The following is a 56,093-nucleotide window of genomic DNA, read 5'->3' as shown; positions in this document are numbered from 1 at the left end:
CGTCTCAGAACAGGTTGACGAGGCATACAACGCTAGTGCTCCAACTGTGGATTACGACACAAGGCAGGCCAGCAAGGAGCAAATCTGTGCGGTCTGTAACGAGCGCGGGAAAATATTAGAGACTCACCATATCTCCTACACTCCGGAAGAGACCATTGACGTCTGCCGTAGCTGCCACAACCGGATTACGAACGGAGACGATTTAGAGCATTTAGAGCCGGACGAGACCCGCGAACAAGCGATGGAACGTGGCTGGAAACCCGACTAAAGTTCAATTAGTTCGAGATAATCTGTCTCCCCGCAGTATGGGCAACGTAGGTGTTCAATACTGAGGTCGTCTGGGATATCATATGTATAGTGATTCTCGAACATATCTAACTCACAGTCGGTGTTGAGGCACTTGATTTCCTCAGTCTTAGGCATACGTGAACATACTGGCGGCCAGCGGATACTCTTTTCGGAGACTGATGAGTAGCGTTTACAATGCCACACCCGGTAGGGGTCACACCATCCTGATTCAGTCCTCAAAAACAGCACCAAGCCACACAGATTTCCCTCACGAAAGGTCGGCTCAATCGGCTATCTGTATATAAAAGACGAGTGAATAAGCCCCGTATTCGGCCTTATATCAGCTCAAAATAGCCGGTCAGAGCGGTGCTGAAGGATTCATCGGGTAATACAAACCGTCGTGGGGGTCTCCTCGCTGTTCGCCTTTATCCATGTCCGTGCTAGTGACTATCCGTTGTATGAAGTTTTGGTACTGAAATTCATTGATGATAGCATAACTGATTGACTCTTGATTGACTCTTGATGGACATAGGTGAGCAAAATGATAGAAAAATGAGGGGGTATGTGATGCCGATTCGTTTGATTAACGAGACAATTGATGTTTGGAGAGCAAGTTAGTCAAGTGCACTATCGTACCAGAACTTCCACTGTCCATCTTCGGTCCGTAATTCTATCTCACGGGTGGCAGTGACCGGTTCCATATCTTCTCCATCTGAAACCGTTGTGACTTCAGCCAGTATTCGGTCAGTTTCTTCCACGATATAGACTACGTTATCAATAGAGACGTTGATGTCGATGAGTTGCTGATCTTCTTCAACTGCGGAAATCGGGCTATCCGAATGGCGTATTTTGTTGAATCCCGTAGGGTCACCTCCAAAGAATGTGTTCAGATATATCTCAATTACAGTCTTGGGCTCGTTCGTCGACTCGCTACCGTTTGTTCCTCCGTCGTCTATTTCTCCATCGCCCGGTCTTCCATCGCCTGAACACCCTGCGATTGCAACAGATATGCCTAAACCAACTATTTTCATTATACTGCGCCGGCTTCGTGTGGTTCTTCTCCGCTGTCGGTCTGCATTCATATCAGAAACAGAGGCGTTCTCGCTAATGTACTTGCTGACTAGAATTTCACATATGATACTTTTCACTTGGTGATGTGAATTCATACTTCTTCAGGGTATATCGTCTACACAGATGGTAGAGAGCCTTTTCCGTCGAGAGAGGATAGACTACTTCATATTCCCTGTATTTAATTACCGAAGAACTGAGAGCAAGGTGTGCATCTGATACACACTTTATTTAACTGTTGTAATGGTTCTCGAACATGTCCAGCTCGCAGTCCGCGTTGCGGCACCTGATCTCCTCTGTCTTCGGCATAGCTCCCGGTTGCGGGGAGAGGCGGATACGCTTTTCGGAGCGGCGGGTCGGCGGAAACCGACGGCGGGACCGGGGACCGCCACCGGGTGTCGCCGTCGCGGTGACGTCGCCGAATCCGCCGTCACGGCCGGACGGCCGAGCCAGTACGGTTAAGACGCCGTGATGTATCAATACGATATAATGTGTGAGAGTTTCACACCACCGTCCGTCGTCTACGGAATCGTCTACGGCGGTGACGAACGCGAGTCGGGGGGACGGACGTGGGTCTCCCGGGGGGTCGTCACCGACGGGACCCTCTCGGTCGACCGGTGTGCCCCGGTCGAGGAGTGGTTCGACACGACGGCGGCGTCGCCCGGAACGCCGACACTCACGACGTTCCTCGCCGACCTGCCGTCGACAGCCGCCGTCGGCCTCGACTTCCCGTTCGGCCTCCCCGCGGGCGTCGTCGCCGAGGAGAGCTGGGCGGCGTTCGTCCGCGACCTCCCTTCGTGGTATGACAGCCCGGACGACCTCCGTCGGCGGTGCGAGCGGCGCGTCCGGCGCACGGACAGCTCGTCGGACGCCCGGTTCCGCGCGACCGACGGCCCGCTGAGCACGATGTCGCCGTTCGCCGATCCCATCGTCGCGTCGACGTTCTACGGCCTCCGGGACGTCCTCAGGCCGCTCGTGCTGAGCGACAGCGTTCGGGTGCCGCCGATGACGGACCCCCGTTCGGACCGACCGTTCGTCGTCGAGGTGTACCCCACGGGGACGCTCGTCGACCTCGACCTGTTCGACACCGGAGACGAGGACGGCGGCGACGAGGGGGAGACGCGTCGCGCGGAGACGCTCGACGGACTGTGCGAGGCGGCCGACGCCGAGGTCGAGGTTGCCGACGACGTCCGCGAGTCGATCGTCGCGGACCCGGACCGGCTAGAGAGCGTCGTGGCGGTGTACGCCGTCTACCGCAACAGCCGGACGGCGTCGGCACTGGCGGTGTCGGACTCCCAGCGGCTGATCGAGGGACAGGTGTTCATCTGAGAACGTCCGGCAGGCGCGGGGAGCCGATACCCCCCTCCACCGTGGGCGACGGCGGTCACGACGACTTGCCGACCCGGCGTGGTCGCCGTGGGCGTGTCGACGAACGCACAGTCTCTTTGTAACCGCCCCCCGAAGCCCGCCGCATGGACGAAGAGCGATCCGTCGTGGTGTGTGGCGCGGGACTGGCTGGGCTGGTCACGGCCCGTCGCCTCGCGGCCGCCGGCGCGGACGTCACCGTGTACGAGGAACGCGAGCACGTCGGCGGCCGGGTCCGGTCGCGGACGCACGACGGCTTCACGCTCGACCGCGGGTTCCAGGTGCTTTTCACCGCCTACCCCGCCGCCCGCCGGGAACTCGACTTCGACGCCCTCGACCTCCGCACGTTCACCCCCGGTGCCGTCATCGCCCGTGCCGGCGAACGGTCCGTTCTCTCGGATCCGTTGCGCGATCCGACGGCCGCCTTCGAGTCGCTGTTCAACCGCGAGGTGACGACGAGCGACAAGCTCCGAACCCTGGCGCTCAGACAGGACCTCGGGACGCGTTCGCTCGACGAACTGTTCACCGGGCCGGACACGACCATCCGCGAGTACCTCTCCGACTGGGGTTTCTCAGCGAAGTTCGCCGAGAACTTCGTCGCCCCGTTCTACGGTGGGATCACGCTCGACCGCTCGCTGTCGACCTCGAAACGCGTCTTCGAGTACACGTTCCGGATGCTCGGCGACGGGTCGACGGCCGTCCCGGCCGACGGGATGGGGGCGATCGCCGACCAACTCGCCGCGAAGGCGCGGGCGGCGGGTGCCGACGTGCGGACCGGAGCGACGGTCGAGGCGGTCGATGGGGACGGCGACGGGGCGACGGTCCACGCCGACGGCGAGACGGTCGACGTCGACGCGGTCGTCGTCGCAACCGACCCTCGGACGGCGGGGGAGCTGACGGCCGTCGCGTCGATCCCGACGGCGGCGCGCCCGTCGACCACCCAGTACTACCGGCTCCCGGGCGGAACCAGCCTCGGAACGAAGAAACGGATCCTGCTCAACGCGGCGTCGGCGAGCCCGAACGCGGTCGTCCCGCTCTCTGAGGTCGCCCCGGAGTACGCCCCCGCCGACGCCGAGTTGCTCAACGCGACGTTCCTCGGCGAGGAGCCGCTCTCGATGGACGACGACGCGCTGGCCGCGGAGACGCAGGCGGCGCTGGAGTCGTGGTACCCCGAGCGGCAGTTCGGCGGGCTCGAACCGCTGGCGACGGACCGGATCGAGTTCGCGCAGTTCGACCAGCCCCCCGGGATCCACGACACCCTCCCGGATGCCCGTGCGCCCGACGGGCGGGTGTACCTCGCCGGCGACTACACCCAGTGGTCGGCGATCCAGGGCGCATTGGAGAGCGGCCGGGTCGCGGCGCAGGCGGTGCAGGCCGACCTCGCGTAGTCGGTCATCTGTTCAGTCGAGTCGACTCCGGATCCCACCCGAACGCACGGCACGGGGACGCCGAGGACTAGTCGCGCAGAAACGAATCGCGGCCGTGTTCGTCCAGGGCTCGCTCGAACGCCTCGCGCTGGGCGTCGATGCCGGGCGTGGCGTCGGCGAACGCGTCGTCGAACATCGCTCGCGGGTCCGGCTCGAACGATTCGGCCTCGTCGATGACCCCCGCGACCGTCTCGCGTGCCTCCGCCTCGATCTCCTCGATGACGGTATCGTCGACGAGGTCGCGGTCGCGGAGGAACGTCTCGTACCTATCCAGGGGATCGCGCTCGCGCCACCGCTCGACCTCCGCCTCGTCCCGGTACGCCGAGGGATCGTCCGCCGTGGTGTGCGCGCCGAAGCGGTACTGGACCGCCTCGACGAGCGTCGGGCCCTCGCCGCGGCGGGCGCGCTCGACGACGTCACGCGTGACCCGGTACGTCGCGAGCGGGTCCATCCCGTCGACTCGAACGCCCTCGATGCCGTACGCGTCGGCCTTCGCCGCGAACGTCTTGGCGGCGGTTTGTCGCTCGGCGGGGTGGGAGATCGCCCAGCCGTTGTTGTTACAGAAGAAGACGCAGGGCGTCTCGAACACACCGGCAAAGTTGGCGGCCTCGTGGAAGTCCCCTTCCGAGGTCGCCCCGTCGCCGAAGTGACAGACGACGACCGTGTCGTCGCCCTTCAGCTTCGCCCCCCACGCCATGCCGACGGCGTGGGGGATCTGGTCCGCGATGGTGATGTTGAGCGGCGCGACGTGCTGGTCGATCAGCGAGGCGTTTCCGGCCTCGTGGCCCATCCAGTAGGTGAGATACGCCGCCGAGAGGCCGCGGACGACGACGGCACCGTGTTCGCGGTACTGGTAGACGATCCAGTCGTCGTCGGCGAGGGCGTGGGTCGACCCCACCTGCGACGCCTCCTGTCCCGCGGCGGGGGCGTACGTGCCGATCCGGCCCTGTCGCTGGAGGCTCACCATCCGCTCGTCGAAATGCCGCGTCAGTTTCATGTCGCGGTAGATGGCGAGGAGGCGCTCGTCGGCGAGGTCGGGAACGTCGCCGACGACGCGTCCGTCGGGGTCCAGCGTGCGAACGAAGTCGGCCTCGGCGTAGTGGTCCGCGCTCACGTGTGGGGGTGTCGTGGGGGGCTATTGAACGTTCGGCTCTCGTCCATCGACTCGTTCGTGGCTCTCGTGCACGTCGATCGGTGTGACTGGACTCGTGCACGTCGATCGGTGTGACTGGACTCGTGCACGTCGATCGGTGTGACTGGACTCGTGCACGTCGATCGGTGTGACTGGACTCGTGCACGTCGATCGGTGTGACTGGACTCGTGCACGTCGATCGGTGTGACTGGACTCGTGCACGTCGATCGGTGTGACTGGACTCGTGCACGTCGATCGGTGTGACTGGACTCGTGCACGTCGATCGCCAGGGCAGTTATGCCACGCCCTCCCCAACCGATTCGCTCCCTCACTCGCTCCGCTTCGTTCGGTCGCTCATCCCTCGCACGACGTCGTCGCGGCACGGAGGCCGCGACGGCCGCGCGCCACCGCAACGGCAGCTGTGGAGGGCCCACGGGAGCGAACGCGCGCTCGTTCGTCGTCCGGGCGCCCCAGACCTACAACAGCCTGCGGAACCGCCCCAGCGGCGGAAAGGTCAGTGCCTCCTCGGCCGACTCGTCCCACACGACCGGCCGAAGCGCGTCCGCGTCCCGGACCAGCGGCGACTGGAAATCCCCCGCCCGCATCCCGTTGACCGACACGCCCGCGGCCACTCGTGAAAACGCCGGGAGCATCAACAGGTCCGCTCCTCGATAGCACTCCTCGCCGTAGAGGAAACACGGGCGTTTCTGCCCCTCGATGGTGATGGCGGGGTGGTCGTGGCCGACGACGTACAGCCCCGGATCCAGGTCTCGCCCCCCGCGCTCCGGCTGCTTGTGGCCGTGACACACCACCACGTCGCCCGTCTCGCCGCCGTCGAGGACGTACGCGTCGTGGACCGCGCCGTCCCACGCGGTCGAGAGCATCGCGTCGTGGTTGCCGACGACGAGCACGGGGCGAGCCCCGGCGTCGCGGCACACCGCGGCAAGGCCGGCGAGCGTCTCGGTCGCCCGGCGGGAGACGTGACCGAACGAGTGGAGCACGTCGCCCGCGACCACGACCGTCTCGGGCACGACGCGGTCGACGAGCGCCCCGAGCCGCTCCGTGAGGTCCGCGCGCTCGCCAAGGGGGACCTGTACCTCGCTGGCCTCGGCCCGGCCGACGTGGAGATCGGCGACGACGAGCGCCGAGGGCCCGGGGAGGTAGACAGCACGGTCGCGGAACGCGGCGTCGAGCACGTCGGAAGCGTAGGCGAGGGCGGACAAAAACCGCGCGGCCCGAGCAACGGCCGACAGTATAGTTTTACCGCCGCCGTCCCTCGCCACGGGTATGAGTAAGGCTCTGGAGGACAAGCGGACCGCGACGCGCCTCCGCGTGCTCGTCGAGATCGCCGACCGCCAGCCGGCGGTGAGCCAGGGCGAGATCGCCGACGCGGTGGGCGTCACCTCCCAGGCCGTGAGCGAGTACATCCGCGATCTCGTCGACGACGGCTTCGTCGAGAAGGAGGGTCGCTCGCGCTACCGCGTCACGAAGGAGGGCGTCGATTGGCTCTTCCGCGAGGTGAAGGCGATCCGCCGGTTCACCGATCACGTCACGGAGGACGTGCTCCAGTCCGTCCAGGAGGACGCCGCCCTCGCGACGGACCGGATCGAGGCGGGCGAGACGGTCACGCTCTCGTTACGCGAGGGGCTCCTCCACGCGACCCCGGGGGACGCGGGACCGGCGACCGGGACCGCGACCACGTCTGCCGAGGCGGGCGCGGACGTCTCGGTCACCGGCTTCGAGGGGGTCATCGAGATGTCACCGGGCTCGGTGGCGATCTACCAGGTGCCGCGGGCGCGCAACGGCGGGAGCCGCGCGGTCGGCACCGACGCGCTTGGCGCGGTGGTCGACACCACCGGGTTGGTCGTCGCCGCGGGCGTCGAGGCGGTCGCGGCGCTCCGACGAATCGACGCGGAACCGGCGGTTCGCGTCGCGGCCGGAGCCGTCGCTGCGGAGGCGGCGACGAAGGGTCAGGACGTCGTGGTGGTCGCGAGCGTCGACGAAGTGGGTCGCGTGACCGACACGCTGCGCGACCGTGACGTGACGTACGAACTGGTCGACACGGCCGGGAGCTGAGGCGAGCGTCGCGGCGGGCGCCGGAGACCGATTACGCCTCGACCGCGGCGCTGTCGGCGTCCGCGTGGTCCCGCGCCGTCGCGTACGCGTCCTGGAGCCGTTTGAACTCCTCCCGGTCGCCCCCGTGGTCGGGGTGGGCCTGCTTGATCTTCGTGCGGTACGCCGACCGAACCTCGTCGGCGGACGCCGCCGGTTCGAGGTCGAGTTCGGCGAACGCGGTGGTGATCGGGTCGGTCATCACGGGGTCGGGTTCGAGTTCGGGCACGTCGAAGGGGAGCCGACGACCCAGCCCACGCCCCGGCATCTCGTGTTCGCAGAGCACCGTGTACGTGCCGGCCTCCTCGATGCGGAAGTACGCCTTCGCGTCGAACGTGATCGCCACGTCGCGCTCGGGGAGGTAGAAGGCGACCGTCTCGCCGTGGACCGCGTGGTCCTCGAAGAAGCGCTCGTCGATGTCGACGAGGTACTGACGGATCTCACCGCGGCGACGAACCGTCCCGTCGATGCGCCGACCCCTCTCGACGGACGACGCCGGGAACAGCCGGTCGCCGACGACGAAGACGACGGCGACGCAGCAGGAGGCCGCAGAGCCGAGCACCACCCCGGCGAGTAGCCACGGCGGGAACAGGGACAACCACTCCGGAAGCACGTCTGTGGCTTGGCGTCCACGGTAAAGAAGCTCTCGGCGTGGGGTCGTCGGGGCGTACGGCTCCGTCGTCCGTCGCTCGTTGATCCCTGTGACCCAGGGGGTCGCCCGGTCGGCTCGCTGCGGGAGGATCATCGTGATCCCCCGAGGGGGCTCACGGTGACGATCGGTGGTCGGTGGTCAGTGGTCGGTAATCGACGGTCGGCGGTCAGTAATCGGTGGTCGATGCGGCTTCGACACAGTCGGACCCGGGCAGTCGGGCAGCGGTCAGTCCGCGCCGTGTCGCGGGACGTGACGACAGTCGGTGCAGCCCCACGAGCCGTCGGTGCACACGAGGAGGCCGCCGCATTCGGGACAACGGTACGTTTCGGTTGCGGTCTGCTGTTGCGTTGCCATTGCCGGAACGCAGTCGGTCGGATAATAAGAAGGTTCGTATAATATTGGCTTCAGAATATTAGGACATACAATATCGTTCGAGCGCGTAATTGAGCAGTGTTTGGGACTCTCCCGTTCACACCGACGCGATCTCACGCCCGACAGTCGAATTCTGTCAGATCTATATTATTGGTACATAATCTCAAAAGTCCTAGTATGATGTTTAGCCAAAGAATAAGTACTCCTCACCGACTCACGTCCGCGTATGGCAACGACCGAAACGTGGGGCGACCCTGACCGCTGTCCGTTCTGTGGCGAGACGCTTACTTCGCCCGGTGCCGGCTTCATCGCACACGTCGCGGAACGACCGGACTGCGAGGAGGCGTTCGGGACCTGGCGGACCCGCGTCAGCGAGGACGTCGCCGGCGGCTGGATCGGGTGAGCGATACCGAAACTGCCGACGCGACCGGTCGGCACGGGCACGGCGAGCGTGCGACCACAACCGGTTTGTGGCCGTGAACCGATCGGTACCGTGTGAAGCCGATCCGGTTCGAGGCGGCCGACACCGACGACTACACGCAGATCGGGGAGGGACTCACACGCATCGCCCGCGCGACGGGGCGGCTCGAAACCGGCCACGACGTCGGCAAGTACGCCCTCCGACACGACGACGGCTGTGCGGTCTGTGGAACCGCCGTCGAGGCGGGCGACGCGTTCTTCCTCGACCCCGAGACGGGGGACCTGCGCTGTGTCGACCACGGCCCGGCACCCCCCGAACAGTAGTACTCGGGGGCGAGTTAACGATATTCGCCGTTTGACAGGTCCGGAACCTTCTTTACCGACTCCCGGGACGCATCAGACACACAATGGCAGTGCTCTGGTTGGACGAGGTGCGGTCCGACGATCTAGCGACAGTGGGGGGGAAAGCGGCTTCTCTGGGCGAACTCACGGCGGCCGGCCTGCCGGTTCCGCCAGGGTTCGTCGTCACCGCCGGAACCTACCGGACGTTCATCGAGGACGCTGGAATCGACGACGAACTGTTCGCGGCGGTCGACGTCGACTCCGAGGACTCGAAGGCGCTCTCGCGGGCACACGAGCGGGCCCACGAACTCATCGTCGAGACGCCGCTCCCCGAGGACGTCAAGACGGAGGTCCTCGACGCCTACCGCTCGATCGACGACGGGGCGGCGTTCGTCGCCGTCCGTTCCTCCGCGACCGCGGAGGACCTCCCGGACGCCTCCTTCGCTGGCCAGCAGGAGACGTTCCTCAACGTTCGGGAGGACGACCTCCTCGACCGCGTCAAGGAGTGCTGGGCCTCGCTGTTCTCCCAGCGGGCGATCTACTACCGCAACCAGAAGGGGTTCGACCACGACACGGTCGACATCGCGGTCGTCGTCCAGCGGATGGTCGACGCCGACAAGTCGGGCGTGATGTTCACCTCTCACCCCTCGACGGGCGAGCCGCGAATCATCATCGAGGCGGCGTGGGGGCTCGGCGAAGCGGTCGTCTCCGGGGCTGTCTCGCCCGACAACTACGTCGTCAACCGCGCGACCCAGCGCACCGAGGACGTGACCGTCGCGGACAAGAAGTTGATGCACGTCAAAGACGCCGAGACGGGCGAGACCGTCGAACGCGAGGTACCCGACGACCGCCGCGAAGAGCGGGTGCTCTCAGACGAGGAGATCGCTCGGCTCGTCGATCTCGGCGAGGAGGTCGAGACCCACTACGGCCAGCCGCAGGACGTCGAGTGGGCCATCGTCGACGGCGAGGTGTTCATGCTCCAGTCACGCCCCATCACGACCATCTCCGACACCGCGGTCTCGAACGTCGAGGACGTCGGCTCGGGGGTCACGGACGGGGAGACGGGCGACGCCACGGCCGGCGACGGCGAGACCGCGGTCGGCGAGGTGCTCCTGCGCGGCCTGGGGGCGAGCCCGGGAATCGCCTCCGGTCCGGCCCGTATCGTCACCAAGCTCGACCACCTCGATCAGGTGGCGGAGGGGGACATCATCCTCGCCGAGATGACGATGCCCGACATGGTGCCGGCGATGAAGCGCGCCGCGGGCATCGTCACCGACGAGGGCGGAATGACTTCCCACGCGGCCATCGTCTCGCGGGAACTCGGCGTGCCGGCGGTCGTCGGGAGCGGCTCGGCCACGCGCCAGCTCGACGACGGCCAGCCGATCACTATCGACGGCGACAAGGGGACGATCCGTGAGGGCGTCGAGTCGAAGGAGAAACAGCGCCAGCCGGTCGAGGACGCTCGGCCGAAAACACCAGTGAAGCCGATGACCGCCACGGAGGTGAAGGTGAACGTCTCGATCCCCGAGGCCGCCGAGCGGGCCGCGGCGACGGGTGCGGACGGCGTCGGCCTCCTTCGGATCGAACACATGGTGCTCTCGCTGGGCAAGACCCCCGAGCGGTTCATCGACGACAACGGCGAACGCGCCTACGTCGACGAGATCATCGAGGGCGTCCGGACCGTCGCCGACGAGTTCTACCCCCGACCTGTCCGCGCCCGGACGCTCGACGCTCCCTCCGACGAGTTCCGCCAGTTACAGGGCGGCGAGGACGTCCCCCGCGAGCACAACCCGATGCTCGGCTACCGCGGCATCCGGCGGTCGCTCGGGAAGCCACGGGTGTTCAAGCTCGAACTGGAGGCGTTCCGGCGGCTGTACGACATGGGCTACGACAACCTCGAAGTGATGTTCCCCCTCGTCAACGACGCCGAGGACGTCATCCGCGCCCGCAAACACATGAAGGAGGCGGGGATCGACCCCGACAAACGCGAGTGGGGCGTGATGATCGAGACGCCCGCCTCGGCGCTCCAGGTCGAGGAGATGGCGCATGCGGGGATCGACTTCGCTTCGTTCGGTACGAACGACCTCACCCAGTACACCTTGGCCGTCGACCGCAACAACGAGAACGTCGCGAGCGTCTACGACGAACTCCACCCGGCCGTGCTGGAACTCATCGGGTCGACGATCGAAACCTGCCGCGAGCACGGCGTCGACACGAGCATCTGCGGGCAGGCCGGCTCGAAGCCCAAGATGGTGCAGTTCCTCGTCGAACACGGGATCTCGTCGATCTCCGCGAACATCGACGCCGTCCGCGACGTCCAACACGAGGTCAAGCGGGTCGAGCAGAAACTCCTCCTCGACTCCGTGCGCTGAAAGAGTCGTCAGTCCTCGACGGTCACGCACGGGAACGTCGTGGTGACGACGCTTCCGCGGGGCGTGCGGGGTTCGACCGTGACGTTCCCGTCGAGCGAGGTGACGAGGCTACTGACGACCCAGACGCCGAGCTGGGAGCCGTGACGGATCGGGTGTTCCTCCAGGCCGCCGGTGAGGAGGCGGCGGTCCTGTTCGGGGATGCCCGGCCCGTCGTCGACGACGCGGACGGAGACCCGTTCGTCACCCCCTTCGTGGACGCGGACGACTTCGACCCGAACCCACGGGTCCTGTGAGTCGTTGTGGACGATCGCGTTCTCGACGAGTTCGTGGACGACCAGCGAGAGCGACTGCGTCCCCTGGACGACCGCCACGGCGGGGAGCGTCGTCTCGATGACCGCACGCGGGTGGCGGTCACTCAGTCGTTCGGTCACTTCCGAGACGACCGACACCACGTCGATGGGCGTCGTCGGGCGGTCGTCCGCGCTGACCTCGCGGTAGCGACGCGCCTGTTCGCTCAACGAGAGCAGTTCGCGCGCGGCCGCCCCGATCGTCGTCGCCGCGGTCGCCGTCTCGTCGTCCCGCGCGCTCGCCAGCGCGGCCGCGTGTCCGAGGATGATGTTCGCCTTGTTCCGCAGGTTGTGCCGGAGGACCCGGTCGAGGACGTTGATCCGCTGTTTGTAGTGTGAGACGTCGTAGTGGACGACCGCCGCCCGGACGGGATCGGCCTCGAGCGGGATGACGCCCATCGAGAACCATCGCTTCTCGTGCTGGCCGTGACAGGGGTACTCGACCCGCTCGCCGGTGCTCTCGCCGTCGATGACGCGGCGGATGGCCTTGGCGGCCGCCGCCGAGAACCTGTCGTCGCCCCGCTCGCAGGCGTCGAAGTAGCTCGTGCCGACGTCGACATCGTCCGAATCGCGCTCGTTCTCCACGCCGAACTCCTCCCACGCGGGGTTGACGAGCCGGACGACGCCGTCGCCGTCGAGGAGGGCGACGGGGAACGGGACCGCCGACAGCGAGTCGATGCGGTCGGCGGTCGAGCTTCCGGCCGCCGAACCGGCGGCGTCGGTGCTCGCGGCGTCGGGGGGGTCGGGAGCGGAGCCGTTACCCGCCGGTCCGGCGGCGGTGGCGTCGGGAGGACCGGCGCTATCGTCGGGCGGGGCGGCGGTGGCGTCGGCGTCACGGCTGGCGTCGGCGTCACGGCTGGCGTCGGCGTCACGAACATCGTCGGTATCGCCGGTTTCGGACGTCGTCGCGCTCGCGACCAGCCGCGCGAGTGTCGGGTCGAGTACCGGGATGCCGGCGTCGTCCACCCAGTCGGGGACGGACAGCTGTGTCGGGGCGAGGACGTACACGTCTCCGGTGAGTGAGTCGAGCCACGGTGGCGGGGTCGCGTCGAGGACCCCGGCGTCGACGACGACCCACTCCGCCGCGGGAACGTCCCCGTCCGCGCCGAGTGTCGCCGCCGATCGTGTCAACACGCTGTCTGTCTGAATGTCGACAAACGTCTCGGTGTGACCGACGCGGTCAGAGATGTACAACAGGGTGCCGCGACGTGTCGACGGGAGCATGGATGTCGGTGCTCACGCTATTTATTTCGCCTGCCAATATAATGATGCCGACAAACAGTCGTTTGGGCGAATTTCTCTCCAGGTAACACTTGTTCGGGCGGTCGGGTCGACCGGTGGGGGCTCTCGCCGTCGGCTCGCACCGCCGCCGGAATCGGCCGTCGCCCCTCGGTCGGTGTCGCCCCCGCACGACAGTCGGTCCACTCGTCGGTCGACGGTGATGGAAAATCTCAAGACTTAGGTCGGCGGTGGCCCCACTCTTGGTCGTGTCCCCCGCGGCCCCGATTCCGATCGCCGCCGACCCACTCCTGCTGGCCGCGTTCACCGACAGCGGGTGGTTCGCCTCGCTCGTGCGGACGGCGACGGGCTGGCCGGGGCTCGGCATCATCTTCGGCTACTCGTTCCTCATCGCCTTCGCTCTCCCCGGCGTGAGCGAGATCGTGTTGCTGGCACCGTTGAACCTCGGGCTGCCGGGATGGGTGAACACGACGCTCATCATCCTCACGTCGGGCGTCGGGAAGGCCGCGGGGAGCGTCTTCGCGTTCCACATCGGCCAGGAGGCCAAGGAGTCCGGGCCGGTCATCCGCGCCCTGCGTCGGTCGCCGATCGACGTCGTCGCGTGGTCCGAGAAGAAGACCGTCCAGCTCGCCCAGCAGTACGGCTACGGCGGGCTCGCTATCGCGCTCTGCGTGCCGGGCTTTCCCGACACCCTGTCGATCTACGCCTTCTCCGTGCTCGAGGAGGACTACGCGAAGTTCGCGCTGGCGACGTTCGTCGGCAGCGTCGGGCGGCTCGTCGTGACCATCGTCGGCGTCGAGGCGTTCTTCTACCTGTTCTGAGTCGGCCGCTCGGTTCGACGCGAGCGCGATGGACGGTCGTGACGCGGCCGTTCGGAAACCAGCGGCCTTTAGACTCTCACCCGTTTCATACCCAACACATGAGCCACGAGGACTTTCCCACGGACAGTCCGGCGGTGGTGACGTGTGGGTTGCCGTACGCCAACGGCGACCTGCACATCGGCCACCTGCGGACGTACGTCGGAGGGGACGTCTACGCACGCGCCCTCCGGAAACTCGGCCAGCAGACCGCCTTCGTCTCGGGGTCCGATATGCACGGTACGCCCGTCGCGGTCAACGCCGAGCAGGCGGGCGTCACGCCCGAGGAGTTCGCCCTCTCGTACCACGAGCGCTACGCGGAGACGTTCCCGAAGTTCAACGTCGAGTTCGACAACTACGGCCACACCCACGACGAGACCAACACGGCGGTGACGACCGACATCGTCAGTCGGCTCGTCGAGGGCGGCCACGTCTACGAGAAGGAGATCAAGGTCGCGTTCGACCCGGTCGAAGAACAGCCCCTTCCGGACAGATACGTCGAGGGCACCTGTCCGTACTGCGGCGAGCACGCCCGCGGCGACGAGTGTGACGAGGGCTGTGGGCGACACCTCGAACCCGGTGAGATCGAAGACCCCACGTCGACGCTGACGGGCAACCCCGCCGAGTACCGCGATAGAGTTCATAAATTCTTCCGCGTCTCCGACTTCCAGGAGTACCTCCAGTCGTTCATCGGTCGGCTGGAGGGGACGTCGAACGCCCGCAACCAGCCCCGGGAGTGGATCGAAGGCGAGCTCAAAGACTGGTGTATCACCCGCGACCTCGACTGGGGGATCGACTACCCAGAAGCGGACACCGACCTCGTGCTGTACGTCTGGGTCGACGCGCCCATCGAGTACATCTCCTCGACCAGGCAGTACACAGAGCGCGTCGGCGCAGACGAGTACGACTGGGAAGACGTGTGGAAGGTCGACGGCGAGATCGTCCACGTCATCGGCCGCGACATCATCCAGCACCACACGGTGTTTTGGCCCGCGATGCTCCACGGAGCCGACTTCAACGAGCCCCGGGCCGTGATGGCCAGCGGCTTCATCACGCTCAACGGCAAGGGCTTTTCGACCTCCCGGGACCGCGCCGTCTGGGCCGACGAGTACCTCGACGAGGGCTTTCATCCCGACCCCCTGCGCTACTACCTCGCGACGAACGGCGGCTTCCAGCAGGACGTCGACTTCTCGTGGGACCGGTTCCGCGAGCGCGTCAACAACGAGCTCGTCGGGACCGTGGGTAACTTCCTCTACCGGTCGCTGCTGTTCGCGTACCGGGAGTTCGGCGGGACGCCCGACGCCGAGCTTTCGGGGGAGGTCCGCGAGCGGATCGACGAGGCGGTCGACGACTTCCGTGCGGGCGTCAACGACTACTCCATCCGGCAGGCGGGGAACGCAGCCGTCCGGCTCGCGGGGTTCGGCAACGAGTACATCCAGCGTCACGAACCGTGGAAGCTGGCCGACGACGACCCCGAGAAGGCGCAGGTGATCCGCGACTGCGTCCAGATCGCGAAGGCCGTCGGCGTCCTCTTCGAGCCGATCGCCCCCGACGCGATGGAGCGGCTCTGGGCGAGCCTCTCGGAGCCGGACTCGGTCCACGACGCCGAACTCGCCGCCGCGCTCGCCCCGCCCGCGGACGAGTTCGGCGAGCCCACCGAACTGTTCGAGAAGATCCCCGATGAGCGGGTCGAGGAGCTGAACGAGAAGCTCCAGGCGCGGGTCGAGGAGGCCGAAGCCGCGGACGCGGACGACGCGACAGAGGCCGGGGATGACGCCGACGCTCCCGTCGCGGACCTCGAACCGCTCGCCGACGAGCGGATCAGCTTCGACGAGTTCCAGGACCTCGACATCCGCGTGGGGCGGGTTCTCGCGGCCGAAGGGATCGAGGGTGCGGACAAACTCGCCCGCCTGGAGGTCGACATCGGCGTCGAACAGCGGCAGGTCGTCGCGGGCATCAAACAGCTCCACGACCTCGACGCGCTCGTCGGCGAGCGCGTGGTGATCCTCGCGAACCTGGAGAAGGCGGAGCTGTTCGGCGTCGAGTCGAACGGGATGCTCTTGGCCGCGGGCGAGGAGGCGGACCTCCTGACGACGCTCGGCGACGCGGTGCCGGGCGAGAAGGTGCGGTAGCGCCACTCTCGCTTCTCGTCGTCGACTCGCGCCACCCCGCCGCGGCGTTACTTCGGCGGACGCAGGCGGTAGTATCGGCGGTTGAGGTCGTACGTGTACCCCTCGCGCATCGTCTTCAGCACCGCGTAGGCGACGATCCCCGCGACGATCGGGAGGAGGAACGTCAGATCGAACAGCAACTTGGCGTCCATGGGCACGAGGTTCTGGACCGACAGCACGGAGATGCTGAACGCGAAGACGACGCCGCCGATGCCGACAGCGGCCCAGAACGGCTGCTCGACGGGTCTGCGCGCGCTCCCTTTGTTGAGGAAGGGAACGATCGCGATGATGCCGACGACGACCAGGTTGGCGACGACGCCGAACGTCCGGTCGGCCATGAGCTTCTGCCCGCCGAGGACGGCGAGTTCGGGGTTGAGCGGGTCGAGTTTGAGCAGGCCGAACGACCAGTACAGATACCAGTCGGGCAGGATCACCGGCGGGGTCGTCGAGGGGTCCGCCGGCGGGCCGATGTGCGGCGGCATCGTCGCCGACAGGAAGAGGATCATCCCCACGAAAAACGACGCGATCGAGGCGTTTCGCACCGTCTCGTGGGGCCACGTCGGGAAGCCGAGCACGTCGCGTTCGACGTACGTCGACGCCTGACGGAGCGTCTGGTCCTCGTACCGCGCCCGCTCGAAGTACTCGTACGTGAGCCGCGCGAGCCCCGTCGTTCGGGCCTTGCGCTCGGCCCACGTCGGCGTCTCGTCGTCCGGCGATACCGGGCGTACCAGCCCCCCACCGTCGGTGGCCGGGGGGGTCTCGGGGGACGGCGAGTCGTCCGGCTCCATACCGATCAGAAGGCGGCCAGCGGAGATAAGCCGCACGTGCGCGGAGGGAGAACGACACGGTTTCCGGAGCGTTCGTGAGAGACTTTTACTCGCTCGGGGGTTCCATCGCCGGTCTTTTTATCTGTTCGAGTGTACCTGCACGCATGAGAAACGCGAAAATCGTCTGTACGCTGGGACCGGCGTCGGACGACGAGGAAACAATCGGAGCGCTCGCGGAGGCCGGAATGTCGGTCGCCCGGCTCAACGCGAGTCACGGAACCGTCGAACACCGATCGGCGGTGATCGACCGGATCCGGGCAGTCGACGCGGAGAGCCAGACCCCGCTGGCGGCGATGATCGACCTCAAGGGGCCAGAGGTACGAACCGCGCCGCTCGAGGAACCGATCCACCTCGAAACCGGGAGCGAGGTCCGCTTCGTCGAAGGCGACGAGGCGACGCCGACGGAGGTCGGCCTCTCGTACTCGATCTCGGCGGCGACGGCGGGCGACGTCATCCTGCTCGACGACGGTCGCATCGACGCGACCGTCGAACGCGTCGAGGGCGACGCGGTCGTCGCCCGTATCAACTCCGGCGGCGACCTCAGCGGACGCAAGGGCGTGAACGTCCCCGGCGTCGACCTCGACATCGACCTGATCACCGAGGGCGACAGCCGGAACCTCGAACTCGCCGCCGAGAAGGAGGTCGACTTCGTCGCCGCCTCGTTCATCCGCTCGGCGGGCGACATCTACGCCATCTCCGACTTCCTCGAAGAGCACGGCGCGGAGATCCCCGTCATCGCGAAGATCGAACGGGCGGGTGCCGTCGAGAACCTCGACGAGATCGTCGAAGCCGCCTACGGCGTGATGGTCGCCCGCGGCGATTTAGGGGTGGAGTGCCCGCTGGAGGACGTGCCGATGATCCAGAAACGCACGATCCGCAAGTGCCAGGCCGCGGGCGTGCCGGTCATCACCGCGACCGAGATGCTCGACTCGATGGTCCACGCGCGCCGGCCGACGCGCGCGGAGGCCTCGGACGTCGCCAACGCGGTGCTCGACGGCACCGACGCGGTCATGCTCTCGGGCGAGACGGCCGTCGGCGACCACCCCGTTCGGGTCGTCGAGACGATGGCCCGGATCGTCCAAGAGATCGAGGCGAGCGAGGAGTACAGCGAGAGCCGCGAACAGCGGGTCCCGACGGCCAGCACCGACTCCCGAACCGAGGCGCTCGCCCGGTCGGCGCGGTACCTCGCGCGCGACGTCGGGGCGTCGGCCGTCGTCGCGGCGTCCGAGTCGGGGTACACGGCCCGGAAGACCGCGAAGTTCCGCCCCGGCGTCCCGGTCATCGCGACGACGCCGAAAGACCGCGTTCGCCGCCAGCTCTCCATCTCCTGGGGGATCGACGCCCGCTTCTCCGAGTACCGCACGAGCGCCGCCGAGGTCATGGACGACGCGGTCACCGCGGCGCTCGACGCCGGGGTCGCAGAGAGCGGCGACACCATCGTCATCCTCTCTGGGATGATGACCGAACTCGAAGAGACGAACACGACGAACATGCTGAAAGTGCACGTTGTCGCCGAATCGGTCGCCAACGGGCGGAAGATCGTCGGCGGGCGGGTCGCCGGCCCGCTCTACCGGACCTCCGACGGCGACCTCACTGCCGTCCCCGAGGGCGCAGTGTTGTACCTCGGAGCGGACTTCGACGGGGAGTTCGACGGCGACGCCCGCAAACTCGCCGCCATCGTCGACGCCAGGCCCGGCCTCACGGGGTATCCAGCGATGGTCGCCCGCGAACTCGACATCCCGATGATCTCGGGCGCGCCCGTCCCCAACGCGATCGAGGACGGGACGGTCGTCACCCTCCACGCCGAACGCGGCATCGTCTACGAAGGCGACATCCTCGCCACCGAGGACCGCGACCGCCAAGCCATCGTGAACGGCCAGGCGTGACGGCCACCCCGCCCGGCGATCCTCGCGTCCGAGTGCGGTAGGCCTTTGCCGTTCCACGACGAACTCGGGGGCAATGGCACAGTCCGGTCCCGACAGCGAGACGGACGACACCTTTCGGTCGCGCGTCGACGACGAGCAGTCCGACACCGACGCGACTGACGCGGCCGATCCGACCGACGGCACGGTGACCGAAGAGAGCGAGTGGCAGTTCGGTCTCGACGAGGTCGGCCCCGACGGGATCGTCGAGTCCGAACCGGAGCCGCTCGAACCCGGCCGTCCCTCCGCCGAGAACGTCTTTTTCATCCTCCTCGGCATCGCCGTGACCGTCTTCCTCCTGTCGACCGTCGTCTGACCGCCGCCGACCGGCAGCGGAGGCATGCCGGTCGTGCGACGAACCTACCGGCGGCGAGAACCCGATGGTTGATGTGTCCGGGTTCTTTGGGCCGAACCATGGTCCTCCGCACCGCCTCCAGACGAGACCTCCTCCGCGCCGCCGCGAGCGTTGCCGTGGTGGGCGTCGCCGGCTGCAACGAGACGATCACCGGCGGCGACTCCGAGACCCCGTCGCCGACGGAGACCGTCCAGCCGACGCTCGACTACGACGCCGTGACCGTGCGGAACCCCGCCGCCGAATCGTTCGTCGGATACGGCTCCGAGGACGAACCGGACGAACTCCTCCGCCAGCCGCTCGCGACGGCCGCCGACGCCGACCGGATCTCTTTTGCCACCGCTGTCGGGGGGATCGACGAGGCGCGGTCGTTCCTGCGCGAGACCGACTTCGAGCGGAGCGTCGTCCACGTCTCCGAACACCGGCTCTCGGGGTGTCGAGCGCTGGAAGTCGACTACGTGACCACCGAGGGAAACTCGTTCGACCTCGACTTCTGCTCGCCGCTCCGCCCCGCCGACGTCGCCTGCGACGTNGACGACCGCGCGGTCGTCGCCGCGTTCGTCCGCTTCCTGATGGCGACCGACGACGTCGGCCCGTACACCGTCGGGAGCGGTGGGAACTGTGAACGGCCCCGCCGACGGGAGGGGGAGTCGTGAGCGACGTCGATCCGACGCGCCGGTCGGTGCTGCTCGCCGCCGGGCTGGGCGTCGGCATCTCCGCCGTGTTCGCCCTCGACGACGGCCGTCCGGCGGAGCCCGACGTGTCGTACGGTGGTGACGCGTTGCGGGGGGTCGTCGACATCGGCACGCCGACGATCCCGCGGACGTTCCCGGTCGAGATCGGCGCGGACCACGTCGCGGCCAACCGCAACCGGGCGCGGTCGTTGCTCGCGTCGGCCCCCGAAACTCCCGATATCCCGAACGAGGCCGCCGCGCGCGAGTACACCGAGCGCTACGAGGAGGCCGTCGAGGCGCTGGAACGGGCCCACGACGCACAGAGCCCGTACGAGCGCCTCGACGACCTCCAGTCGGCCCGGTGGTACGCGGCCGACGTCAGCGCCGTCTACGCCGCGTTCGAGGGCGAGGTGACGCGTGAGGACGTGCTCGCACGGCGGGAGCCGGTCCGCGAGCGCCTGGCAGGGCTCCGCGACCGGTGGCGGTACGTCGGCGACGACCTCGCGGTCGCGCTCTCGGTGCACCGCGAACTCGAATCGCGTGTCGACTACGCCGAGCGGACGCTCGAACGCGTCGAGAGGGATGGCCGGCCCGACGAGAACCACGTCCTCCACGTCGGATCGATCGCCGGCACCGTCGAACTCGCCCGGACGGCCGCGGAGAACGCGACGTACTACTACGACCGATTCGTCGAGGGACTCGCCGCCCCGCGCCCGCTGGGCGGCGTCTTCGATCGGACCGCCCGGGTGCTCGTCGCGGACGCCACCGCGCAGTGTCCGGATCCGCGCTCCGACGGGTGGGAGTCACGGTTCGACCGCGACCTCGCACACACGGTCGCCCGTCCCCTGCTCCGGGGGGCGTTCTCGGAGGTCGAGTGGCGCTGTCGCGACGCCGACGAGGCCCGCGAGCGGCAGGGCGTCGCGACCACCGTCCTCACCGCTGCGACGCTCGACCGCGACCTCCGGGCGCTCGACCGCGTCCGGCGGGCCGTCGACCGCGGCAGGTACGGCGTCCCCCGATCCGTCGACCCGGTCCGCCGCGAGAAACTCGACGCGCTGGCGGCGGTCGAGACGGCCCGCGATGCGGCCCCGGAGTCGGTGGCATCAGGTTGGGCACGCGGGGCCGTCGGAGACGTCCAGTTCGGCGACCGGGAGCTCACGAGCGCGGTCGAACACGACAGGCTCGATGCCGACCAGGTCGCGGAGGCGACCGCCAGCTACGCCTGGGGACGGGCGCGGAGCGAGGTGACCCCCGGTGCGCTCTCGCGGCTGACTGGCGTGCTCGACGCGGCCGCGACGGACGCCGAACGCTGAGCGGGTGGGCGACGGTCGCCGGACGCGGACGCCGGTCGTGAACAACCCTTAATCGGCGTCCGCCCCTACGCCTACTCATGCCGGTACCGCCCCTCCCGATGCAACTCGACCTCCTCGGTCCCGAGACGCTGCCGCTCCTGCTCGTCCTCGCGGGGCTTGGGCTCTCGGTGGCGGAGGCCATCGCCCCCGGTGCGCACTTCGTCGTCCTCGGCGTCGCGCTGTTGCTCGCCGGCGTCGTCGGCCTCCTCATCGGGCCGTTCGCGTCGCCGCTCGTCCTCGGTGTTCTCGTCTTGCTGTTCGGCGCGCTGTCGCTGTACGGCTACCGCGAGTTCGACATCTACGGCGGGAAAGGAACCGCAAAAACGAGCGACTCGGACGCGCTGACGGGCTCGTTCGGCCGCGTCACGGAGCGCGTCACCCCGACGATGGGCGAGATAAAACTCGAGGGCGGCGGCTTCAACCCCTACTACTCGGCGCGGTCGATGGACGACGAGATCGACGTGGGAACCGAGGTGATGGTCGTCGACCCCGGCGGCGGGAACGTCGTCACCGTCACGCCCGTCTCCGAGTACGAAGACGAGATCGACCGGGAACTGGCGCGGGGGCGACAGAACGCGAACGCGACGGTCGACGCTGGAGACGGCGAGGTCGACCGAGAACACGAGACCGAGACCGAACCCGGCTGATCACCCCCTTATGAGTCGGGCGCGTGCTCCTCGTGGATGCGGTCCATCCGCGCGGCCATCACGAAGTCGGTCTTGTGTAGGCCGTCGATCTTGTGGGTCCACATCTCGACGCGCACCTCGCCCCACTGGAGGTGGATGTCGGGGTGGTGCCACTCCTCTTCGGCGAGTTCGCCGATCTCGTAGGTGAACTCCAAGGCGTCGCGGAAGTCGTCGAACGCGTACGTCCCGTCGAGGTGGTGCTCGTCGACGACCTCCCAGACGTCGTCGTCGATCTCGGCGAGATACTCCGCGTACTCCGCGGCGGTGAGCGGTTCGTCCTCCGAGGTGCACGCCTCACACGGCTCGTCAGCGAGTTGGGTCGCCATGCGCCGTGGTACGGGCTCACAGCTTGTATGAGCCCCGGTTGCGGCACGTCTGATCGGCCCCCCGACGGGGACCGTCTCAGTCGGGCGGAGACGCCGTCCGCGGCTCCCGCTCGCGGGGCCGACGTCTCGAACCCTCCTGTCGCCCCCCGTATCGGCCGAACGAAACGTTTTCGGCCCGACCGAACCGACACACGGCGCACGAATGGGTTCACTGTTCGGCGGGTACGTCGACGTCCGGGCGAGCCTCCGGGTGGTCGGCTCCGTTCTCAAGCGCATCGCCCTCGCCCCGCTGTTCCCGGCCCTCGTCGCGATCTACTACGGCGAGAGCCCGCTCCCGTTCCTCGCGATGTTCGCCGTCACTGCGGGGATCGGCGTCGGGCTCGAACGGCTCCACCCGCGCACGGAGATCGACCACCGCGAGACGTTCCTCGTCGTCAGCCTCACGTGGCTCGTCGTCCCGCTGGTCGGCACCATCCCGTATCTGATCGCCGGGCAGGGAACCGTCGCCGACCCCGTCAACGCGCTGTTCGAGTCGATGTCTGGGTTCACGACGACCGGCGCGACCGTGCTGGGCGAGATCTCGTTCGACCGCCACACCCGATCGATTCTGCTGTGGCGACAGTTCACGCAGTGGCTCGGCGGGATGGGACTCCTCGTGCTCATGATCGCTGTCCTCCCGGAGCTCTCCGTCGGGGGCGCACAGCTCATGAACGAGGAGTCCCCCGGACTGTCGATCGAGAAGCTCACGCCACGGATCCGCGAGTCTGCGAAAGTCCTCTGGAAGATCTACCTCGGCTTCACCCTGGCCGCCGCGGCGCTGTACTACGCCCTCCACCTCGCGGGCCTGGCACCGAACATGAACCTCTACAACGCGGTCGCTCACGCGCTGACGACGCTTCCCACCGGCGGGTTCTCGCCGGAGGCCCGGAGCGCCGAGGCGTTCTCGCCGGCCGCACAGTGGGCGATCATCCTGTTCATGATCGTCGCGGGGACGAACTTCGCCCTCTACTGGTACGCGCTTCGGGGGAGCCCCGAGCGGTTCGTCGGCAACAAGGAGTTCCGGAGCTACCTCGGCGCGATGGGCGTCGTCGGCCTCCTCTTGGCGGGGCTGTTGTTCGCGGGGGTCGGGCTCGGGGTGGTCCCGACGAGCGTCGCGACGATCCCCGGCCACACCGAGCGGGCGCTCCGGCACGGGCTCTTCCAGTCGGTCGCCGTCGTCACCACCACCGGCTACGCGAGTATGGATTTCAATACGTGGGACCAGTCGACGCAGGTGATCCTCCTGTTCGCGATGTTCCTCGGCGGCTCGGCCGGCTCCGCGGCGGGGTCGGTGAAGATCGTCCGCTGGTACGTCGTCCAGCAGACGGTCGCCCGGGAACTCTTCACCACGGTGCATCCCGAGGCGGTCCGACCGGTTCGGCTCTCGGACGCGCCGATCGACGAGGACACGATCCGGAGCGTGATCGTGTTCGTCATGACGTTCCTCGCCCTCTTCGTCGCCTCGACCGTGCTGGTCTTCCTCGACGGGCTCCGGACGGGGCTTGACCTCTCGGCGCTCGAAGCCGCCAGCGTCGCGATCGCGACGCTCGGCAACGTCGGGCCGGGGTTCGGGCTCGTGGGCCCGATGAACAGCTTCCTCCCCTTCTCGGACGCCGCGAAGCTGTACATGGTGGTGCTGATGTGGATCGGCCGGCTCGAAGTGCTGTCCGTCCTCGTGATCTTCACGCCGTCGTTCTGGCGGCGGTGAGCGACCAATCAGCGCACGTCGACGATCTCGACCTCGAACACCAGGGTCTTGCCCGCAAGTTCGTGATTGAAGTCGACTTCGACGACCTCGTCGGTGATGGCGGTCACGTCGCCGTGGAGCCCGTTCTCGGCGTGGACGTGGAGCCCGATCTCCGGTTCCTGGCCCACCATCGCCTCGAACGACTCCGCGTCGTACTCCCGTACCCGGTCTGAGTCGAACTCGCCGTACCCCTTCGCGGGCGGCACCTCGATCGTCGTCTCCTCGCCGACGGACAGCCCCACGAGCCCCTCGTCGAGCCCCTCGATGACGCGTTCCTCGCCGACGGTGAACGACAGGGGCTTGTAGTCGCTCTGCTCGCGTCCCTGTGCCTCGACGAGTCCGTGCGCCTCGGCGACCTCGTAGTGTGAGGTGTCGAAGACGCCGCCGCTATCGAAACGGCCGACGTACTCGAGGACGACTGTGTCTCCCGGCTCGACGGTCGCGGTCATTGGCCGTGGTGGGTCGACCAACCGTATAAATGACCGCATCGACCGCCGTCCATCGGTCGTCGATCGTCGCGCGGAGTCGCGCCGTTCGGGGCTCCCGACGGTCGCGAACCCGCCGGTCGCTGTTCTCGGACGGCGTTTTTTCTCCGTCTGCCCCCGAACCGCCGGCCGGAATCGGGAGAACCCTTTTGCCCGGACCGCCCCAAGCCTCAGTATGGCCCTCGAAACACTCGCAGTGGTCCCCCTCCAACTCGGACTGGGAATCGCCACCTTCGCGATCGGCTTCCTCGTCCTCGTGCTCGCCATCGCGACAGTGTGGTCGATGGTCGAGATCGTCGACGCCTACGAGAAGAAGGCGCTCACGGTGTTCGGGGAGTACCGCAAACTCCTGGAACCGGGTATCAACTTCATCCCGCCGTTCGTCTCGCGGACGTACGCGTTCGACATGCGGACGCAGACGCTCGACGTCCCCCGTCAAGAGGCGATCACCCGCGACAACTCGCCCGTCACGGCCGACGCCGTCGTTTACATCAAGGTGATGGACGCGAAGAAGGCCTTTCTGGAAGTGGACGACTACAAGAAGGCCGTCTCGAACCTTGCCCAGACGACCCTCCGGGCCGTGCTCGGCGACATGGAACTGGACGACACACTGAACAAGCGCCAGGAGATCAACGCGAGAATCCGAAAAGAGCTCGACGAACCCACCGACGAGTGGGGCGTCCGGGTCGAGTCCGTGGAAGTTCGGGAAGTGAACCCGAGCCCCGACGTCCAGCAGGCGATGGAGCAGCAGACCTCCGCCGAGCGCCGTCGCCGCGCCATGATCCTCGAAGCGCAGGGTGAACGTCGCTCCGCCGTCGAGACCGCCGAAGGTGAGAAGCAGTCGAACATCATCCGCGCCCAGGGGAAGAAGCAGTCACAGATCCTCGAAGCGCAGGGTGACGCCATCTCGACCGTCCTCCGCGCGAAGTCCGCCGAATCGATGGGCGAGCGCGCCATCATCGACAAGGGGATGGAGACGCTGGAGCGGATCGGCCAGGGCGAGTCGACGACGTTCGTCCTCCCGCAGGAACTCAGCTCGCTCCTGGGTCGGTACGGCAAACAGTTGACCGGCAGCGACGTGCAAGAACAGGCCGGCCTCGACAGCCTGGAGTTCGACGAGGAGACCCGGGGGATGCTCGGGCTCGACGACATCGACGAGATCCTCGGGCAGATCGACGAGGCCGCCGAGATGGACGTCGAACAGATGGAGAAGGAGGCCGAGGCGATCAAGGCCGGCAACGTCGACGCCGATATCAAGAGCGCCGACGAAGTGGTCGCGGAGGCGGACGAGTCGGCGATGGACGCCGAGGAGGCGATCACCGAAGTCGACACCGACGGCGGCGCACCCGACCCCGACCCCGACGACGAGGACGAGGAGATGGAGTTCGACACGAACCTCGAATCCTGACCGTCTCGTCCCGCTCCGTCCGTGGACGCGGACCGACACTAGTCTCAATGTTGAGACTATACCCCGAAGCCTTTTCATCGAGTAATCACCTACCGACAGACGAACCATGGCCGACCACCCGGACGTCGACGAGGAGAAACGGTCGACGCTCCGCCGGTTCGCCGCGCTCGGCGCGGCGACGCCGCTCGTCGGCCTCGGCGGGCGGGACCAGGGTGACGACGCCGGGGCGGATGCGAGCGAGGCGCGGACGGCCATCCGCGGCTACCTGGCGACGACGCCGGGCGCACACTTCTCGAAGGTCCGCGACGACCTCAAACTCGGGACGGGCGAGACCCAACACCACCTCCGGCGACTGCTCGACGCGGGCGCCGTCGAGACGCGAAAGGACGGCGACTACCGCCGTTACTTCGCGGCGGGGCAGTTCTCCGACTTCGAGCAGGTCGCCCTCGGCTACCTCCGGCGGGGGACCGCCCGTGGCCTCCTCATCGCCCTCCTCCGTGATCCGGACGCGACCGGGAGCGAGATCGCCGCGACTCTCGACGTCTCGCGGGCGACCGTCAGCACGACCGCCAAGGAACTCGACGCGGCGGGACTCCTCTCGCGGACCGACGGCTACGCCATCCGCAACCCGGAGACGCTGTTGACGCTGCTCGTCCGCTTCGCCGACTCGTTCGGTCCGGACGCCGTTGCCTTCGCCGCCGAGGCCGCCGACCTCATTCGGTTCGATCCCGGCGCCTGAGGCGTTCGAGGCGTCTGAGCACCCGCCGAGCCCACCGGACATCAAACTCGTTCCCGCCGAGACCGACCGCTCGTCGTCGAAGAGCGAACGGAGTGGCCCGGACGCGAACGGGGCGACCGCCAGCGCGCGCTGACCGAGCGGCGGTCACCGGTCGGCGCGCGCCGAACCGCGGCGTCCTCACTGCGTGACTTTCCAGGTCGTTCCCGAGGAGTAGCCCCACTTCTCGACCGTGATGTCGAACTCGCCGTCGAGAATGGCCCGCATGTTCGCACCGACCTCCTTTGCCGAGAGCCCGAGGTCCTCGGCGATGAGTCGCGACTTGAAGTAGGTCCGCTCCCCCGCTTCGGTGCGGAGGTACTGGAGGATCCGCCGCTGTTTCGCCGAGAGGTCGGTCGTCGTCGCCTGGGTCGTCGTGCTCATACAACAACGAACGGGGGCGTCGGGCATAGTGGGTTTGGTACACGCGCTTAACACGCCGCTGTCCGTCGATTCTCGGGGTTGACGGTCGTCGTAACCGGCCGTCGACGGGACGTGTGGGTACAGTCGCCTAACGCACACGATACCCGAAACGTTCGGGACGGCTGACTGTCGAACGACGGGATCGAACCAGGGTAGGAGGCCCCTAAGTCAGAAAGTTCTTAGCCGCCGCGGAGCCACTCATGACAAATGGAGCGGCAGACGTCGGTGGAGGTGAGCGTCGTCCTCCCGGCGTACAACGAGGCGGACAGCATCGAGCACACCGTCGAGCGGACGCTCGACGCGCTCGGTGCGTTCCTTGACGGCGGCTACGAGGTCGTCGTCGCCGAAGACGGCTGCGACGACGACACGCCCGAGATCGCCGCCCGACTCGCCGACGCCGACGATCGGGTCCGACACGTCCACAGCGACACGCGCCTCGGACGCGGCGGCGCACTCGAACGGGCGTTCCGGGCCGCCGACGGCGACGTCCTCGTCTACTTCGACACCGACCTCGCCACGGACCTGAAACACCTCGAAGAGCTGGTCGAGTGCGTCCGCTCGGGTAAGTACGACGTCGCGACCGGGTCGCGCTGGTTCCCCGGGCAGATCGCCGACCGCCCGGCGAAGCGGGGCATCCCCTCCCGCGGCTACAACGAACTCGTCCGGCTGTTCCTGCGCTCGGAGCTTCGCGACCACCAGTGCGGGTTCAAGTCCTTCAGCCGCGAGGCGTTCGAGCACCTCTCCACCCGAGTGGAGGACACCCACTGGTTCTGGGACACGGAGATGCTCGTCCGCGCCCAGCGCGAGGGCTTTCGCGTCGCGGAGTTCCCCGTCGAGTGGACGGCCAAGGGGGATACGAAAGTCGATCTCGTCCGCGACGTATTCGGGATGGGGTCGCAGATCATCCGGACGTGGTGGCAGCTCACGGTCCGCCCGCGCGTGACCCGGCGCGTGACGCTCACTGCCGGCGCGCTCCTGACGGTGCTCGCGCTCGCGCTGATGACCCAGTACATCGACTTCGGTGCGGTCGTCACCGAGATGCGACAGGCCGAGCCGATGCTCGTGGCGATCGCTGCGGTCGTCTACGTCCTCTCGTGGCCGCTCAGAGGCGCGCGCTACCGCGATATCCTCGCCGAGCAGGGGTACGAGACGAACGTCGGCTTCCTGACGGGGGCGATCTTCATCTCACAGACGGGGAACCTCGTCTTCCCCGCCCGCGCCGGCGACGCCGTCCGGGCGTACGTCGTCAAGCTCCGTCGCGGCATCCCGTACCCCTCGGGCTTCGCATCGCTGGCCGTCGAACGCGTCTTCGACCTCCTGACGATCACCGCGCTCGCGGGATGCGTCCTGCTCGGCTACACCGCGACGGGACAGACCGCCGAGATCGCCCGCACCGTCACGGGTGCGGAGGGTGCCGGGCGCGTGGCCGTCACCGTCGCCTCGGTCGTCGGGCTGGCGGCGCTCGTCGCCGTCGCGGCCATCGTCGTCTCGGCTCGCGCGGAGACGAACGTCGTCCGGCGGGCGATCCATCGCGTCTCGACCGACTCGTACGCCGACTACGTCGCCGACGTCGTCGAGCGGTTCGTCGGTGACGTCCAGCGGGTCGCCGGCACCCGCGCGGGCTTCGGACGCGTCGGCCTCTCCAGCGTGCTCATCTGGACGCTCGACGTCGTGACCGCCGTCCTCGTTCTCCAGGCGTTCGACCCCGGACTGACGCTCGTGACGCTCGTCTCCGTCGGCTTCTTCGCCGTCAGCGTCGGCAATCTCGCCAAGGTCCTGCCGCTCTCGCCGGGCGGGGTCGGCCTGTACGAGGGGGCGTTCACCCTGCTGGTGGTTGGCCTGACGGGCGTCTCCTACCCGCTCGCACTTGGTGCGGCCGTCCTCGATCACGCAGTCAAGAACATCGTGACCGTGATCGGCGGCGTGGCGTCGATGCTCGCGCTGAACGTCTCGTTGACGACCGCGGTCGACCAGAGCGCGGACAGAGGCGAGATCGACGCCGAGGTCGTCCAAGACGACTGAGCCGGACGCGACCTGTTCTCCCCGCCGCGGGATCCACTTAGACGTACCGCTCGCTCAGGAACGGCCCGGCGGCGGCCGCGACCGCTGTTTCGAGGGCGTCGGTGCGCGTCACCCGGCCGGCGGTGAACACCCCGACTGCGCCCTGTTTCCTCGCGACGTCGTCGACGCCGAGGACGTCGTCCATCACGGGCCCGAGTTCCTCGCCGGCGCGGACCCGGGCGGCGATGTGGTCGGGGATCGGGAACGTTGGACCGCCGCCGTACCAGAGCCGGTCGCCGTCCGTGACGGCCGCCCACATGACGAGCGAGAGGCCATCGCCGACGGTCGCGACGGCGTCAGCACCCTCGACGCCGCGGGCCGGGTCCACCCCCTCGACGGTCGCGACGCCGGCTTCGATCCCGACGCCGAGGTCGGGCGCGTCCACCGGAGCGTCACCGGCCTCATCGAGCGCGCGCACCGCTCGCGTGGCCGCACCCCGGCGTGTCTCCACGTGTCCCACGGGCTGTTCGCTCACGCCCGAGGCGACGGCGACCGCCTCGACGGTCGCCCTGTCGAAGACCCGTGCCGTCGCGTCGCGTTTCACCGGGTTGCCGCTGCCGACCACGACTCGCATGATCGGGAGTCGCCCCGCGACGGACAAATGCGTCGCGTTTCGTCGGTGCCCACGCGGAGCGACCGATACACGCGCTGGCCCGATCCGGCCGTCGACCCCTCCGTCGGGGACGAGCGAGGGGAAAACGATCACGTATATAAATGTGTGACAACGTCTACCGTGAACGGCTGATTCGAGCCGATTCGTGTGAGTTTTCGAATCAGAAACAAAATTTTTATATACTGATGCTCCGTGGTCGAATCAACGGAACTGCTCCGGCTTTTCACATCCGCCACAGTTGCCGGGAGCACCTGCCGTCGTATCCATGAGCCAGAACGCAGACAGACGAACACGGACGAGACGCACACGGCGCGAGACACACGACGAACGAACGGACGAGTCCGAGACGAAGGGCGACTCGCTGACCTGCCCCGAGTGCTCGGGCAACGTCGTCACCGACGACGAGCACGGCGAGACGGTCTGTGCGGAGTGCGGGCTGGTCATCACCGCCGACTCCGTCGACCGCGGCCCGGAGTGGCGCGCGTTCGACTCGCGCGAGAAGGACCGCAAATCTCGCGTCGGCGCGCCCACGACGCAGACGATGCACGACAAGGGGCTGTCGACGAACATCGACTGGCGCGACCGGGACGCCTACGGCAACTCGCTGGGGACGCGCCAGCGCCAGAAGATGCAGCGCCTGCGCAAGTGGAACGAGCGCTTCCGCACGCGCGACTCGAAGGAGCGAAACCTCAAGCAGGCACTCGGCGAGATCGACCGCATGGCCTCGGCGCTGGGGCTCCCGGACAACGTCCGCGAGACCGCGTCGGTGATCTACCGCCGGGCGCTCTCCGAAGACCTCCTCCCCGGCCGCTCGATCGAGGGTGTCTCCACCTCGTGTACGTACGCCGCCGCGCGAATGGCCGGCGTTCCCCGCTCGCTGGACGAGATCGCCGAGGTCTCACGCGTCGAAAAGAGCGAGGTCGCCCGGACGTACCGCTACATCTCCCGAGAGCTCTCGCTCGAAGTGAAGCCGGCCGACCCCGAGCAGTACGTTCCCCGCTTCGCGAGCGAGTTGGAGCTCTCCGACGAGTCGAAGATGCGCGCCCGCCAACTCCTCCAGAACGCCAAGGAGCAGGGCGTCCACTCGGGTAAATCCCCCGTGGGGCTCGCCGCAGCCGCGGTGTACGCCGCCTCGCTCCTGACCAACGAGAAGACGACCCAGGCCGCCGTGAGCGACGTCGCCGACATCTCCGAAGTGACGATCCGCAACCGCTACCACGAACTGCTCGAAGCCGAAGAGCAACTCTTGGTCTGAGGCGTTCGCGGCAACGACCCCGTTTTTTGGAGCGTCCGGCGTGAGCGTCGGACCGTCACGGCTCTCCGGAGCCGTGGCCTCGCCGGTCGCCACACCGCAATCGTCCCGTCGTGAGGGTCCCGCTCGCCGGTCGACCCAAACACCTACGGGGCCGGCCTTCGACCGTCAGTCGATGCGGACCGACCACGTCCTCCGGATCGGCGACAGCGCGACGGGGATGACAGAAGAGACCGTCGACCTCGTCGTCACCTCCCCGCCGTATCCGATGATCGAGATGTGGGACGAGCAGTTCGCCGCGCAGTCGCCCGCGGTCGCGGCGGCGCTCGACGACGGACGGGGCGACGACGCGTTCGAGGCGATGCACGCGCTCCTCGACCGGGTGTGGGACGCCGTGGTCCGGGCGCTCCAGCCGGGCGGGGTCGTCTGCGTGAACGTCGGCGACGCGACCCGATCGATCGGGGGAGAGTTCCGCTGTTTCCCGAACCACGCACGGGTGACGCAGGCGCTCCGTGACCGGGGACTGAGCCCGCTCCCCAACGTGCTCTGGCGGAAGCCGACCAACCGGCTGACGAAGTTCATGGGCTCGGGGACGCTCCCGCCGAACGCGTACGTCACGCTCGAACACGAGTACGTCCTCGTCTTCCGCAAGGGCGCTCCCAGGGAGTTCCCACCGGGCGACGAGACGCGCTACGAGAGCGCCTTCTTTTGGGAGGAGCGCAACCGGTGGTTCTCGGACCTCTGGGAACTCTCCGGCGCGGCGCAGGATCGCGACGGCGACGGCCGCGACCGCGCCGGGGCCTACCCGCTGGAACTCCCGCTCCGACTGATCCGGATGTACTCGACGTACGGCGACCGGGTGTACGACCCGTTCGTCGGCACGGGAACGACGACGCTCGCGGCGATGCTCGCCGGCCGAAACTCGGTCGGACGCGAACTCGATCCCGACCTCCTCTCGGGGTTCGACGACCGGATCGCGGGGCTCCCAGCGCGCTCGCGTGATCGCGTGGCCGACCGACTCGACCGCCACCGGGCGTTCGTCCGCGAGCGCGACGACCCGCCGACGTACGAGGCCGTCCACTACGACCTCCCTGTCGTGACGAAACAGGAGCGGCAGATCCGGCTGTACGCCGTCACCGGTGTCGACAGAGCGGACGAGGGCGGCGAGGGGTGGCGCTACACCGTCTCGTACGAGCCGACATAACGGCCTCCCCCGCGCTCCCCGTGCCGCCTCGTTTTTTACCTCGCGACGCGGTGGGTCGGGTATGCCTCCCATCGACTTCGATGCGTTCGTCCTCTGCGCGTCGACGGGTGACCTCGCCGACGCGACGACCGAGACGGCACGGACGCACGCCGACGCCGTCGAGTTCCGGATGGATCTCGCGGCGGACCCGCTCGCCTCGCTCGACGACTACGACGCGCAGGCCGACACGGCGTCGCCCCTGCTGGTGACGTACCGCCCCGACTGGGAGGGCGGCGCGTTCGCGGGCGACGAGGACGACCGGCTCGACGCACTCGCCGAGGCGGCCGCCCACGACGCCGTCGGCGCGGTCGATCTCGAACTCGCCACGTTGCGGACCGACCGGGGGCGGGAGGCGGCCACGGCGGTCCGCGCCCGGGACGCGACGGTCGTCGCGTCGGTCCACGACTTCGCGGGGACGCCGGCGTCGTCGGCCCTCCGCCGGCTCCTGCACGAGGCGGCGACGGCGGGCGACGTCGGCAAACTCGCGGTCACCGCCGAGTCGCGGGCGGACGCGCTCCGGCTCTTGGAGTCGACCCACGTCGCGACGACGTGGGGCGACCGGGTGGCCACGATGGCGATGGGCGAGGCGGGGAGCCACACCCGCGCGGTCGCGCCGGTGTACGGCTCGCGGATCGGCTACGCGCCCGTCGACCCGGCGGAGGCGACCGCGCCCGGACAGTACGACCTCGCGACGCTCCGGACGCTCGTCGACGGGCTGACCGGGGGCTGACGGCGGGCGGACGGGCGTCCGACGCGGTATCCGGAGACTTAAGCGGCAGGAGAGACCTTGTGGGAGCAGGCAAACCATGTCGGATACACGTCGTCGCGCGCTCGTCGCGGTGTTGGTCGGCGTGCTCGGCGCCACCGTCGGGATCGCCGGTGCTGGGCACGCCTACCTCCGTGAGTGGCGACGGGCGATCGCCTGGTTCGCGTTCGTCCTCGGCGCGGGGCTCGTTCTCCTGTCCGTCTACTCGGACCCCGTCACTGCGGCGGAGTCCCCCTCGGCGCTGCCGATGACGGTCACGGGGCCGATCCTCGTCCTCCTCGTCCTGAGTACGCTCGACGCCTACCGCCTCGCGCTGACGGCCGGTGAGGGTGGGGACGGCGAGGGCCCGTCGTGTCCGTACTGCGGTCACGAGGTCGACCCCGAACTCGACTTCTGTCCGTGGTGTACCGAGCGGTTCGAGGAGGCCGGCGCGCCGGACCGCACGGAGGCCGGCGTCCGTGGTCACGACCCCTGAGCCGACCTCGCGGTTACTTTTCGATGATCGACTCTTCGACGGCCTCGCCGAAGTGTCGGGCCGTGTCCTCGTAGTACACCAGCACCTCGTCGCCGGGTTCGAGGTCGGTGACGGCTTTGCGGCCGTCGCGGGTGTGGACCTTGATCGTCTCGGCGTTCTGCAACAGGGTCTCGATGCGGTCCTCCCCGTCGGCGGTTTCGAGGCGGGCCTGCACCCGGAACATCGGCCGTTTCTCGATCTTGCAGCGGCCGACGATCGCCTCTCGTGTGTTGCCCTCGCTGTCGACGATCTGGACGTCGTCGCCGCTCTGGAGTTCGGCGAGGTAGCGCGTCCCGCCGTCGGGCGCACGGACGTACGCGTGGACCGCGCCGGCGTTCACCCGGAACGGTCGAGAAGCGACGTACGGCGACTCGGCGGTCTCGGCGTGGACGAAGAACAGTCCCCGACTCATCGAGCCGACGAGCATCCCCTCGTCGTGTTCCATCAGCGAGCCGGTGTCGACGCAGACGCGGTCGGCCATCCCGGTCCGTTCGACGGTCGTGACCTCGGCCCACTGGAGGTCGAGGTGTTCGCGCTCGGCGGCGTCGCGCACCTCGCAGGTCTTTCGGATCTCGTCGGGGTCGTCGCTGTCGAGGAGGACGCCGTCGGAGCCCTGTTCGAGCGTCTCGAACGCCGTCTTCGCCTCCTCGGCGGAGGTGACGCCCGCGACGAGTTCGGTCTCCTCCCCGATGCGGGCGATGAGGTTCTCCAGCGGGATGATCGTCCAGTCCTCGCCGACGACGATCGTGTGGTCGGCCTCGCGGGCTGCCTCCTCGGCGAGCCTCTCGTACTCCTTCGAGAGGATGCGGACGTACGCCCCCTGTGCGCGCCCGTCGGTGCGTCGGAGCGTGGTGAGGTCCGCCGACCCCGAGAAGTCCCCCGGGAGGTCGACAGTGCCGTCGCCCTCCGACTCCTTGCCGACGAAGTACGCGTCGGCCTCCACTGGGGGGTCGCCGCCCTCGGCGTCCATCACGTGGACGTCGACGTCGTTCCGGAAGGCAGCCACGCTCACGTCGCCGAGGTCGCGCACCCGCCCGACGTCCGCCTCGTCGACGAGCACCCAGTCGACGCCCGCTTCCAGTCCGGCCGTGATGCGGCGCTTCCGTGCCTCCCAGTCGCCGACGCTATCGTCGGCCTTGAGCCAGACGCTCCGTGTCATGAGCGCACCCACTCGATGTGTGGGCTTGAACGTGGCGAATCCGACATCCTCCGTGGGGGTGGCTGCTCACGGCACCTCGGAAGCGAACGATCGAAACGGACGATGTCTCGATCGCGAACCGACACGCACGGACGAACGAGACGCACGGCGAGCGCAGCCGAGGCGATCCTTGTGAGCGTCCGATCGGCACAACGAGGTGAGTCATGGACGAGACGGTGCCCGGTGCGACTGCACTCGTTCTCTCTCCCGAACACCGACACACGGCCTGCTCCGAGAGACCACCGTCTGTCTCCACGGTGTCCTACGCCTCTCTCTCGTCGAATCGCTCGACCAGCAGCCGGGTCGTCCGCCGGCCCCGATCCCCGCGCTCGCCGTTGTCGTCCACCGACGTGGACGGTGCCCGCTCGCGGTCGCGGTACCGTTCTTATCGATCGCCCTCGACGCCGGGCGGAACTCGATCGGGTCGGCGGCGGCGTCCCCGTTCAGTCCGTCTCCACGACGGCGGCGGGACGAGGAGACGACAACGAGACGAAATCAGAACACCTGCAGGCCGCCGTCGACCCAGAGTGTCTCGCCGGTGACGTAGCGAGCGTCGTCGCTGGCGAGAAAGAGGTACGCGCCGGCGACGTCCTCGGGCGTGGCCGCCCGGCCGAGCGGGACGTGTTTGATCACCTCACCCGACTGGACCTCCTCGGACGCGCTCTCGGTCCACCCTTCGCTGATCTCCGTCGCGACGTGCCCCGGCGCGACCGCGTTGACGCGGACCCCGTGGTCGGCGAGTTCGAGCGCCGCTCCCCGGGTGATCATCTTCACCGCGCCCTTCGTCGAGTCGTACTGGACGTGGTCGAACTGCGCGAGGTCGGCGCTGATCGAGGCGGTGTTGAGGATACAGCCTCCGACACCGCGGTCGATCATGTCCAGAGCGGCGACCTGCGTGCCGTAGAAGACGCCCTTGGCGTTCACGGCGTGGAGGCGGTCGAAATCCGCGGGGTCGAGGTCGAGGATGTTCCCGCTGACGAAGATCGCCGCGTTGTTCACCATGACGTCGACGCCGCCGTACTCGTGGGCGGCCTCGACGACGGCCTCGATCGCCGCGACGTCGGCAACGTCCGTCTCGACGTAGACGCCCCTGCCGCCGACGTCGTCGACGAGTTCGTCGGTCGGCTGTTCTTCCGCTATGTCCTTCGGGTCGCGCCTGACGTCCGCGTTGATGACCGTCGCGCCCGCCGCGCCGAACCGTCGGGCGACGGCGCGACCGATGCCGCTGGAGCCGCCGGTAACGACGACTGTCGTGTCGGAGTAGTCGTAGGAGACGTTCACAACGCCGGTTCGACCGGCGAGGGCAAAACAGCGGCGCTCCGCTCCGTCTCTCTCGGGGTCGGTGGCAGTCGCGACGGTCGTTACGCCTGCGCGCCGGCCTCTTCGGAGAGCCCCGCGACGTCGAGCGCCTCGTCCGCGGCGGCGTCGTCGTGGATGACGGCCGAGACGGCGCGCGTGATGGCTTCGGGGTCGTCGTGCTGGAAGATCGACCGCCCCATCGAGACGCCCGCCGCACCGGCGTCCATCGCGCCGCGGACGTTCTCGACGGTCTGTCTGTCGGTTCCCTTCGCCCCACCGGCGATGACGACGGGCAGCCGGGTCGACTCGACGACGTGTGCGAACGAGTCGGCGTCGCCGCTGTAGGCCGTCTTTACTACCTCCGCGCCGAGTTCCTCGGCGAGGCGGACCGCGTGGCCGAGATACTCGGCGTCGTGTTCGGGGTCGTCGCCTATGAGGTTGGCACCGCGGGCGTACGCCATCGCGAGGACGGGAACGCCGTACTCGCTCGCGGATTCGGTCACCCGGGCGAGCTCGGCGATCTGGTCGGGTTCGTAGTTCGAGCCGACGTTGATGTGGTAGGAGACGGCGTCCGCACCGGCCCGAAGCGCCTCCTTGACCGTCCCGGTGTGTCGTTTGTCGTTCGAGTCGGGGCCGATCGAGGTCGAGGCGTTGAGGTGGACGATGTAGCCCGCACCGTTCTTGTGCGGGTGGACGCGCGGGGCGATCCCCTTCTGCGTCAACACCGCGTCGGCTCCCCCGCGAGTGATGCCGTCGATGGTGGATTCGATGTCTTTCAGTCCCTTGATCGCGCCGAGCGTGATGCCGTGGTCCATCGGGACGATGAGGTAGTTGCCCCCTGTCGAGATGCGGTCGAGTCGTGCTGTGGTTCCGGGGTCCATTGTAGTGTGAGAATCTGTATCAATCGGTGGTTATGTGCGTTCCGCTTGCGGTGTCGATTGCGCCGTCTCCGCACCGCGGAGCGCCCCCTGTTTCAGTTCGCGCGCGAGCTCCTCGATCCGGGCGGCCGTCTCGGCGACGGGTGCCTCCTGTTCGTGACCCTCCGCCACGATATCGACGAGCGCCGATCCGACGATGACCCCGTCGGCACCGGCGGCGACGATGCGCTCGGCGTGGTCGCCGGTCTTGATGCCGAACCCGACCGCCTTCGGGACGTCCCACTCGGCGAGACGGGCGAGCGACTCCTCGGTCTGATCGGAGACGTCGTCGCGCGCGCCCGTCACGCCGAGGCGAGCCTGCACGTAGACGTAGCCCGACACCTGCTCCATGACCCGACGCAGGCGGTCGCCTTTCGTGGTGGGGGCGACGATGAAGACGAGGTCCAATCCATGCGCGTCGCAGGCCTCGCGGAGGTCGTCCGCCTCCTCGGCGGGGAGGTCGGGGACGACGAACCCCTCGATGCCCACCTCGGCGGCGCGTTCGACGAACGCTTCCGGGCCGGGTTCGCCCGTCCCACTCGCGGCTTCGCCGCTCGCCGCCTCCGAGGTGCGTCGCGCCTCGCTCCGCCCGTACTGGTAGATGAGGTTGTAGTACGTCATACACACCAGTGGGACGTCCACGTCGAGTTCCTCGACGAAGTCGAAAAAGCGCTCTGGCGTCATCCCCGACTCCAGCGACCGGACGATCGCCTGCTGGATCGTCGGCCCCTCCGCGATCGGTTCCGAGAATGGGAGCCCGAGTTCGATGACGTCCGCGCCGCCGCGGGCGAGCGCCTCGACGTACTCTTTCGAACCCTCGTAATCGGGGTCGCCCGCCGCGAGGTACGGGACGAACGCCGGTCCGTCGGCGAACGCCTCGGCGATCCGGTTTCCGGCCATCAGAAGCTCCCCCTGAACGCGTCCATCTCCGGCGCGTTCGGGATGTCGCGCTCGGCGGTCTCTTCGATCACGGTCTCGAGGTCCTTGTCGCCGCGGCCGGAGACGTTGAGGAGGATGGTGTCGCCGAGCGCCGCCGCTTCCTCGCTCTCCCCGTCGGCGTCGGGCCCGAGGTGGTTCTCGAGATACCCGACTGCGTGTGCCGATTCGAGCGCAGGGATGATCCCCTCCATCTGCGAGAGGCGGTGGAACCCCTCCAGTGCGTCGTCGTCGTCGACGTTGACGGGCACGACGCGGCCCTCGTCGACGAGGTACGCGAGTTCCGGGCCGACCCCCGAGTAGTCGAGGCCGGACGAGACCGAGTGCGACTCCATGATCTGGCCCTCGGAGTCCTGCAGGAGCTTCGTCCGGGCACCGTGGAGCACGCCCTCGGTTCCCGTCGAGAGCGAGGCGGAGTTGGGGGCGACGCCCGACTCCTCGTCGACCGCGAGCGAGGAGCCGCCGGCCTCGACGGCGATCAGGCGCACGTCCTCGTCGTCGACGAAGTTTGCGAACAGGCCCATCGTGTTGGAGCCACCGCCCGCGCACGTCAGCACGGAGTCCGGGAGCGTGCCGACGCGGTCGAGCAACTGCCGGCGGGCCTCCTCGCTGATGACCGCCTGGAAGTCCCTGACCATCGCCGGGAACGGGTGCGGGCCGACGACCGAGCCGATGACGTAGTGGGTCGTCTCGACCGTGGTTGCCCAGTCGCGCATCGTCTCGGAGATCGCCTCCTTGAGCGTGCCGCGGCCGATCGTCACCGGGTTCACCTCGGAGCCGTTGATCCGCATCCGGAAGACGTTGGGTCGCTGGCGGTTGATGTCGCGCGTCCCCATGTAGATCTCACACGGCATGTCGAGATGCGCCGCGGCCATCGCCGTCGCGGTCCCGTGCTGGCCCGCCCCGGTCTCGGCGATGATGCGCTCTTTGCCCATGTACTTCGCGAGGAGCACCTGCCCGAGCGCGTTGTTGAGTTTGTGCGCGCCACCGTGCAAGAGATCCTCACGTTTGAGGTACACCTCCCGGTCGTAGCGTTCCGAGAGTCGGTCCGCCCGCTGAAGCGGCGTCGGGCGACCGCCGAAGTCACGCAGTCGACGCCGGAACTCGTCCATGAAGCCGTCCTCGTTGCCGAGGACGTACCGCTCGTAGGCGTCGGTGAGTTCTTCGATCGCCGGCATCAACGCTTCCGGCACGTACTGTCCGCCGTAGTCGCCGAACTTGCCGTCCGTGTCCGTGCTCATTGTGTCTCGGGTGTCGTGTCCGCCGTCGCTGTCGTCGCGTTCTCGTCGGTGCCGTCCGTGTTCGGTTCCGCATCTGCATCCGCATCCGCGTCTGCATCCGTATCCGTGGTCGCCCGTTCGCTCCGGACGAACCGCTCCGTGTTCGTTCGAACGTCCCCGTCCATGATTGCACTACCGATGAGGAGCGCGCTCGCCCCGGCCCGCCGCATCCGCCGGGCGTCGTCGGCCGTCGTGATGCCGCTCTCGGCGACGAGCGTCAGGTCGTCGGGGGCGTCGGGCGCGACCCGCTCGAACGTCCCCAACTCGACGTCGAGACGCGCGAGGTCGCGGTTGTTGACGCCGACGATGGGCGCGCCGGCGTCGACCGCCGCTTGGAGCTCCGTGCGGGAGTGGACCTCGACGAGCGGCTGGAACCCCCGTTCGGCGGCGGCGTCGACCATCGCCCCGAGGTCCTCGCCGAGGAAGCGGGCGATCAGCAGGACGAGGTCGGCCTCGACGACGTCTAGCTGTGCCTCGTGCATGAGGAAGTCCTTCCGAAGCACCGGGACGTCGACGGCTTCCCGCACCCGCCGGAGCGCGTCGGCCGACCCGCCGAAGTGCTCGGGCTCCGTCAGCACCGAGAGCGCGGTCGCACCACCGGCGACCATCTCGCGGGCGAGGGCGACCGGGTCCTCGTCGACGAGGCCGTCGGTCGTTGGGCTCGTCGGCTTCACCTCCGCGATCACCGGCGTTCGGCCCTCCTTTTCGGTGGCGGCGACCGCGTCGGGGAACGACCGTGCGTCGACGGAGACGCGGGCGTCGCCGCCCGGTCGCTCCCGCGCGGTCTCCAGGATGGCGCGGACCGCGGGGGCCATCTCCTCGTCAGTAGCGTTCATCAGTGTACACTGATGGACTGATCTGTTCATAAGACTTGCGGGACGCGGCGGGTACGGGCGGGACGGGGGTTGAAGACGCTTCGGGGCCGACTGGGCGGTATGAGTCCCGGACCAGCCACCGACGCGGGCGTCTTCGCCCGTACGTTCGAGGGGTGCGTGGTCGAACTCGGCGTGGCGAGCGGTCGCGTCGTCGGCGTCTCCTTCCCCGACGACGTGCCCGCCGACGCCGACTCCGACCATCCACTGCTCGACCGCATCGGGGCGTACCTCGACGGCGAGGCGGATCAGTTCGACGACGTCCAGGTGGCGCTCACGGTGCCGACGAGCCACCGGTCGATCCTCGAAGCGGTCAGGAACGTCCCGCACGGCGAGACCGTCTCGGTGGCGCGGATCGCCCGTCTCGCCGGGCTGGACGACGAGGACGACGACGACCTGCGGACGGTCGAGGCCGCGCTCCGCGAGAACCCCGTCCCGCTGTTCGTCCCGGACCACCGAGTCGAAGGACCGGGGGCGACCCCGGACGAGGTCGTCCGGCTGTTGCGGTCGGTCGAGTCGGGGTCGTGACGCGCGGCGAGAGGCCGCGGTGGTGCGTGAGTCGCGCTCGCTCGTCGATACCCCGTTCGTACTCATCGTGCTCGATCCCTCCCGGACGAGACACCCCTCGACCGAGCCCGCGAGGGTTCATATCCGATCCCGCGGCCACCCCGTCGTATGTCGTGAGAGCGGCTCCGGGGTGACGCGCGACGCGACGGCACCTCACCCCGGAGGACACGCGCGCCGTCCGTCAGCCACCACGTCTATCCGAGCGACCCGCCTTCACGCCCACTCGCGGTCGATCCCTTCGTGGACGACGAACTCCAGCGCGTTCACTAGGTAGTGTGCGACGACGACGACGAGGAGGCTCCCGGTGAGGACGAACGCGGCGGCGAGGACGAAGCCGAGGACGCCGGTGACGACGACGCCGGCGGGTCCCTGTGCGCCGTGACCGAGCGCGAACGCCACGGAGGAGAGGGCCGCGAGCAGCCACGGCGAGAGGCCGAAGCCGGCCGCGAAGACGCCGACGAGCACCCCCCGGAACAGGAGTTCCTCGAAGCCGGCGATGATCGGGAGCACGACGAGCAGGAGCACCGCCCACCCTCCGAGAGACTCGGGAGCGAGCGCCTCGCGGAGCCCCTCGTCGGCACCGACACCGAGCCGTTCACCGACCGTCGCGCCGACCTCGTTGGCCACGTACAGCCCGCCGCCGAGGGCGACTCCGACGCCGACCGTCACCGGCGAGACGACGGGGGCAGAGACGCCGAATGCGGCGATCGGGATCTCGGTGAACCACGCGCCGGCGAGGAGCAAGAACCCGAACGCGCCCTGTGAGACGGCGACGTTCGCGAGCAGCGCGGTCGTGGACAGCTGTGGCTGTGTCGCGTTGACGCGGCCGGCCGGGTTCGGCCCGTCGAGTTCGGGAGCCGACCCGGCGGCCGTCGCGTCCGGCCGTGTGGCGACGTCGTCGTGAGCCAGATCCGCGACGCCCGGATCGACCGAACCCGGCTGCGGCCGGGTCGACCGGGAGGGAGGCGCGTCGCTCACGGCGGACTTCGACGCGTGGGCGAGAAGGAGGAGAAAGAAGAGGACGACGCCCGCGAACCCGGCGAACGTCGCCCAGTCGGGCATCTACTGTGGGCTGGGACTCGACGGACCGCGGACGCCCTTCTTCGGGAGCGCGGAGCCGGTGATCGTCTTCAGCCGGTCGACGAGCGAGTCCTTCTCGGGTTCGCCCTCGAGGGCGACGTCGAGCACCTCGCTGATGTGCGAGACGGGGATGATCTCGACCATCTCCTTGTACTCGTCTTCGATCATCACGTCCTGCTCGTTCGCCGCAGGGATGATGACCTTCTCGCAGCCGGCTTTCGCCGCGGCCTCGATCTTGTGCGTGACGCCGCCGACGGGGAGGACGTCACCGCGCACGGAGAGCGAGCCAGTCATCGCGATACCCTGATCGACGGGGATGTCCTCCAGCGCCGAGATGACCGCCGTCGCCACCGTGATCGACGCGGAGTCGCCGTCGACGCCCTGCTGTCCGGTCTGGACGAACTGGACGTGGACGTCCATCTCCGAGAGGTCCTGATCCGAGAACTTCTTGATGATCGCGGAGACGTTCTGGACCGACTCCTCGGCCATCTCCTTCAGCTGCCCCGTGGCGATGACCTGGCCGGGCCCCTGCGAGGGGGTGACCTCGGCCATGACGGGGAGCATGATGCCGGAGTCTTGGCCCATGACTGCGAGTCCGTTGACACGGCCCGTGACGAAGCCCTCGTTGACCGAGAGCTCGTAGTCCTTGCGCCGCTGGATGTACTCGTCGGCTATCTGCTGCTCGATCGAGCGGGCGCGACCCTTCGCCTGGAGGACGTGATCGCGCGTCGTGAACTCCGCGTCCTCGGAGCGGGCGATGTCGCCCGCCACTCGAACGAGCCCACCGAGGTTCCGGAACTCCAGCGTGAGGTGGCCCTTGCGACCCGCACGGCGTCGCGCCTCGAGGATGACCTCTTCGACCGCGTTCTCGGTGAAGTGCGGCAGGCGGCCGTCGTTCGAGATCTCCTGGGCCACGAAGCGCGCGTACTTGCGGCGCATCTCGGGGGAGTCCTCGATGGTGTCGTCCATGTACACCTCGTAGCCGTACCCCTTGATACGACTCCGAAGGGCGGGGTGCATGTTCTCCATCGCGTCGAGGTTCCCCGCGGCGACCATGACGAAATCGGTGGGGACGGGCTCGGTCTGGACCATCGCGCCCGAGGACCGCTCGGACTGGCCCGTGATCGAGAACGCGCCCTCCTGGATCGCCGTCATGAGGTGCTGCTGGGAGCGGATGTCGAGCGTGTTGATCTCGTCGATGAACAGCACGCCTTTGTTGGCCTTGTGGATCGCGCCGGGCTCGACGCGGTCGTGGCTCGGCGTCTCCATGCCGCCCGACTGGAACGGGTCGTGGCGGACGTCGCCGAGCAGCGCGCCCGCGTGGGCACCCGTCGAGTCCTCGAACGGCGCGGTCGTCTGGTCGGCGTTGTTGACGATGAGGTTCGGGATCATCGCGTCCCCACTACGAGAGCCGTAGCGGAACGCGAGGTAGATGATCCCCGCTGCGAGGATCCCGAGGAGGATCTGCCCGGCGATGATGAGCGAGTAGCCGAGCACGATCGCGATGATGATCCACATGAGGAACGAGCGCATCTGGTTCCGCTTGCGCGCCTCCTCCTTGTGGGCCTCAACGATCTGCTCGCCCTTGCCCGACGGCACGGTCCGGACTTTCGGCTTGTTGCCGTCGTCGGGGTTGTGGTAGACGAGGACGTCCTGGAGTTCCTCCTTCGGGAGGAGCTCGGACATCGCCTTGGCCAGCATCGACTTGCCGGTCCCCGGCGACCCGATCATCATCACGTGACGCCGCTGCTTGGCGGCCTTCAGGACGACGTCACGGGCGTGTTCCTGGCCGATGACCTGGTCGACGAGCCGATCCGGGACTTCGATCTCCTGCGTCGAGTCGATCCGGAGCCCGCCGAGCAGGTCGTCCTCCGAGGGGTTCTCCTCGATGGTCGCCTCGCCGTCTACCTCGACGTCGACGGAACTGCCGAGTTCGTCGAGATCGTCGATGGTCTGTTTCTCGATCTCATCGGTCTCGCGCCCCTGCGTGCGCTCGTCGTGCCCTCGTTGGCGCTCGCTGTCGTCGTGCCCTCGCTGGCGCTCGTGGTCACGCTCGCGCTCGCGCTCGTGAGACTCCGACGGAGTCTCCTCGGAGGCGGACGAGTCCGAGTGGTCTGCACCCCCGCGATCCGGGGGTGTGTCGTCGGTTTCCATGTCGTTGCTCATAGAAGCGTTGCTACTCTCAACCAGGGTCGCGCGACTGATATACTTTCTCCCCAACGGCACGTCCGGCACATCACTGATAAACGGATGCTACGGCCGCTATACCGTCCGGAGACGCCGTTTGCGTCGACTCGCCGCCTTTATAAAAGATGGCCGAGAATCATACGCTCATGCGGGGGTTCTACATCGGGCGGTTCCAGCCCTATCACAACGGCCACCACAGGATGGTCGAGGAGATCGCGGCCGAGGTCGACGAGCTCGTGCTCGGGATCGGCTCCGCCGGGGACTCCCACGCGCGACGAAACCCCTTCACCGCCGGCGAGCGCATCATGATGGTCACCAAGTCCGTCGCCGACTTCGACGTTGTCACCTACGCCGTCCCTATCGAGGACCTCGACCGGAACTCGGTGTGGGTGAGTCACGTCCAGTCGATGTCGCCGACGTTCGACGTGGCGTACTCGAACAATCCGCTCGTCATCCAGCTGTTCCACGAGGCGGGGGTCGAAGTACGGCAGTCGCCGATGTTCAACCGCGACGTCCTCGAGGGGACCGAACTCCGCGAGCGGATGATCTCCGGCGGCGACTGGAAGTCGCTCGTCCCGCCCCCGGTCGTCGACGTCATCGACGAGATCGGCGGCATCGAACGCATCCAGCGCGTCTCCGACTCCGACACGAACAGCGAGGCGGGGCGCGACGCGACCAGCGATCCCGAGTAGCCGTGCTGACGCTGAGTTCGGACTTCGGCTCGCCGTATCCGGCGGCGATGCGCGGCGTGCTCCTCTCGGACGACCCCGGAGCGAAACTGGTCGACGTCGCCCACGATCTCCCACGCCAGGACGTCCGCGCCGCCGCCTTCTGGACCCGGTTCGTCCTCCCGGAGTTCCCGCCCGCCGTCCACCTCCTCGTCGTCGACCCCGGCGTGGGGACCGATCGCGCCGCGCTCGTCGTCCGCGCGGGCGACCACGCGCTCGTCGCCCCCGACAACGGCGTCGCGATCCCGGCCGCGCGGGTGCTCGCGGCCGCGGACGACGCCGCCGTCGAGGTGTTCGCGTACGAGTACGACACCCCGGCCTCGAACACCTTCCACGGCCGCGACGTGTTCGCTCCCGCCGCCGCGGCCGTCCACCGCGTGGGCGTGTCGGCGGCGGAGACGCTGGACCGCGTCGTTCCCACCGACGACTACGTCGACCTGCGGCTCCCGACGGCGACGGTGGAGGACGGATCCGCACGCGGCGAGGCGCTCGTCGTCGACGACTTCGGCAACGTGATCACCAACGTTCCCGGGTCGTTTCTCGCCGGCGTCGACGACGGTACCCGGGTCCGGGTGAACGGCGAATCCGCCCCTGTCGGCACGTCGTTCGCGTCGGTCGAGTCCGGGGAGCGGCTGGTGACGGTCGGGAGCCACGGCAACGTCGAGTGCGACGTGAACCGGGGAAGAGGGGACGAGGCGTTCGGACTCTCCGTCGGGGACGAGGTCAGAATCGAGCAGATCCGGTAGTCGGGAAGTGTCGCGGTCCGTTCGATCGGATGCCACGCATGGGGACGGGGACGGATCGACGACGACACCGAGACGGATCGACGACGACACCGAGACGGACCGGAGACGCCGAACGGCCACCAGGGCGGTGTGACCTCGTCCTCCCCAGCCGATTCGCTCTCCTTCCAGTCGGTCCGCTCATCCCTCGCGCGAGTCCCTCAGCTTCGCTCGGTCCCGCGCGCCGGCGGCCTCGACGGTTCGGGGGCGCGTGACGTCGCGGCCGATCCGGCCGTGACTCACGCGTGAGGGCTGACTGAGCGACTGAACGGAGTGAAGGAGCGAAGGAGTCGGCTGGGGAGGCTCGTGGCTTCACCGCCCTGGCCCTCGCTTCTTCGGTACGTCTCCCGCTCACAGCGTCGCTCCTTCGGGCCGTTTCGATCGGTGGACACGAAGACTCTTGCTCGCCGTCCCTCGCTCGAGCGATCGCTTCTCAAAAGAGTCCGTTCATGACTCGATCCAATCGAGCAGCCGTCCCGATCGTCCCAAGAAAAATACAGGCGAAAATCCGACCAGAGGCGCCTCTATCGGGCGAGCCGATTACTCCGCGGCGATGACGTCGTCGATGCGGAGGATCATCGTCGCGGCTTCGGTGGCGCTCTCGACGGCCTCGCGCTTGACCGCGGCGGGGTCGAGGATGCCGTGCTCGACGGGATCGGCGATCTCGCCGAACTGACCGGTGGCGACGACGCCCGCACGACCCTCGTTCTCGAAGCGGGCGCGGAGGTCGACGAGCGCGTCGATGGGGTCCATCCCCACGTTCTCGGCGAGCGTGCGGGGGAGCGCCTCGACCGCGTCGGCGAACGCCTCGGCCGCGAGCTGCTTGCGGCCCTCGATGCCGGCCGCCTCCGACCGGATGTGGTCGGCGATGGCGATCTCGGTGCAGCCAGCACCGGGGACGACGCCGCCCTTGTCGATCGCGGCGACCGTGACGTCGATGGCGTCGTTGATCGCGCGCTCAAGTTCGTCGACGACGTGTTCGGTGCCGCCGCGCAGAAGCAGCGTCACCGACTTCGAGGCCGCGCCGCCCTCGACGAACGTGAGTTCGTCCTCGCCGTACTTCTCGATCGAGACCGAGTCGGCGTGGCCGAAGTCGTCGGAGTCGATGTCGGTGAGCGAGCCGAGCCGCTTCGCGCCCGTCGCGTGGGCGAGCCGGCGCGCGTCGGACTTCTTCACGCTCTTGAACGCCAGGATGCCCTCCTTGGCGAGGTAGCTAGCGACGCGGTCCGAGATCGACTTCGTGCAGAAGACGACGTCGACGCCGGCCTCCTTCAGCGAGGTGGCGTACGACCGGAGCTCGTTCTCCTCGGCGTCGAGCGCCGCGGTGAGCTGGTCGACGCTCGTGATGTTGTACTCGGTGTCGGCCTCGGCCTTGCGGACGTCGAGCTTGACGTCGACGACCGCCACGGTTGCGTCCTCGACGGAGCGCGGCATCTCGTCGTTGACGGGCTCTTTGTCGATGATGACGCCCTCGACGAGTTCGGTCGCAGATGAGGACGCGCCCGTCCGCGTGTGGACGTCGACGTCGTCGCGGTCGAACCGCTCGTCGTCGTGTACCATCCGGACCGCGCGAACGACGTGTCCCGCGAGGGTGTCGGCGGTGACGTCGCCGGTCCCCTTGCCGGTCATGGAGGATTCGGCCACCTTCACGAGGAGGTCGTCGTCGAGGTCGACGTCGAGTACCTGCCCGTCGATGGCCTCTTGGGCGAGCCGAGCGGCCTCGGTGTACCCCTCGACGATGACCGTCGGGTGGATGTCGTCTTCGAGCAGGTTCTCGGCTTTCGCGAGCAGCTCCCCGGTGAGGACCGCCGCAGTCGTCGTTCCGTCACCGACCTCGTCCTCCTGGGTCTCGGCCACCTCGACGATCATCTGCGCGGCGGGGTGCTCGATGTCCATCTCGTTGAGGATCGTCGCCCCGTCGTTGGTGATGACGACCTCTCCCGAAGAATCGACGAGCATCTTGTCCATGCCGCGGGGACCGAGTGTGGTCCGGACGGCGCTGGCGACCGCTCGGCCCGCACGGATGTTCGAGTCCTGTGCGTTCTGGCCGCGGGTTCGCTGGGTGCCCTCTGCGAGTATGAACAACGGCTGACCTTGCTGCATGCGGGATGCCATGAGTAATCAACAGAATCATGGATTGCAGTTCTATATATACGTTTCGCCCCTCTGCACCGCAAAACCACACGACTGCGTAGCATACGACACGTGTGCGCGACTGACACACGTTCGGGTTCGCCCCCCTTTCGGCGTCGGCCGCACCGTCGGCCGACGGGGGTATCTTATTCCGGACCGCCCCCGTCGTGTAAGACGATGCTGGAACTGGAACACGGCTTTCGCGTGGTCGACGTCCGCGCCCAACTCGACCCCAACGGCGTAGCGAGCGCCGTGTTCGGTCGCGACGTCGGGCCCGAACGGCTCGAACGGGAGTTCCACCAGGCCGGCGTCGTCTCGGCGGTCATCGCAGCCGGGCCTCGGCCCGCCGGGGAGGGGTACCTCCGGGCGAACAACGCGGTGGCACGGCTGAGCGTCGACCGTCCGTTCGTTCCGCTCGCACGACTCGACGGGCCGCGCGACCCCAGTGACCGACCGGCCGCCCGGCTCCGGAACCTCACGGCGTCCCGGCAGTCTCACCACGCCACGCCCGACGACGTCGAGCAGTACGGCTACGGCGATCGGTTCTACGGCTTCGCGCTCGACCCCGCTCGCGACGGACTCCCGGACGCGGAGACGCTCGACCGACTCGACGACGTCGGACTCCCCGTGGTCGTCCGGGCCGGGACGGCGTTCCCGCCGGCGGCCGTCGAGGCGACGCTCCTCCGGCGCTCGTTCCCGGTGGTGTTGGAGAGCTTCGGCGGCTTCCCGCTCGACCGCGAACTGATGCGGGCGGCGATCGACCTCCTCGACCGGTACGAGCGGCTCTACGTCGAGACGAGCTTCGTCCGCTACCGGGGGGTCCTCGAACAGGGGTTGCTCGAACATCCCGACCGCGTCCTCTTCGGCTCCGGCGCGCCCGAGTCACACCCGAACGTCGGGGTGATGGAACTGTTGACGCTGGACGTGCCCGAAGACCTCATGCGCCGGGCGTTCTCGAAGAACGCGGTCCGCGTCTTCCCGGCGCTGTCGCCCGGCGAGTGACTACGTCGACGACCGGCAGTCGTACTGGGCGACCGCACGGTCCGTCCGGGTCGAGACGCCGCGGGGGTTCCGCGTCGGGGTCCGGTCGCGTGCGCGGGCGACGAGGCCGTCTCGGGCACCGATCGTCATCCCGACGACCACCCCGCGGCTCGTCCCGAACCACGAGGTGGGAACCGCCTCACCGACGACGACGTCCCTGGCGGTCGTGTACGCGTCGGAGCCGGCGTGTCGGAGAGTCCGGCGGGCGACTTCGGGTCTGAGGCCGTAGTTCTTCACGAGACGGTACGCGAGCGCACGGTACTTCCACTCCCAGTCGCGGGACTCGACGCCCCCGTCCGTCTCGTGTTCGAGCGAGACCTGCATCGCCGGCTCCCAGACGACGTCGTAGTCGAGCCCAGCGAGCCGGTGGGCGGCGTCGCGTGCGCCGCCCGTCTCCAGGTACTCGTCGAAGCCGTCGAGGTCGTCGAGAACCGAGGCCCGAAACGCGACGTTGCCGCCGTCGAAGTACGAGACGTCCCGCTTGCAGATCCGCCGGCGCTCGGGTTCGTCGGCGGTCCGCCCGCCGTAGACGGGTCGCTGCGTCGGCCCGGTGACGACCGGTCGGTCGACCAGCCGCTCGGAGACGGCGTCGGCCCAGCCGGGTTCGACGGCGAAGTCGTGGGCGAGAAAGGCGACCGCGTCGCCGCTGGCCGCCTGAATCCCGGCGTTGCGCGCGACGTTGAGCGTCCGCGCGGAGAGTTCGACGAGCACGTCGACGTCGCCGCGGTCGCGCACCATCCCGGTCGTCCCGTCCGCCGAGGGGCCGTTGACGACGACGACCTCGACGTCGGGGGCGTGCGCGGCCAGCGAGTCGAGGCTGGTCGCCAGCCGGTCCCGCCCGTTGAGGGTCGGGACGACTACCGAGAGGTCCATAGCGGTCGGTCGGCGAGCGGACACTTAAATCCGGCCGCTCCAGCCGTTCCGGCCGTTCCGGCGCTCACTCGGCCTCGCTGGCCCGCTCGGTGGCGGTCGCGACCTCGCGCTCGGGCACCTGGGCGCTCCAGTAGGAGACCGAGGCCAGTCGCTCGCCGATGCTGGTGTCGCCGACGGCGGTGTCCACCGAGCGAATGTCGGCCGCGATCGCCCCCGGGATCTTCCGGTAGAGGCCGTACGGGACGACGAAGTCGTGGGACTCCTCGGCGAGGGTGAGGCCGGCGTCCGCGACGAGTCGCTCGACGTCCGCCCGGGAGTACAGATGCGAGCCCATCGGCAACAGCCAGTTGTAGACGACCCGCGTCGAGCGGTCGTTGAACGTGTCGAAGAACACCCGACCCTTCGAGACGCGAGCCATCTCGGTGAGGAACTTCGCGGGCGTCTTCGCGAGATGAAAAAAGCGCATGGCGAAGACGGCGTCGAAGTAGTCGTCGGGGAACGGGAGTCTGGCGGCGTCGCCGAGGAGGAACGAGCTCCGGTCGTCGACGTCGGCCTCCCGGGCCTTCTCGCGCCCCTGGGCGAGCATCGCGCGCGAGATGTCCAGTCCGACGACGTTCGCGCCGCGCTCGGCGAGCAACACGGTGAAGCGACCGGTGCCGCAGGCGATCTCGAGCACCCGTTTCCCGTCGACCGGTGCGAGCGCGTCGAGAACCGCCTCTTTCTCCCGGCGGTCGATGAGCCGCCCGCCCCGCGAGAAACGCTTCGAGTCGTACTCTTCGGCGACGTCGTCCGCCTTGTACCACTCCTTTCCTTTCACTCGTACCGGCCGTGGGAACGCCGACGTTATGAACGTACTGGAACGTCGACACCCGACCGCCGGCCGCCACCCCGGCGGAGCGCCGACGACGGACGGGGGATAAGCGACCGGCGACGGTGGCCGGAACGCGGCGGGAGCATATTATGAATATAAGGTGTCTGGATTGTATTGTCACACTTGTAGCTAACCTTTACCACAAACCGAAGATGTAGCATGGGTATGAGCACCAGTACCGCAGAGACCGAAGCGGGAGAGCTGTTGTCGGAGACCGAGTTCCGCGAGCGGCTCCGCGAACTCCCCCCGAGCGCCAAACTCGTCGCGAAAGTACTCCAGACCGACGCCCCGCTCTCGCAGGGGCAACTCGCCGAGGAGTCGCTCCTCCCCGACCGGACAGTCCGGTACGCGCTCAACCGCCTCGAAGAGTCCGACCTGGTCTCGTCCCGCTACAGCTTCAAGGACGCCCGCAAGCAGGTGTACTACCTCAACACCTGAGCCGGCGTCCGACTCGCGGGATCGATTACCCACTCTCCTACCCTCCGTGCACCACGTCGCCGTCCCCGTCACGCGCGCCGTCCCGACCGGGACGACGAACGCCTACCTCGTCGGAGCCGAGCGTGCCCTTCTCGTCGACCCGCCCGCTCGACACCCGGCACTCGACGCGGTCGTCGACGCCGCCGACGTCGCACATCTCGCGGTGACACACACCCACCCGGACCACGTCGGTGGCGTCGCGGGCTACGCCGCCGAGACGGACGCGACCGTCTGGGCACGCCGCGGGTCCGCCGACGAGTTCGCGGCCGCCACGGGCGTCGACCCCGACCGCACGCTCGCCGAAGGCACCTCGCTGGACACGGACGCCGGCCCCGTCACCGTTCTCGACACGCCCGGCCACGCGCGAGACCACGTCGCGTTCGAACTCCCCGTCGACGGCCAGAACGTCGCCCTCTGCGGCGACCTCGCCGTCGCCGAGGGGAGCGTCGTCGTCGGCGCGCCGGAGGGCGACATGCGGGCGTATCTGACCGGCCTGCGTCGACTCCGCGCACGCGCCCCCGACCGGCTCTGTCCTGGCCACGGCCCGGCGATCGACGACCCGCGAGCGGCGCTCGACCGGCTCATCGCCCACCGACTGGCCCGCGAAGCGCGCGTCAGACGGGCGGTCGAAGCCGGGGCGCGGACGCTCGACGAGGTGGTCGACGCCGCCTACGAGAAGGACATCTCGGGCGTGCGCGACCTCGCACGCGCGACCGTCCGCGCTCACTTGGAGAAACTCGCCGTCGAGGGCGCTGTCGCGTGGGATGCGGCGGCGGACCGGGCCGCGACGACGTCGAACGACGGCGTTTAGTCCGCGCCGACTCGAGTCGGAGTGTGTCCGACTCGTCGCTCGAAACCGAACTCGTCCACGCCCGCGACCTCGACGTCGAGACGCTCGCCGACGCCATCGAGTCGATCGGCTTCGAGTGCACCCGGTGTGGTGCCTGCTGTAAGGGGTACGAGACGTGCGGTGACGCTCCGGACGGATCACCGGACGAGTCTCCGGACGGATCACCCGACGACGGTGCGCGCGAAGCACACACCGCGACGGTGTTCCCCGACGAGGTGCGCCGGCTGGTCGACGCGGCGAACGAGTCCGACCCCGCCCGAGCGCCCGAGAGCGCCCGAGAGCGACGTGAGTCGTACGACTGGCGCGACGTCGCCCGCCCGATGCCGTACGGACTGACCGACGGCCCGGACGGCTCCACGGGGGAGACGTTCGAGTGGGCGCTGGCGACCACGGGCTGTGGCGACTGCACGTTCTACCGCGAGACCGACGGTCGGGGAGCGTGTGCGGTCCACGACGCGCGGCCGCTCGTCTGCCGGACCTACCCGTTCAGCGTCGCGCTCGGCGGGACGAGCCAGCCGATGGGTGAGGCGGTCGACGAGGAGGGGATGGTCCGCGCCCACGAGTGCGAGGGCCTCGGCCGGGACATCGCACGCGAGGAGGCCGAGGAACTGGCCGCGGCCCTCAAACGACGGGCGGTCCGCGAACTGGAGGAGGCGATCGGCGTGCGGGACAACTACCGACCGACGGACGCGGAGGGCGTCGTGGTCCACGACTCCGAGGGACAGAAGCGGCCCGACGGGACGCCGCTCGATCCGTGAGGGTCCCGGTCACCACCCTCGACGCGCACCCCCGGCTACCATCGCGGCGCACGCTCGTGCTCACGGCCGACTCGTCATGTCCCGAGCACGACACCACGGACGACCAACGACACCGTGGAACACCCTCCCGACCCCCGACAGGAGCCGAAAATCGACCGATACGGGGTCGGTAGCTCTTTGGTGCCGGCGAACATGGACGTTCATGGAGGTCTCACTGTGGAAATCTCAGATAAGCTCATGTGTCTGTTCAACGCCGACGTGCGGTCGGAAGACGACCGGTACGTCATCGAAGTCCCCCGGCGTGAGATCGAGACGGGGAGCGTCGACCCCGGCGAAATCTACCGCGTCGCGCTCATCTCTCGGGAGGAAGCCGAACCGTCCGAATCGAAGCCGAAACAGAGTCACACGTCGGAGCCCCAACCGCCGGTCGAAGTCGGCGAGCTCCGGTACGTGGAGATCGAGGACATCGGCAAGCAGGGCGACGGCATCGCTCGCGTCGAGCGCGGCTACGTCATCATCGTTCCGGGTGCGGAGGTCGGCGAACGCGTGAAGGTCGAGGTGTCGGAGGTCAAGTCGAACTTCGCGGTCGGCGAGATCATCGAAGAGGACTTCTGAACCAACCGATTTCTTTTCGGCGTCCACCCGGCGAGCGACGGCGGTGTCGCCGCTCGCCCACCACGGCCGTCAGTCGACCGACCTCGGCGTCCCCAGAGTGGCGAACCGGGAGAGATCGACCTCGGTGGTCTCCGGGAGTTCCGCCGTGGAGGCGTACGGCCGGCCGACGACGATGTCGCCTGCGGTCCGTCTGCCGACGCCGGGGATCGCCGTGAGTTCGTCGAGCGACGCCGCGTTCAGATCGAGGGGGTAGGGTACGCCCGTCACGGAGCGGTAGCCGTAGTCGACGACGGCGACGTCCATGGTCTCGCCCAGCGGCCGCTCGCCCGGCACCGCCACGAGGAGCGAGTACGTCCCGAGCTGGCGGCCGAACGTCTTGCCATCCTGGTGGTACTCCGCGTGGACGCCCTCCAGCACCGTCCCCGGCGGGAGGACGCGTCTGAGCATGGGCCGGTCGATCTCCTCGCGGATCTCGCGTTTGTACGGCTTGAACTGCTGTTTGTGCTCCTTTGCGATCTCCGCGCCCGTCTCGGACATCTCGGTCCCCGCGAACGCCATCACCTGCCGGATGTTGATCCGGCGGAGCATCAGCCCCTCGTCGTACACCTGTTCGAGGAAGCGTTTGTTGTGCTCGTACGTCTCGGGCCGTTCGCCCATCAGCCCGTGGACGAGGTTGATCCCCGGGAGCAGTTTCGGGAGTCGGTCGCCGTCGAGGCTCGGACCGCGCTTCTCGTCGTCGCCGGGCCGCCACCCTCCCTCCTCGTTGACGACGCGGACCGCCTCCAGACACTCCGCCGCGGAGACGAGGAGGTTGTTCTCCTCCTGCACCACGGGATCGGCCGATTCGAGGCCGAACGCCGCCGTGTCGCCGGGCGTGTTGTGCTCGGAGATGATTCGGATCGCCTCCCGGGAGCGCTCGGGGTAGTCGACGATCGTCACCGGGTTCATGTTGTCCAGGTGGAGCGTCCCGAGGTCGGGAACCACCTCGCGGATCCCCCCGTAGAGGTCGCGGAGCGCGTCGGGGTTCGGTGCCTCGCCGTCGCCGCCGAAGGCGAGGATGTCGGCCTGCCGGCCGATGCGGAAGTGTTTGATCCCCGAATCGGCGAGTCGGTCCACCTCGCGGACGACGGATTCGGCGGTTCTGAAGTTCGGATCGCCGTACAGCGGCTCCGTACAGAACGAACAGCGGTACGCACACCCGCGGGAGGTCTCCAGTTCGGCGATGAGGTACTCCGGGTGGTTCGGGTGCTGTTCGACGACGAACGCGCCCTTCGACGCCCAGCGCTCGACCTCGTCGTACCCGCGCATCCGGTCGCCGAACCCCTCTAGCCCCGAGGAGACCAGGTCGTAGGCGGCCGCCTCGATGTCGCCCTTCGCCACGAAGTCGTAGTCGAGGTCCTTGCGCTCGGTGTCGGACGCACCCTCGTTCTTCTCGCCGACGCCGAACTTGACGGGACCGCCCATCAGGGTCGTGCCGTCGGCGGTCCAGGCGAGTTCGCGTACCTCGTCAGGCTCGGCCGGGGTGCCGCCGACGTACTTGCCGGGGACGGTCATCCCCCCGACGTAGATCATGAGATCCGCGCCGGCGACGTCGCGCCAGTTCGACCGCTCCTCCCGCAGTGCGTCGATGGTGTGATAACGGATCCGTTCGGGCGGGACGCCGGCGTCGACGAGCGCGCCCGCCGTGTAGCGCGGATACGTCGAAATGTAGGGGGGAACGCCGAAGTGGGCGGGTTCGTCGACGTAGCCGTCGACGATGACGACCGCCAGCGACGCCGGATCGCGCGCGCCGCCGGTGGGTGTCGATGCCGGTGCCTCTGTCATGGTTCGGCGTTCGCTCCCGCCGCGGGTAAACCGTACGGTCGGTCCGTCCGTCGTCGAACAGGGCTCGTGGCGTCGCCGTGGCTCGCGAGCGTGAGAAATACCGAAAACTGCGTCGCCTTACAGTCGGGTGAGGTTCGCCGCGCGGGGACCCTTGGGGGAGTCCTGAATCTCGAACTCGACCTCCTGGCCCTCCTCGAGGTCCGGACCGCCGACGTCCTCCATGTGGAAGAAAACGTCGTCGTCAGCGTCGTCAGTGTTGATGAAACCGTAGCCGCCAGTGTCGTTGAAGAAGTCAACTTTTCCGTTCGCCATTTGCTTTTGGACACAACAGTGCCCGAGGGATAACGCTTGCGAGGGTCGTGGTATCACGGCCGCTGCGGTGTGTGTCGACTCACCAGGGTCGTCGGTTTCCGGCCTCGTCATCGACGCCCCCGGACCGGAAGGGATTCCCCCGTCGCGTCGTACCCCCTCGTATGAACCAGAGCGACGCGCTCCGGGCGCTGCGCTGTACGGCGACCGGCGAGGAACTGTCGCCCGAGCCGACCCGGACCGGACGGAGTGAAGCCGGCGCACCCCTGGACCCGGTGTACGACTACGACGACGTCGACTGGACCCTGCCGGCGGTCGCCGACGCCCGCTCGATGTGGGCGTTTTCGGAGTTGTTGCCGTTCGAGTCGGGCGTGAGCGCCGGCGAGGGCGGGACGCCGCTCGTCGACGCGCCCGCGCTGGCTGACGAACTCGGCGTCGACTCGCTCCTCGTCAAGGACGAGGGGCGGAACCCGACGGGCACTGTCCACGACCGCGGGCTCTCGCTGGCCGTCTCGGCGGCGACGGCGGCCGACGCGGAACTCGTCGCTCACGCCTCGCCGGGCAACAGCGGCCAGTCGGGCGCGGCGTACGCCGGCCGGGCAGGGGTCCGGTCGTACGCGTTCGTTCCCTCCCGAGCGCCCTTCCCGAACAAGGCGATGACAAACGTCCACGGGGGCGAGATGCGGGTCGCGGGCGGGCGTTACCCCGACGCGCTCGAGGCGCTCCACTCGCAGTTGCAGTCGGAGTGGTTCACGCTCCAGGAGTTCGACACGCCAGTCCGCCACGAGGGGTACAAGACGCTCGCGTACGAGATCGCCGGTGCCTGCGAGCGACCTGACGCGGTGTTCGTCCCCGCGAGTACCGGCG

55 protein-coding genes (2 of these 55 only partly in view) are annotated in these 56,093 nt (G+C 68.2%); 30 read left to right on the top strand and 25 right to left on the bottom strand.

The window, feature by feature from the left end; all coding sequences use genetic code 11:
* Nucleotides 1-268, top strand: partial view of a tyrosine-type recombinase/integrase gene (locus NKJ07_RS10790; RefSeq protein ID WP_318566834.1) — the 3' end only. It extends 911 nt beyond the left edge of the window; only the last 268 of its 1,179 coding nucleotides appear in the window; the start codon falls outside the window, past its left edge; it ends in the stop codon at nt 266-268.
* Here NKJ07_RS10790 and NKJ07_RS24410 read toward each other — a convergent pair.
* From NKJ07_RS24410 to NKJ07_RS24405, 3 genes are all read right to left on the bottom strand, one after another.
* Entirely contained in the window at nt 265-423 is a 159-nt protein-coding gene (locus NKJ07_RS24410; protein WP_425504640.1) for a DUF7559 family protein, read from the bottom strand. The two genes, NKJ07_RS10790 and NKJ07_RS24410, sit on opposite strands and share 4 nt — an antisense overlap.
* Nucleotides 424-902: 479 nt before the next feature.
* Entirely contained in the window at nt 903-1,454 is a 552-nt protein-coding gene (locus tag NKJ07_RS10785) for a hypothetical protein (protein WP_318566833.1), read from the bottom strand.
* A 133-nt stretch (nt 1,455-1,587) separates the two neighbouring features.
* Entirely contained in the window at nt 1,588-1,665 is a 78-nt protein-coding gene (locus NKJ07_RS24405; RefSeq protein WP_425504758.1) for a DUF7559 family protein, read from the bottom strand.
* 180 nt (nt 1,666-1,845) lie between these two features.
* On the opposite strand from NKJ07_RS24405, the gene NKJ07_RS10780 reads away from it, so the two are divergent.
* Complete coding sequence (locus NKJ07_RS10780; RefSeq protein ID WP_318566832.1) at nt 1,846-2,685, top strand: DUF429 domain-containing protein; 840 nt, start codon at nt 1,846-1,848, stop codon at nt 2,683-2,685.
* A 143-nt stretch (nt 2,686-2,828) separates the two neighbouring features.
* Nucleotides 2,829-4,109 carry an NAD(P)/FAD-dependent oxidoreductase gene (locus tag NKJ07_RS10775; protein WP_318566831.1) on the top strand — a complete coding sequence of 427 codons (1,281 nt, stop codon included), beginning with the start codon at nt 2,829-2,831 and terminating at the stop codon, nt 4,107-4,109.
* A 67-nt stretch (nt 4,110-4,176) separates the two neighbouring features.
* Here NKJ07_RS10775 and pdhA read toward each other — a convergent pair whose 3' ends face one another.
* Together pdhA and NKJ07_RS10765 are read right to left on the bottom strand one after the other, a co-directional pair.
* Nucleotides 4,177-5,262, bottom strand: coding sequence for a pyruvate dehydrogenase (acetyl-transferring) E1 component subunit alpha (gene pdhA, locus NKJ07_RS10770; protein WP_318566830.1), 1,086 nt, complete (start codon nt 5,260-5,262; stop codon nt 4,177-4,179).
* Nucleotides 5,263-5,756: 494 nt separating this feature from the next.
* Nucleotides 5,757-6,476: a metallophosphoesterase gene (locus NKJ07_RS10765; protein ID WP_318566829.1), complete on the bottom strand. Its 720-nt coding sequence runs from the start codon at nt 6,474-6,476 to the stop codon at nt 5,757-5,759.
* 91 nt (nt 6,477-6,567) lie between these two features.
* Between NKJ07_RS10765 and NKJ07_RS10760 the strand changes: the two genes are divergently transcribed.
* Entirely contained in the window at nt 6,568-7,356 is a 789-nt protein-coding gene (locus NKJ07_RS10760; protein WP_318566828.1) for a DUF7839 domain-containing protein, read from the top strand.
* A 31-nt stretch (nt 7,357-7,387) separates the two neighbouring features.
* Here NKJ07_RS10760 and NKJ07_RS10755 read toward each other — a convergent pair whose 3' ends face one another.
* Nucleotides 7,388-8,005, bottom strand: coding sequence for a J domain-containing protein (locus NKJ07_RS10755; protein WP_318566827.1), 618 nt, complete (start codon nt 8,003-8,005; stop codon nt 7,388-7,390).
* Between the two features lie 637 nt (nt 8,006-8,642).
* Between NKJ07_RS10755 and NKJ07_RS10750 the strand changes: the two genes are divergently transcribed.
* The 3 genes from NKJ07_RS10750 (at nt 8,643) to ppsA (ending at nt 11,550) form a co-directional block, all read left to right on the top strand.
* Nucleotides 8,643-8,819 carry a DUF7501 family protein gene (locus NKJ07_RS10750; protein ID WP_318566826.1) on the top strand — a complete coding sequence of 59 codons (177 nt, stop codon included), beginning with the start codon at nt 8,643-8,645 and terminating at the stop codon, nt 8,817-8,819.
* Between the two features lie 92 nt (nt 8,820-8,911).
* Nucleotides 8,912-9,160, top strand: coding sequence for a DUF8075 family protein (locus NKJ07_RS10745; protein WP_318566825.1), 249 nt, complete (start codon nt 8,912-8,914; stop codon nt 9,158-9,160).
* Between the two features lie 83 nt (nt 9,161-9,243).
* Nucleotides 9,244-11,550, top strand: a complete 2,307-nt coding sequence (gene ppsA / locus NKJ07_RS10740) for a phosphoenolpyruvate synthase (protein ID WP_318566824.1) — start codon at nt 9,244-9,246, stop codon at nt 11,548-11,550.
* Between the two features lie 8 nt (nt 11,551-11,558).
* Here the strand turns inward: ppsA and NKJ07_RS10735 are convergent, their stop codons facing one another.
* On the bottom strand, nt 11,559-13,121 hold the full coding sequence (locus NKJ07_RS10735; RefSeq protein ID WP_318566823.1) for an ATP-binding protein: 1,563 nt from the start codon (nt 13,119-13,121) through the stop codon (nt 11,559-11,561).
* Nucleotides 13,122-13,408: 287 nt separating this feature from the next.
* Between NKJ07_RS10735 and NKJ07_RS10730 the strand changes: the two genes are divergently transcribed.
* Entirely contained in the window at nt 13,409-13,957 is a 549-nt protein-coding gene (locus NKJ07_RS10730; protein WP_318570442.1) for a YqaA family protein, read from the top strand.
* A 98-nt stretch (nt 13,958-14,055) separates the two neighbouring features.
* Entirely contained in the window at nt 14,056-16,125 is a 2,070-nt protein-coding gene (gene metG / locus NKJ07_RS10725; RefSeq protein WP_318566822.1) for a methionine--tRNA ligase, read from the top strand.
* A 47-nt stretch (nt 16,126-16,172) separates the two neighbouring features.
* On the opposite strand, the gene NKJ07_RS10720 is transcribed toward metG, so the two are convergent.
* Complete coding sequence (locus tag NKJ07_RS10720) at nt 16,173-16,952, bottom strand: cytochrome b family protein (protein WP_318566821.1); 780 nt, start codon at nt 16,950-16,952, stop codon at nt 16,173-16,175.
* A gap of 143 nt (nt 16,953-17,095) precedes the next feature.
* Here NKJ07_RS10720 and pyk point away from each other — a divergent pair, with 143 nt between their 5' ends.
* The 4 genes from pyk (at nt 17,096) to NKJ07_RS10700 (ending at nt 21,938) form a co-directional block, all read left to right on the top strand.
* Nucleotides 17,096-18,877, top strand: a complete 1,782-nt coding sequence (gene pyk, locus NKJ07_RS10715; RefSeq protein WP_318566820.1) for a pyruvate kinase — start codon at nt 17,096-17,098, stop codon at nt 18,875-18,877.
* A gap of 73 nt (nt 18,878-18,950) precedes the next feature.
* Nucleotides 18,951-19,229 carry a DUF7312 domain-containing protein gene (locus NKJ07_RS10710; RefSeq protein WP_318566819.1) on the top strand — a complete coding sequence of 93 codons (279 nt, stop codon included), beginning with the start codon at nt 18,951-18,953 and terminating at the stop codon, nt 19,227-19,229.
* Between the two features lie 688 nt (nt 19,230-19,917).
* Complete coding sequence (locus tag NKJ07_RS10705) at nt 19,918-21,252, top strand: hypothetical protein (RefSeq protein ID WP_318566818.1); 1,335 nt, start codon at nt 19,918-19,920, stop codon at nt 21,250-21,252.
* 77 nt (nt 21,253-21,329) lie between these two features.
* Nucleotides 21,330-21,938, top strand: a complete 609-nt coding sequence (locus NKJ07_RS10700; protein WP_318566817.1) for an NfeD family protein — start codon at nt 21,330-21,332, stop codon at nt 21,936-21,938.
* 8 nt (nt 21,939-21,946) lie between these two features.
* Here NKJ07_RS10700 and NKJ07_RS10695 read toward each other — a convergent pair whose 3' ends face one another.
* Complete coding sequence (locus NKJ07_RS10695) at nt 21,947-22,303, bottom strand: 4a-hydroxytetrahydrobiopterin dehydratase (protein WP_318566816.1); 357 nt, start codon at nt 22,301-22,303, stop codon at nt 21,947-21,949.
* Between the two features lie 202 nt (nt 22,304-22,505).
* On the opposite strand from NKJ07_RS10695, the gene NKJ07_RS10690 reads away from it, so the two are divergent.
* Entirely contained in the window at nt 22,506-24,050 is a 1,545-nt protein-coding gene (locus tag NKJ07_RS10690; protein WP_318566815.1) for a TrkH family potassium uptake protein, read from the top strand.
* A gap of 8 nt (nt 24,051-24,058) precedes the next feature.
* On the opposite strand, the gene NKJ07_RS10685 is transcribed toward NKJ07_RS10690, so the two are convergent.
* Nucleotides 24,059-24,538 carry an FKBP-type peptidyl-prolyl cis-trans isomerase gene (locus NKJ07_RS10685; RefSeq protein ID WP_318566814.1) on the bottom strand — a complete coding sequence of 160 codons (480 nt, stop codon included), beginning with the start codon at nt 24,536-24,538 and terminating at the stop codon, nt 24,059-24,061.
* A 211-nt stretch (nt 24,539-24,749) separates the two neighbouring features.
* Here NKJ07_RS10685 and NKJ07_RS10680 point away from each other — a divergent pair, with 211 nt between their 5' ends.
* Both NKJ07_RS10680 and NKJ07_RS10675 read left to right on the top strand, forming a co-directional pair.
* Complete coding sequence (locus NKJ07_RS10680) at nt 24,750-25,982, top strand: SPFH domain-containing protein (protein ID WP_318566813.1); 1,233 nt, start codon at nt 24,750-24,752, stop codon at nt 25,980-25,982.
* Nucleotides 25,983-26,088: 106 nt separating this feature from the next.
* Entirely contained in the window at nt 26,089-26,721 is a 633-nt protein-coding gene (locus NKJ07_RS10675; RefSeq protein WP_318566812.1) for a winged helix-turn-helix transcriptional regulator, read from the top strand.
* A 177-nt stretch (nt 26,722-26,898) separates the two neighbouring features.
* On the opposite strand, the gene NKJ07_RS10670 is transcribed toward NKJ07_RS10675, so the two are convergent.
* The gene (locus NKJ07_RS10670) at nt 26,899-27,141 is read right to left on the bottom strand and encodes a DUF7123 family protein (protein ID WP_318566811.1); all 243 of its coding nucleotides are present in this window, start codon (nt 27,139-27,141) and stop codon (nt 26,899-26,901) included.
* A 246-nt stretch (nt 27,142-27,387) separates the two neighbouring features.
* On the opposite strand from NKJ07_RS10670, the gene NKJ07_RS10665 reads away from it, so the two are divergent.
* The gene (locus NKJ07_RS10665; RefSeq protein ID WP_318566810.1) at nt 27,388-29,202 is read left to right on the top strand and encodes a flippase-like domain-containing protein; all 1,815 of its coding nucleotides are present in this window, start codon (nt 27,388-27,390) and stop codon (nt 29,200-29,202) included.
* Between the two features lie 37 nt (nt 29,203-29,239).
* On the opposite strand, the gene yjjX is transcribed toward NKJ07_RS10665, so the two are convergent.
* Nucleotides 29,240-29,815, bottom strand: a complete 576-nt coding sequence (gene yjjX, locus NKJ07_RS10660; protein WP_318566809.1) for an inosine/xanthosine triphosphatase — start codon at nt 29,813-29,815, stop codon at nt 29,240-29,242.
* A 304-nt stretch (nt 29,816-30,119) separates the two neighbouring features.
* On the opposite strand from yjjX, the gene NKJ07_RS10655 reads away from it, so the two are divergent.
* The 4 genes from NKJ07_RS10655 (at nt 30,120) to NKJ07_RS10640 (ending at nt 33,590) form a co-directional block, all read left to right on the top strand.
* Entirely contained in the window at nt 30,120-31,109 is a 990-nt protein-coding gene (locus NKJ07_RS10655) for a transcription initiation factor IIB (protein ID WP_318566808.1), read from the top strand.
* Between the two features lie 172 nt (nt 31,110-31,281).
* A complete protein-coding gene (locus NKJ07_RS10650) occupies nt 31,282-32,310 on the top strand; it encodes a DNA-methyltransferase (protein WP_318566807.1) in 1,029 nt (342 codons plus the stop codon).
* A gap of 61 nt (nt 32,311-32,371) precedes the next feature.
* Nucleotides 32,372-33,079, top strand: coding sequence for a type I 3-dehydroquinate dehydratase (locus NKJ07_RS10645; RefSeq protein WP_318566806.1), 708 nt, complete (start codon nt 32,372-32,374; stop codon nt 33,077-33,079).
* A gap of 76 nt (nt 33,080-33,155) precedes the next feature.
* Nucleotides 33,156-33,590, top strand: coding sequence for a DUF7575 domain-containing protein (locus tag NKJ07_RS10640; RefSeq protein WP_318566805.1), 435 nt, complete (start codon nt 33,156-33,158; stop codon nt 33,588-33,590).
* Nucleotides 33,591-33,603: 13 nt separating this feature from the next.
* On the opposite strand, the gene NKJ07_RS10635 is transcribed toward NKJ07_RS10640, so the two are convergent.
* The 6 genes from NKJ07_RS10635 to trpC form a co-directional block, all read right to left on the bottom strand.
* Nucleotides 33,604-34,788, bottom strand: a complete 1,185-nt coding sequence (locus NKJ07_RS10635) for a 3-dehydroquinate synthase II (protein ID WP_318566804.1) — start codon at nt 34,786-34,788, stop codon at nt 33,604-33,606.
* Nucleotides 34,789-35,322: 534 nt separating this feature from the next.
* The gene (locus tag NKJ07_RS10630; RefSeq protein WP_318566803.1) at nt 35,323-36,108 is read right to left on the bottom strand and encodes an SDR family NAD(P)-dependent oxidoreductase; all 786 of its coding nucleotides are present in this window, start codon (nt 36,106-36,108) and stop codon (nt 35,323-35,325) included.
* Between the two features lie 80 nt (nt 36,109-36,188).
* Complete coding sequence (locus tag NKJ07_RS10625; protein WP_318566802.1) at nt 36,189-37,007, bottom strand: 2-amino-3,7-dideoxy-D-threo-hept-6-ulosonate synthase; 819 nt, start codon at nt 37,005-37,007, stop codon at nt 36,189-36,191.
* Nucleotides 37,008-37,037: 30 nt separating this feature from the next.
* Nucleotides 37,038-37,943 (bottom strand): tryptophan synthase subunit alpha, encoded by a 906-nt coding sequence (trpA, locus tag NKJ07_RS10620; protein WP_318566801.1) that lies wholly within the window; start codon nt 37,941-37,943, stop codon nt 37,038-37,040.
* Complete coding sequence (trpB, locus tag NKJ07_RS10615; protein ID WP_318566800.1) at nt 37,943-39,220, bottom strand: tryptophan synthase subunit beta; 1,278 nt, start codon at nt 39,218-39,220, stop codon at nt 37,943-37,945. The genes trpA and trpB overlap by 1 nt, the downstream gene beginning before the upstream one ends.
* Nucleotides 39,217-40,095: an indole-3-glycerol phosphate synthase gene (gene trpC, locus NKJ07_RS10610; RefSeq protein ID WP_318566799.1), complete on the bottom strand. Its 879-nt coding sequence runs from the start codon at nt 40,093-40,095 to the stop codon at nt 39,217-39,219. The genes trpB and trpC overlap by 4 nt, the downstream gene beginning before the upstream one ends.
* A gap of 99 nt (nt 40,096-40,194) precedes the next feature.
* Here trpC and NKJ07_RS10605 point away from each other — a divergent pair, with 99 nt between their 5' ends.
* Nucleotides 40,195-40,659, top strand: coding sequence for an MGMT family protein (locus tag NKJ07_RS10605; protein WP_318566798.1), 465 nt, complete (start codon nt 40,195-40,197; stop codon nt 40,657-40,659).
* 252 nt (nt 40,660-40,911) lie between these two features.
* On the opposite strand, the gene NKJ07_RS10600 is transcribed toward NKJ07_RS10605, so the two are convergent.
* On the bottom strand, nt 40,912-41,760 hold the full coding sequence (locus NKJ07_RS10600) for a CPBP family intramembrane glutamic endopeptidase (RefSeq protein ID WP_318566797.1): 849 nt from the start codon (nt 41,758-41,760) through the stop codon (nt 40,912-40,914).
* Nucleotides 41,761-43,944 (bottom strand): ATP-dependent protease LonB, encoded by a 2,184-nt coding sequence (gene lonB, locus NKJ07_RS10595; protein ID WP_318566796.1) that lies wholly within the window; start codon nt 43,942-43,944, stop codon nt 41,761-41,763.
* A gap of 167 nt (nt 43,945-44,111) precedes the next feature.
* On the opposite strand from lonB, the gene NKJ07_RS10590 reads away from it, so the two are divergent.
* Both NKJ07_RS10590 and NKJ07_RS10585 read left to right on the top strand, forming a co-directional pair.
* Nucleotides 44,112-44,657, top strand: a complete 546-nt coding sequence (locus NKJ07_RS10590) for a nicotinamide-nucleotide adenylyltransferase (RefSeq protein ID WP_318570441.1) — start codon at nt 44,112-44,114, stop codon at nt 44,655-44,657.
* A 2-nt stretch (nt 44,658-44,659) separates the two neighbouring features.
* Nucleotides 44,660-45,439 (top strand): SAM hydrolase/SAM-dependent halogenase family protein, encoded by a 780-nt coding sequence (locus NKJ07_RS10585; protein ID WP_318566795.1) that lies wholly within the window; start codon nt 44,660-44,662, stop codon nt 45,437-45,439.
* 576 nt (nt 45,440-46,015) lie between these two features.
* Here the strand turns inward: NKJ07_RS10585 and thsA are convergent.
* Nucleotides 46,016-47,590, bottom strand: coding sequence for a thermosome subunit alpha (gene thsA, locus NKJ07_RS10580; protein WP_318566794.1), 1,575 nt, complete (start codon nt 47,588-47,590; stop codon nt 46,016-46,018).
* A 195-nt stretch (nt 47,591-47,785) separates the two neighbouring features.
* On the opposite strand from thsA, the gene NKJ07_RS10575 reads away from it, so the two are divergent.
* Entirely contained in the window at nt 47,786-48,610 is an 825-nt protein-coding gene (locus NKJ07_RS10575) for an amidohydrolase family protein (RefSeq protein ID WP_318566793.1), read from the top strand.
* Here the strand turns inward: NKJ07_RS10575 and NKJ07_RS10570 are convergent, their stop codons facing one another.
* Together NKJ07_RS10570 and NKJ07_RS10565 are read right to left on the bottom strand one after the other, a co-directional pair.
* Nucleotides 48,611-49,522 carry a glycosyltransferase family 2 protein gene (locus NKJ07_RS10570; RefSeq protein WP_318566792.1) on the bottom strand — a complete coding sequence of 304 codons (912 nt, stop codon included), beginning with the start codon at nt 49,520-49,522 and terminating at the stop codon, nt 48,611-48,613.
* 64 nt (nt 49,523-49,586) lie between these two features.
* Entirely contained in the window at nt 49,587-50,339 is a 753-nt protein-coding gene (locus NKJ07_RS10565) for a class I SAM-dependent methyltransferase (protein WP_318566791.1), read from the bottom strand.
* Nucleotides 50,340-50,558: 219 nt separating this feature from the next.
* On the opposite strand from NKJ07_RS10565, the gene NKJ07_RS10560 reads away from it, so the two are divergent.
* The 4 genes from NKJ07_RS10560 to NKJ07_RS10545 all read left to right on the top strand — a co-directional run bounded on the left by NKJ07_RS10560 (nt 50,559) and on the right by NKJ07_RS10545 (nt 53,093).
* On the top strand, nt 50,559-50,831 hold the full coding sequence (locus NKJ07_RS10560; protein ID WP_318566790.1) for a MarR family transcriptional regulator: 273 nt from the start codon (nt 50,559-50,561) through the stop codon (nt 50,829-50,831).
* A 46-nt stretch (nt 50,832-50,877) separates the two neighbouring features.
* Nucleotides 50,878-51,681 (top strand): MBL fold metallo-hydrolase, encoded by an 804-nt coding sequence (locus NKJ07_RS10555; RefSeq protein ID WP_318566789.1) that lies wholly within the window; start codon nt 50,878-50,880, stop codon nt 51,679-51,681.
* Nucleotides 51,682-51,704: 23 nt separating this feature from the next.
* Entirely contained in the window at nt 51,705-52,478 is a 774-nt protein-coding gene (locus NKJ07_RS10550) for a YkgJ family cysteine cluster protein (protein WP_318566788.1), read from the top strand.
* A gap of 216 nt (nt 52,479-52,694) precedes the next feature.
* On the top strand, nt 52,695-53,093 hold the full coding sequence (locus NKJ07_RS10545; RefSeq protein ID WP_318566787.1) for a TRAM domain-containing protein: 399 nt from the start codon (nt 52,695-52,697) through the stop codon (nt 53,091-53,093).
* A 69-nt stretch (nt 53,094-53,162) separates the two neighbouring features.
* On the opposite strand, the gene NKJ07_RS10540 is transcribed toward NKJ07_RS10545, so the two are convergent.
* Entirely contained in the window at nt 53,163-54,917 is a 1,755-nt protein-coding gene (locus NKJ07_RS10540) for a radical SAM protein (RefSeq protein WP_318566786.1), read from the bottom strand.
* Between the two features lie 117 nt (nt 54,918-55,034).
* Nucleotides 55,035-55,229, bottom strand: a complete 195-nt coding sequence (locus NKJ07_RS10535; RefSeq protein ID WP_318566785.1) for a cold-shock protein — start codon at nt 55,227-55,229, stop codon at nt 55,035-55,037.
* Between the two features lie 161 nt (nt 55,230-55,390).
* Between NKJ07_RS10535 and NKJ07_RS10530 the strand changes: the two genes are divergently transcribed.
* Nucleotides 55,391-56,093, top strand: partial view of a pyridoxal-phosphate dependent enzyme gene (locus tag NKJ07_RS10530; protein ID WP_318566784.1) — the 5' portion only. 458 nt of this gene lie beyond the right edge of the window; 703 of the gene's 1,161 nt are visible here — the first part of the coding sequence; it begins with the start codon at nt 55,391-55,393; its stop codon lies off the right edge, out of view.

It is taken from the genome of Salinigranum marinum (assembly GCF_024228675.1).
Classification (GTDB): domain Archaea; phylum Halobacteriota; class Halobacteria; order Halobacteriales; family Haloferacaceae; genus Salinigranum; species Salinigranum marinum.
Note: the sequence above shows the minus strand (reverse complement) of the source record. Positions and strands in the feature narration are given on the sequence as shown.

What these genes read in the sequence shown, in the direction of transcription:
- NKJ07_RS10780 (WP_318566832.1), top strand. Translation starts at nt 1,846, where the DNA reads ATGTGTGAGAGTTTCACACCACCGTCCGTCGTCTACGGAATCGTCTAC.
- NKJ07_RS10675 (WP_318566812.1), top strand. Translation starts at nt 26,089, where the DNA reads ATGGCCGACCACCCGGACGTCGACGAGGAGAAACGGTCGACGCTCCGC.
- NKJ07_RS10650 (WP_318566807.1), top strand. Translation starts at nt 31,282, where the DNA reads ATGCGGACCGACCACGTCCTCCGGATCGGCGACAGCGCGACGGGGATG.
- trpA (WP_318566801.1), bottom strand. Translation starts at nt 37,943, where the DNA reads ATGGCCGGAAACCGGATCGCCGAGGCGTTCGCCGACGGACCGGCGTTC.
- NKJ07_RS10560 (WP_318566790.1), top strand. Translation starts at nt 50,559, where the DNA reads ATGAGCACCAGTACCGCAGAGACCGAAGCGGGAGAGCTGTTGTCGGAG.
- NKJ07_RS10655 (WP_318566808.1), top strand. Translation starts at nt 30,120, where the DNA reads ATGAGCCAGAACGCAGACAGACGAACACGGACGAGACGCACACGGCGC.
- yjjX (WP_318566809.1), bottom strand. Translation starts at nt 29,815, where the DNA reads ATGCGAGTCGTGGTCGGCAGCGGCAACCCGGTGAAACGCGACGCGACG.
- NKJ07_RS10695 (WP_318566816.1), bottom strand. Translation starts at nt 22,303, where the DNA reads ATGGCGACCCAACTCGCTGACGAGCCGTGTGAGGCGTGCACCTCGGAG.
- NKJ07_RS10775 (WP_318566831.1), top strand. Translation starts at nt 2,829, where the DNA reads ATGGACGAAGAGCGATCCGTCGTGGTGTGTGGCGCGGGACTGGCTGGG.
- metG (WP_318566822.1), top strand. Translation starts at nt 14,056, where the DNA reads ATGAGCCACGAGGACTTTCCCACGGACAGTCCGGCGGTGGTGACGTGT.
- NKJ07_RS10710 (WP_318566819.1), top strand. Translation starts at nt 18,951, where the DNA reads ATGGCACAGTCCGGTCCCGACAGCGAGACGGACGACACCTTTCGGTCG.
- NKJ07_RS10635 (WP_318566804.1), bottom strand. Translation starts at nt 34,788, where the DNA reads ATGACACGGAGCGTCTGGCTCAAGGCCGACGATAGCGTCGGCGACTGG.
- NKJ07_RS10750 (WP_318566826.1), top strand. Translation starts at nt 8,643, where the DNA reads ATGGCAACGACCGAAACGTGGGGCGACCCTGACCGCTGTCCGTTCTGT.
- NKJ07_RS10575 (WP_318566793.1), top strand. Translation starts at nt 47,786, where the DNA reads ATGCTGGAACTGGAACACGGCTTTCGCGTGGTCGACGTCCGCGCCCAA.
- NKJ07_RS10760 (WP_318566828.1), top strand. Translation starts at nt 6,568, where the DNA reads ATGAGTAAGGCTCTGGAGGACAAGCGGACCGCGACGCGCCTCCGCGTG.
- NKJ07_RS10540 (WP_318566786.1), bottom strand. Translation starts at nt 54,917, where the DNA reads ATGACAGAGGCACCGGCATCGACACCCACCGGCGGCGCGCGCGATCCG.
- NKJ07_RS10570 (WP_318566792.1), bottom strand. Translation starts at nt 49,522, where the DNA reads ATGGACCTCTCGGTAGTCGTCCCGACCCTCAACGGGCGGGACCGGCTG.
- NKJ07_RS10665 (WP_318566810.1), top strand. Translation starts at nt 27,388, where the DNA reads ATGGAGCGGCAGACGTCGGTGGAGGTGAGCGTCGTCCTCCCGGCGTAC.
- NKJ07_RS10590 (WP_318570441.1), top strand. Translation starts at nt 44,112, where the DNA reads ATGCGGGGGTTCTACATCGGGCGGTTCCAGCCCTATCACAACGGCCAC.
- NKJ07_RS24405 (WP_425504758.1), bottom strand. Translation starts at nt 1,665, where the DNA reads ATGCCGAAGACAGAGGAGATCAGGTGCCGCAACGCGGACTGCGAGCTG.
- NKJ07_RS10645 (WP_318566806.1), top strand. Translation starts at nt 32,372, where the DNA reads ATGCCTCCCATCGACTTCGATGCGTTCGTCCTCTGCGCGTCGACGGGT.
- NKJ07_RS10625 (WP_318566802.1), bottom strand. Translation starts at nt 37,007, where the DNA reads ATGGACCCCGGAACCACAGCACGACTCGACCGCATCTCGACAGGGGGC.
- NKJ07_RS10685 (WP_318566814.1), bottom strand. Translation starts at nt 24,538, where the DNA reads ATGACCGCGACCGTCGAGCCGGGAGACACAGTCGTCCTCGAGTACGTC.
- NKJ07_RS10605 (WP_318566798.1), top strand. Translation starts at nt 40,195, where the DNA reads ATGAGTCCCGGACCAGCCACCGACGCGGGCGTCTTCGCCCGTACGTTC.
- NKJ07_RS10785 (WP_318566833.1), bottom strand. Translation starts at nt 1,454, where the DNA reads ATGAATTCACATCACCAAGTGAAAAGTATCATATGTGAAATTCTAGTC.
- NKJ07_RS10535 (WP_318566785.1), bottom strand. Translation starts at nt 55,229, where the DNA reads ATGGCGAACGGAAAAGTTGACTTCTTCAACGACACTGGCGGCTACGGT.
- NKJ07_RS10735 (WP_318566823.1), bottom strand. Translation starts at nt 13,121, where the DNA reads ATGCTCCCGTCGACACGTCGCGGCACCCTGTTGTACATCTCTGACCGC.
- NKJ07_RS10700 (WP_318566817.1), top strand. Translation starts at nt 21,330, where the DNA reads ATGCCGGTACCGCCCCTCCCGATGCAACTCGACCTCCTCGGTCCCGAG.
- ppsA (WP_318566824.1), top strand. Translation starts at nt 9,244, where the DNA reads ATGGCAGTGCTCTGGTTGGACGAGGTGCGGTCCGACGATCTAGCGACA.
- trpC (WP_318566799.1), bottom strand. Translation starts at nt 40,095, where the DNA reads ATGAACGCTACTGACGAGGAGATGGCCCCCGCGGTCCGCGCCATCCTG.
- lonB (WP_318566796.1), bottom strand. Translation starts at nt 43,944, where the DNA reads ATGAGCAACGACATGGAAACCGACGACACACCCCCGGATCGCGGGGGT.
- NKJ07_RS10720 (WP_318566821.1), bottom strand. Translation starts at nt 16,952, where the DNA reads ATGGAGCCGGACGACTCGCCGTCCCCCGAGACCCCCCCGGCCACCGAC.
- NKJ07_RS10640 (WP_318566805.1), top strand. Translation starts at nt 33,156, where the DNA reads ATGTCGGATACACGTCGTCGCGCGCTCGTCGCGGTGTTGGTCGGCGTG.
- thsA (WP_318566794.1), bottom strand. Translation starts at nt 47,590, where the DNA reads ATGGCATCCCGCATGCAGCAAGGTCAGCCGTTGTTCATACTCGCAGAG.
- trpB (WP_318566800.1), bottom strand. Translation starts at nt 39,220, where the DNA reads ATGAGCACGGACACGGACGGCAAGTTCGGCGACTACGGCGGACAGTAC.
- pyk (WP_318566820.1), top strand. Translation starts at nt 17,096, where the DNA reads ATGAGAAACGCGAAAATCGTCTGTACGCTGGGACCGGCGTCGGACGAC.
- NKJ07_RS24410 (WP_425504640.1), bottom strand. Translation starts at nt 423, where the DNA reads ATGCCTAAGACTGAGGAAATCAAGTGCCTCAACACCGACTGTGAGTTA.
- NKJ07_RS10670 (WP_318566811.1), bottom strand. Translation starts at nt 27,141, where the DNA reads ATGAGCACGACGACCCAGGCGACGACGACCGACCTCTCGGCGAAACAG.
- NKJ07_RS10600 (WP_318566797.1), bottom strand. Translation starts at nt 41,760, where the DNA reads ATGCCCGACTGGGCGACGTTCGCCGGGTTCGCGGGCGTCGTCCTCTTC.
- NKJ07_RS10690 (WP_318566815.1), top strand. Translation starts at nt 22,506, where the DNA reads ATGGGTTCACTGTTCGGCGGGTACGTCGACGTCCGGGCGAGCCTCCGG.
- NKJ07_RS10680 (WP_318566813.1), top strand. Translation starts at nt 24,750, where the DNA reads ATGGCCCTCGAAACACTCGCAGTGGTCCCCCTCCAACTCGGACTGGGA.